Source organism: Bacillus sp. FSL H8-0534, from assembly GCF_038005885.1.
In the GTDB taxonomy this organism is placed as follows: domain Bacteria; phylum Bacillota; class Bacilli; order Bacillales; family Bacillaceae_G; genus Bacillus_A; species Bacillus_A pseudomycoides.
In genome coordinates, this window is sequence record NZ_JBBOUC010000001.1 from 576,716 (window position 1) to 634,386 (window position 57,671).

Genomic DNA, 57,671 nt, shown 5'->3' on the forward strand with positions numbered 1-57,671 from the left:
CCGGGAACAAGCATTAATGCACCTATCAAAACAGGTAATACAAAAAACATGGGATTTAGGCCTAATTTTAAATCCTTCATCACTAAGTTATACATACATATCCTCCTTTTTTGAGAAGTAAATCATGATTTCTTCGAGACTCGGCGTGGTTGCTTTAATATCGGAGGAGGGATCGAAGTCTTTGGAGTGAATCAATCCCGTAAAGCCAAATGAATTTATTTTGTAGGAAATCAAATTTTCTTTCACCTGATTTAGCTGGTTTCCGTTACCATTTAGTAGGCGATATGAGGCAATAAATTCATCTTTCTCAGAACTGTTGATAATTTGACCGTTTTCGATAAAGGTAATAAAATCCGCGCATTTCTCCAAGTCGGATGTAATATGAGTAGAGAAAATAATGCTGATCTCGCCATCTATCACGAGCTCTTGAAAAATATCCAACAGATCATCTCTTGCGGCTGGATCGAGTCCGCTTGTCGGTTCGTCTAGGATGAGAAGCTTCGCCCCATGGGATAGGGCAAGGGCCAAACTGTACTTTACCTTCATCCCCGTCGACAATTCAACGATTTTTTTGTTTTCATCCAATTTAAATCTTCGTAAATAGTTGTAATAGGTTTCATCATCCCAATTCGTGTAGAATTTCTTAATCACATTGGTCAACATCTTCATTTTGCTTCGAGTATAAAAGTCAATGCCGCTAAATGTGTATCCGATTTCCTGTTTCAATTCAACCTCGTGTTCGGCAATGTTCTTGCCTAAAATGCGTACCTCGCCGCTATCAAGATTAATCATGTTCAAGATCGATTTAATGGTGGTTGTTTTTCCTGCGCCATTGGCACCGATAAAGCCCATAATATAACCCTTTTCCAGTTGAAACGATACATCCTTTAACTCGAAATTTTGATATTTCTTATTTAAATTTCTAATGTCTAATGCCAGCATACAGAACCTCCTTATTAATTGTGTATACCGTATATGCACAATATATGCCAGAGTACTTATTAAGATAACTATCAAATTTTCCAATATGCACCCATTTTTCATGCATCACAATATAAATTGTGTTGTTTTGCTGTTTCGCATAGTTCTACATGTACAAATCGCTTATTTGCTGCAGAACCTGCACCATACGCAATATAACGTGTATCCGCAATTTGAATTGTTTCGTCCCAATCAACTGCATAATGTACAAATGCATTACGCCAAGTACAAGACTCGTATTTTTGGATATTAATAGCTGGTGCTTCAGGTGTGGCTGTGGAATGTGCCACTACTCCTTCATATGCACCGTAACGATAAGGGATTTTAGATAAACCATCAATAATTAAAAGTCTATCAGCAAATGCACCCGTAACAAACGAAAATAAAATAAGTAACGTTGCAAGAACAGAAGTACATAGTTTCATTGTTTTCTTCATTACACATCACCTTCCCCCAGGATTTTTTGTTTGATATCTGATACATCTTTTGATAGTGAACCAAAGGCTTTTGCTTGTTCTTCGATGACTTGTTGGTTTTTCTCAATGACCTTTTGATATTGTGCTGCACGCTGTTCATTCTTTTTTTGCGTAGTAAAAAGCATCCACACGAATAACGCTACAAATGCTCCTTGTTGAATCATTGAATTAAAAATTTGTTCCTCCATCGTTCTCATCTCCTTTGGAAAAATAAAAAGAGAGACACTTGTCCCTCTTTCGCAAAAATATATTTCTCTGATATCAAATTGTCCCTTTGATTATTAGGCTTAAAATCCCCATTACAACTGCACCAATAATAATTCGCAAAATCCAAGTTGTATTCATACTAATTTTCTCTAATTGCTTATTAATTGTCGCTATATCTTTTTCATTTATGGTGGTACGTGTTTCTAAATTTCGAATATCCTTCATTATCTCTGTTTGCTCTAACTTTAAGTAGTCTATTTTTCGTTCTAAATCTTCCATATTTTCACTTCTTTATTCCTAATAAATATGAAACATCTAAATATCTTATTCTAACAGTGGACAAAATGTTCTTTATCACATAAAAAAGAGCTCTTACTTATAATCAGGTCCAAAAATTTTAATACCCTCTCGTGCGAGTGCACGCATTTCTTCATCCAAACGATCCAATTCATTACGTTCTACTTCTCAATCCATTTCTGTATCGGATTTCACTTGATAGTATTCTTTACGTAGCTTAGCCATTTCCTTATCTACTTTATTGAACGCCTTCATTTCAGAAGCATTTGGCGCTTCTTCATCATTCTTTTACTATCAGCTTGAATCGCTTGTTGTTCGTCCGTGACGTTATAGTAATCTTCCGTTACTTTTCCGCCACCTTGACCATTTACAAGGAATGCTTTAAATTTAGCTGTTAAGCAACAAATTATTCTTCGGAATCCTGTTGAAAATGCAGAAATACCTAAAAAGGAAAAAAACCACCCGAATTTGGACAGAGGAAGAAGTAAAAAAATTTTCATTGCATTCTCAAGAATCACCTTATCATATTGGATTTGTTCTTACAATAACCACAGGATTTCGTTTAGGAGAGGTTCTAGGTTTACGATGGCAAGATGTTGATTTTGATAATCATACAGTAACTAGTAATCAGACATTAGGTAATGATAATAAATTGAAGTCAAGTGCTAAAACAAACTCATCAAAACGGACTATTCCTATTCCTAATGAAACAGTCGAAGAGTTAAGAAAACATAAAATCAAAATTAACAAGGATAAATTACGACTTGGTTCCGCTTATCGAGATTTAGATTTAATTAATTGCAATGATTTTGGAGAAATAGTAAAAAGGAATACATTTAGAGAAAATTTAGTTAAAGTAATCACAAGAGCTGATGTGAAAAAATTAAATTCCATGATTTAAGACATACTCACGCAACGCTATTATTAAAACAAGGGGTCAACCCTAAAATTATAAGCGAAAGATTAGGTCATACGGATATATCTATGACATTAAGAGTTTACTCTCATGTGTTATCCAACATGCAAGAAGAATCCGTTAAAACTTTCGGAAAAAATATCTTTGGATAGTCAATGTTTGCAAATACGAAAATCAAAACCCACAAACGTTGTTATAGCAACGTTTGTGGTGTTAGTCCATACAATATAAATTGAATCGTATTTTCAATTTCCACTTCATCGTCCCATTTTTCTTCAGGTAATAATAAAAATCGGGTTAAAATTAACCCCATTATAGCTGATAAAGTAAAGCGGATAACTGAAGGGATTGGCATTTCAATAATTTGTCCTTGTTCTTGAAAATGTACAATTAATTTTTCAAAGCGAGAAAAAAGTTCCTTCTCTACTAATTGTTGTATTTCATTTTTTAATTCTGGTTGAAACGGTACTTCTTGTATTAAAATTTTTAACATTGGAAAATGTTTTTTAGCAAATTCAAATCGATTTCGAATTGCTTTTCTTAAAAATTCTTCATACGTTTCATACGTATTCTCCAGTATTTCTTTTGCAAAAGCCTGTACAAAAAATGGAGCAGCAAACTTTGTTAATGTTGGCATGACAACCGCTAATAGTAAATCTTTTTTTGTTTTATAGTAGCGGAAGATTGTTCCCTCCGCTACACCAGCACGCTTTGCAATTTCACTCGTTGAAGTTGACGCATATCCTTTTTCTCCAAACATATCAACCGCTGCTTCTAATATACGCATTTGACGTTCATTACGTTTATCTGTGTCTGTAGCAGCAATTAATTCTTCCAGCCAATCTTTCTTCATTCGTAAAGCCCCTTTTTTATAAACATTATATTTTGCGATGTTTCTTCAAAGCAAATATATTCCCTACTGTAAATACTATCGCAAAAAGAAGTAACACACAAAGGTCTCCCGCAATTTCAGTAAATCCTTGATTACGAATCATCACTTGTTTCATTGCATCAGCACCATATGTTAGCGGAAATACCTTACCTAGCATTTGTAGCCACTTATTCATTGATTCCATTGGAAATAAACCTGAAAAGAAAATTTGCGGTACGATGACCAGTGGGATAAACTGAATCATTTGAAATTCGTTATTGGCGTATGCCGATAAAAAAGTACCTAGTGTTAACGCTGTTAGTGAAAGCATACATGTAATTAGTAATGTAAGCCACGGTGACCCTGCTACGTATAAATCAAGAATATAGACAGAGAAACTTACAATGATAACAGACTGTAAAAACGCAAAAATGCCAAATCCAATTATATAACCAACAACAATTTCCCAGCGGCGCACTGGAGTAGATAATAATCTTTCCAACGTCCCACTTAAACGTTCTCGTACAAAGGAAACTCCTGATAAAATAAAAACAAAGAAGAATGTAAAAAAGCCAATTAATACCGGTCCAAGTCCATCAAACATCGTGAAATCTGCGGAACCATGTAAAAAATCAATTTCTGGTTTCATACCGGGCATATCATTTTTTTCTGTGGCCTTTTGTAATGTCTGTAGCACTGCACGGTTTTTTGAAGAATCACTACCTTCTAGCAATACATTCGCTTTTCCATGTTCTAAAGTGATAATGGCATCTATTTGTTGATTTTTTAATTTAGAATACGCTTCATCTTTACTATACTCATAGATGGTAGCATCTTGTTTTTTCATTGATTCTACTATAGGTGCTGGAACATCTATTAATGCAATATGAGGAGTGTAATCCTTTTGTGTAAACACAAGCGATAATAACCAAAGGAGTAACATTGGCGCTCCAAACATCATCGCAAGTGACCGTTTATCCCGAAGAAACTGACGAATAATCCGAATAATTACACCACCGACTCTCATGATTCAACCGCTCCTTCCAATAGAAAGACATCTTCAATCCGTCCTGATGAAGTTCGATCTTTTAAATCATTTGGAGTTCCTGTTGCAATTAACTTCCCATCTCTAATTAATCCAAGACGTTCACAAAATTCAGCTTCGTCCATAATATGTGTTGTCACAATAATCGTTGTTCCTTGCCCTTTGAGCTCATAAAATTTTTCCCAAATAGATTTACGAAGAACTGGATCAATTCCAACCGTTGGCTCATCTAAAATTAAAAGCTTTGGTTTATGTAAAAGTGCCATCGCTAGAGATAACCGCTTTTTCATCCCCCCTGAAAAGTGTTGTACTTGTTTTTTAGCATGCTCTGATAATTCAACTAATGTAAAAACTTCTTCAATTCTCTCCTCCTTATGTTTACCTTTCAATCCATACATTGTTGCGATAAAATCTGCATTTTCATAAGCTGATAATTCTTCATACAGCGCATCGGCTTGTGCCATATAACCTATTTGCTTCATGCCGTTTAAGTTTGGCATTTGTACCCCTAATGCTATTACATTCCCTACTGTTGATTCACTAATGCCAGCAATCATTTTAATAAGCGTCGTTTTACCAGACCCGGATGGACCTACTAAACCAAAAATCTCTGTCTCTGCTACAGATAGTGAAATATTGTGCAGTACTTCTTTTTTTCCAAAACACTTTGATACATCTTGTAAAATGACTGAAGGTTGTTGCAATAAGATCTCCTCCTTTTCAAAATGAGTGAGTACTCACTTTTATTTTACTCTTAGATTATTATATGTCAAATTATATTTATGAGTATTATCTTTTCAATCTTTCTAACAACTAGTACATTGTCTATAGAACAATGAAACAGAGTCGACAATAGAATTCATTTCTCACTGTCGACTCTGTTTCATTTTAAATCATTATTTATAGGCTACGTTTCTAAATTTAAATACTTTCTAATTCTAGCAAGATCTAAAGAATACTCAATTACTAACTGCTGGATAGGCAAAATAACTTTTTCGGGATACAAATGTGCATATTTTAATGTTTCTGTATATTTTTCTAACCTTTTTTCTAAATACTTCACAATTTGCTCAGGATGATTCACCAATAAACATTGACTATAATAATGAATTTGTTCTTCAATTGCAGTATATTCCTCAATTTCAAATTCTTTATGCATGTGTACACTCCTTTATAATTAGTTTTTTATATGCACAAGCCATAAGCATTCTAATCTGAATGAAAACTGAGTATTTTGATTATTTACACTATAACAAAGAAAGAACGTCAAAATTTGTTAGTTTATGTAGCGTAGAACAAATTTAACAAAATTGTAATGGATACTTGTACTTTTTAGAAAACACCAATCTTTCATCATACATATTTTCTGTTACTTACATTTGTTATCTTATTTTCTATTAAAAGAGTTATAGTGAATGGACCACCGCAACGTCACTCAAAGCTAATAAAAAAAAGTCGTACAAATTAATCCAGTTGTACGACTACAATTTCTGGTCTATTAAAAATCCTTTGAGGAATGATGCTATTCCCTAACCCTCTGCTTACTATCATGGAAGTACCTTGTTCCTTATATGAACCTGCTGTGTATTTGGGTAATATGCCTTGATTAGGTGCAACTAAGCCTCCAATAAAAGGTAGTCTTACTTGTCCTCCATGTGCATGCCCTGTTAAAACTAAATCAATTTGTTGCTCAGCGTATACTTGTAAAAGTTCAGGTCTATGTGAAAGTAGCACTTTATATTCATCCTGATCTACCTCATTTTTCGCTTTAACGATTTCATTTTTCACTGTAGACATCTCTTCATTTTCATCGTTATTTTTCGCGGTAAATGCCGGATCATCTATGCCGAGAAGGCAAATTTCCTGCCCCTCTTTTTGAATACGTTCATGTTCATTTCTCAAAACTGTCACATTATATCTTTTCAACTCTTTTTCTAAACTATCATACCTCCCTGACCATAATTCATGATTTCCTGTAACAAAATAAACGGGATAGTGTTTTACAAGCTCTTTCACTACCTTTAAGCTCGCCTCTGCATCATACCTCTTACTATCAATTAGATCTCCTGTAATAACGATAATATCAGGGTTCAAGCTTTTTACTTTTTCAATTAAAACTTCTTGGTTTTCTCCAAATTTTTTACTATGTAAATCCGATAACTGTACAATTTTAAATCCCTTGAAATTAGAAGGTATCTTACTAGATGTTATTGATATTTTACTTACACTTATTAAATTATTTTGTAAGTATGAGAATGCACTGACTCCTATTGCTATTGCACTTATAATAAATAACCTTTTATATCTTTTTTTCATATCTTCTCCCTTATAAAAATTCTATTAAATATATTTTTAGCAATTCTTTTTAATCATATCATTAACATTTTATCAAACTATCTATTTCTACAAATAAATAGTATTTTATTTTTATAATGTTTTATTTTTTCTTTTAATACAGTATGTGAAATTATCTTTTTTTCGCAGTGTTCCTTGCTCCTTAACTAACATTACAGATATCAACTTCATTGTATCTATATAAGAATTTCTTTGTTTTATCTATATCAATGCAGCAAAAAAACTGCCTAAGGGGGACCTTAGGCAGTTTGATTCATTTATATTTATGCTAGTGATTTCGTTTCTCTCATTACTTTAATGAAGTATCCCCAGTTATTTATAACTGATGAAATACTAATATGTTCATCTGGCGTATGAACATTGAAAATATCTGGTCCGAATGAGATGGCATCCAATTCAGGCATTTTTTGAACAAATACACTACATTCAATACCAGCGTGCACTGCAAAGATTTCAGCATCTTTGTTATATTTTTCTTTATGCACTTTTTCAAACAAATCACGAATTGGTGAATTGGGATTGTACGGCCATTCTGGATACTCTGATTCCTTCTCAAATTGCGCCCCAACTAATTCTGCAATATACTTAATTTCATTCGTAATGTGCTGTTTTAAACTGCTTACAGAGCTTCTTACTTCATTTCTTAATTTAATTTCATTATGTAACGTTTCAATAACACCTAAGTTTGTTGAGCTTTCTACAAGTCCTTTAATATCCATGCTCATGCTTTGAATGCCATTTGGAATCAAGAATAAAGAAGAAATAAGTTGTTTCTGTGTTTCTGTTGCAAATACTTTTTCTACTTTTTCTTCTAATTTTGTAAGAGAAACATGTACATCAGGATCTACAGCACGTAGCTCGTCTTGGAAAATACGTGTCCATTCTGCTACTTTCTCTTCTACCTTTTGTACATCATTTACAGATAATAAAATTGTTGCTACGCTTTCACGCGGAATCGCATTTGTTTTTAATCCACCGTGAATTCCACTCATGTTAAATGAAATTTCATTTGATAAATCATGAAGAACGCGTCCTAAAACTTTATTGGCATTTCCTCTTTGTTTATCAATCTCCATACCAGAGTGGCCACCTTTTAAGCCTCCAACATATAAACGGTATGCTTCTAGTTCAGCAGGTACTTCTTCCCAAGCAACAGGAATCGTTTCAACTGCCTTCGCTCCACCTGCACTGCTCACTAGTAATTTATGATCTTCTTCAGAGTCGATATTAATAAATATTTTCCCATCAAAGTGCTTCGCATCAACAGCAAAAGCACCACCCATTGTTGTCTCTTCTTCTGTTGTAATCACAACCTCAAGAGCTGGATGTGGAATATCCGTTGAATCTAATAGTGCTAATGCATACGCAACCGCAATACCATTATCAGCACCTAAAGTCGTTTGATTTGCATACAGCATGTCCCCAACGATTCGTAGCTCAATCGGATCTTTTTCAAAATCATGAACAGTTGCTTGGTTCTTCTCGCAAACCATGTCCATATGGCCTTGAATAATAATTGCAGGAACATTTTCATAACCGTCAGTTGCTGTCTTTTTAATGACTACATTTAATGCTTCATCTTGTACAACATCTAAATTACGATCTTTTGCAAATTCAACTAAATAATCACTAATTTCTTTTTCATTTCCAGATCCTCTTGGAATCTTTGAAATTTCTGCAAAATGATAAAATACAGGGTGCTTTGTTAATTGTTCTAAATTAGAATACATTTTGAAGCTCCTCTCTTAAATAAAACTGATTGGATAAATCTTTGAATTTCAAATTATTCTTGTCTTTACCATTATACCATGCTTCATCATTTTACTTTTTATTAAAGGTATAGATCTATCACTTCTATTTATCAAAAACTATCCCATATCCATTTCACAGAATATCAGTATAATTTTATACTACATTTAAAAAATTAAGGAAAATGCATATGTATTTTACAGAAAACCTTCCTTGTCCTGAACACATTTTCAATTTACCCCGCATTAACGGGCAGTAAAATCCCCACCTCAAGATTCAAAGAAAAACGAGTAAGATAGGCGGAGGATCAACTGCCCGTAAAAGCCCGATTGATGCAACTAATAATCAGTGGGGATGACTATTTAAAGCTTTCAAAAGAGCAATTGCATCATACTCTCATTCAAAGTACTTTTGTCATAAGTGCTTATGATAACGATCAATTAATTGGAACCAGACGTATTATTTCAGATGGGATAATTAACGCTTATCTATGTGGATTAGTCGTTCATCCCTCCTTTCAAAATCGCGGAAATGGAAAGGAGATCGTTCAAAAATTAATTGTAGAATGCCAAAAACAGAACCTACACTTGCAATTAATTTGTACAGCTGAATACATTCTATTCTATGAAAAGCTAGATTTCGAAGAATTTGCGATAGGAATGAAGAAAAAATAAAAAAGAAAATGCACCTATGCATTTTCTTTCAAGTTTTTTCCCTGTATATATTTTGATGCATCACCATTCACGATCTTTTCTAGTCGATTAATATTTTCCGTTAATGCACCTTTCACAAGAGAGAAATCTGTATTTGAATCTTCTTTTTCTTTCTTAAAAAAAGCAAGTTTTTGCTGTTTCATTTCTTGCATTTTCTCCTCCCCCTTTTGTAAAAAAAGATACAATCTTTGTCTATCTTTATTATATATTAAATATAAAAATGGTGCACTTTTATCCTTTTCTTTTTAATTCTTCTTCTAAATTTTCTACTTGCTGCATTGTATCTCCTTTTATTAAAGAGAAATCTGTTGTATCTTCAGCTTCTTCTTTGAAAAATTCACTACCATATTCTTTTTCCACTACAATCACCTCTACGTGCTAGTGTAGGAATGATTGTCCGATTTTATTCAACTTTGTTCCATCTTCTCGAAATTTGTTCTACATTATGTATAAAGGAAAAGGACAGAATTTAGATTCTGTCCTTACTTACTAAAATAACTATGATGAATTGTTAAGTTATATACATTTTCAAAATCCCGGTCTTGAAGGTTATTCTTTTGACCATCAATAACAATACAAACATCTCTTACTATTTTGGCTGGTATGATACCAACATTTTCAACTTGCACTGCTTTCTGTTCATTTAATTGTTCTATATGTTCCACAGGAACTGTAATACTAAATTGAGAACGGATACCACGAAAATTCGTATTTAATTCACCTTCTGTCACAAATACGACAATCTTCGCCCCAATTTTTTCTGCATACGTATCAAGAAATACATTTAAACTTTGTGCATATTCTGTTTCAGTTTGCCACTCCATCGTACCAAATGCTGCTGGGTTTACATTTTGAATAATTGTTGTGTAGATCTCACCTCGTGCTTTCGAAGCAATTAATGATCGTTTAATAGATTGAACGGTCTTTCCGATATCACTAAATTTTGCACCCCATATTTCAGAAATGTTTGGAGTTAAAATAAATGCAATATCAACAAAAATCACCATTGCAACGAACATTAAAATATTTTTCCAGAGGGTTAAATCAATTCCTTTCATCATGAAATACATTGTGACTGATGTAATAAACACACCATACCATGTTTTTCGAATAAGTTGCTTTTTTTCTTCGTACAATTCTTCATTTTTCCAATAAAAGAAAATAAGAAATAAAAAGACTAATACGAGAAGAAACAAACCAACTCGAATGTTAGAGACCGTCAATCACATCACCCTCCATTCAAAAACTTCTCACGATATCATTACATGCTGATTTCCCTCTCATTATGACAAAAGACATGGACAACCTTCTAAAGTTAGCTGCATTGCATATACATGAGAAGGAAGCCACGTCTTTTATAATGAATCTACATTTTATATGTAGACAAGCATACATTTCAAATTTTCACAAATATTTTTTATCAGGATATATGTTTCGGAATCACACCTTCCGGAACTTCACCATTCATACTTAAATAGTAATGACGAATTGGGCGTAAATTTTCATCTAGTTCATATACGAGTGGTATACTCGTCGGAATATTTAATGATACAACACCATCATCCGATAGATTATCTAAATATTTTACAAGCGAACGAATTGTATTCCCGTGTGATGAGATGATTACCTTTTGACCAGATTGTAACATCGGTGCAATTTCATTATGCCAAAAGTCCAATACTCTTTGTTCTGTATCCTCTAAGCACTCAGTAAGTGGAAATTCACCTTTTTTCAACAACTTATATCTTGGATCATCAGCTTCATACCTTGGATCATCTTCAGTAAGTGCTGGCGGTCTTACATCAGTACTTCTTCTCCATATATGAACTTGCTCATCACCATATTTCTTTGCTGTCTCATCCTTATTTAATCCTTGCAATGCTCCATAATGTCTTTCATTTAACTTCCATGATTTATGTACAGGAACCCATGCAAGGTCCATTTCATGTAGAATAATCCACAACGTTCGAATTGCCCGTTTTAAAACAGATGTATACGCAACATCAAACGTATATCCATTGTTTTTTAAAATTGCACCTGCTTCTCTTGCTTCATTTAATCCATTTTTTGATAAGTCTACATCTGTCCATCCTGTAAATCTGTTTTCAAGATTCCATAAACTTTGTCCGTGACGAATGAGTACAAGCTTTATCATAATAATCCCCTTCCGGAAATGTAAATTTAAATTTTGCAATGCGTACACGTAATAAAGTATCTGGTAATGTTATTTTTTTATCCATAGTTGCCAAAATACATGGATAAAATCGGTTCTTTTTCAAACTCAAAAAACAGATGAATAATTTATTTACTCATTTTAATCAATTGGTTCTTCACGCTTAGATAACCATGCATCAAAACCTAAACGGCTATTTGCTAGTTCAGTCATAACTTGATGCCAATTCTCTTCACATGTTTCACCAAATTTTGAAAAAATACTGCTCATTTGTTCTCTTTGTACATCGCTTAGTTTTCTCTCTAGCTCTGCTCCTTCTGTCGTTAGGACAAGCTGTTTCACACGACGATCGTGTTCTGCTTCCTTGCTTTCAATAAGCCCCTTTTCAAGAAGCTGACGGAGTGGCCCGTGAAGAGCTTGTTTACTTATTTCTAACAGAGATAACAATTCATTTATACTAAGCCCAGGAAAACGAGCAATAAAAAATAAGATTCGATGATGAACTCGCTGTATACCATACTCTTTTATAATTTCATCTGGTTTTTCTGTAAATGTTTTATATGCAAAATAAAACAGTGCAAGTGCTTGATTCATTTGTTCTTCTTTATGTTGTGTCATCTACTTTCCCCCTATATGTAAATTATACCACAATTTATCTCTGAAATATTAAATCAACCCATTTGACTTAATAAGAGGGAATTTCACTTAAAATCACTAGCAGAACTTACAAAGCAAAATTCTAAATGAATAAAAAACGTATTACTCATTAGATTGAGAATACGTTTTTATTTACTAACATAGACCTAGTTTGCAGAAAAGTTTAGCTGCCAAGAAACACCATACTTATCATTAAGCCAACCGAATTTCTTGCTAAATGGATAAACTGCAAGCGGCATTAAAACTTCTCCTTCTTGCGCTAGCTTATTAAAGACTTCATCAATTTCCGCCTCTGTATCACAATTTACATACAGTGACATAGAAGGAGTAAATGTAAATTCATGCTTCACACTACTATCTATACACATGAACTTTTGCCCATTTAATGTGAATGTAGCATGCATTACAGTTCCCTCTTTACCAGGCTCATTTGCACCGTAACGAGAAATATTTATAATTTCTGATTGATCAAATAAAGAAGTATATAAAGTCATAGCCTCCTCTGCATTGCCGTCAAACATTAAAAAAGTAGTAATTTTTTGTCTTGTATTCTTCAATTAGAAACATCTCCTTTTATGTAGATACACTTGAAATCGCTAGTCCTCCAACGAACAGAACGTACATTCCTATAACTGTATTTTCCTCAAAAAATATTGGATTGTCAACTTATAATAGCCTCTAAGTTTTAAGAGAATAACAATATAAAAAGGAGTTTCAAATGAATAATACTGGTAGTAATCACAGAACAATAACATGTGTACCAAATAAATTATAAGTGTCAAACATGAATTTCATTGGAGAAATTTGATTAGAAATATATTAAAATATAGTAGTTGTTTCAATACTTCCATTGGAATAACCAAATCATATCACGCCGTTTCCCCCTCATTTCTCAATATTCCCTTCGTTACAATTGCTATTACTATCATTATGAGGCTTATAAATAATATAGGTAAGTAAACTTTTATACTAAAAATTTCAAACATAAATCCATATATGACCTGACCTATAGGTGCCATACATTGCGCTACCGCTGTAATAATTGCCATGACTTTTCCTAAGTTCTCGTTAGGTGTTTTCTTTTGTACGACTGTAATAACGAAAATGGAGATAATGGTCATTGCCATTGTAATAAGAATTGCACACAAGATAAAGAGGATAAATGACGGATAGTATCCAAATCTAAGAACAAGTGGCATAATGGAGACCGCCATCGGTACAATTAATAGAGCAATCATAAGTATCCACTGATATATTGTTTTCATTTGCATCTTTTTCGCAAAGAAACCGATGGATAAAGCCCCTAAAATTGTAGCAAAATCTATGAGTCCCATCCCGATGCCATACAACGTTTCGCTACTTCGCATCGTTACTCGTAAAATGATGGGACTACCGACAATAAAGAGTGGTGTAAGGATCAAGTTGAGCAAAGCGGCTAATATCATGGATTTCAATATATAAGGCTGTTTGACAACATAGGTAAATCCAACTTTCAGGTCTTTTGCGATTGTTGGCACAATATGCTCATCCTGTTTCCTTTTAACAAACGGAATCTTAATAAAAGTCTCTAATATTGCTGACAAGAAAAAAGTGATACCACTCAGCACGACAAGCATTTTTAACCCTACAAGGCCGTATAGCACTCCGCCCAAAACAGGTGCCGCTACACCCGACAAAGCTTGAACACCATTCACGATACCATTTGCCTGTTCTAGCTTTTTTTCCGTAACGAGCAGCGGAATACTCGCCATAACAACAGGGAAATACATTGCACTAATAATCGCTAGCAAAACCATAACAACACCGATAAGTACCACGGAAGTCTTGCCGACTGATAATAACAAAAGAAAGCAGAAAATAATAACACTACTTAATATGTCATAGATTACCATCAAATTACGCCGGTTAAATCTATCAGCGATAGCCCCGCCAAGAGGTGACAACAACAAAGGGACACTCGATATAGCATACAAAGTAGCATAAATGTCCGCACGCCCCGTTATATCCAGTACATAGAGTGATAAAGCAAAACGTAAAAGGGTGGAACCTAAGATAGATACAATTTGTCCAATCACCATGAGGTTAAAATCTTTAGGGAAAGATTTTATATTGATGGTATTTTGCATCGTATACACACCTTTCATCAAGGGTCTAGACCGACTGCCGGTCTAAAAATTTTATAAAAAAATTATTTTAGGACTGCCTCATCAAAATATCCAAAATGTAATTAAACGTTCCTTTTTTAGCTCCCAAAGTCGTTTCCATTATATTGATAAACGCCTTTGCTCTTTGCATTGCTTCATGCGGCTGCCATTGAAACAATCCTTCATCGAATATGACTTGTGCAGACGCGATCAAGAACTCCATTGTTTCCTGGGGGTAAGCCGTCTCAAAAATTTTTTCTTTGATTCCCTGTTCAATTACCTCTGTTAAAACAGGTGTTAAATGTAAAATAGCTTGCACTAAACTTTTTTGATGCATTTCTGCATTATTTGGCTGGTGAAATTGTTCAATCATTTTTTCTTTATTCCCACCTGCTTTCGGCACTTGCACCATTAAAATTTGAAACAATTTATCCAACACAGTGATATTAGGACTTGAGGCAATCTTTTTTGCGGCCACTACATCTGCATTTACAATCCGAGTAATAATAGCGTCCATTACTTCCTCTTTTGATTTGAAATAATGATAAAATGTTCCTTTCGCAATACCAATTTCTCGTAAAATATCATTTACAGTTGTTTTCATATACCCTTTAGAAACGAACAGTTTTTCTGCTGTATCCAGAATTTCATTTCTACGTTCTTCATATTCTTTTACTGTTCTCACAAAGAAACTCCTTTCATCTAGACCGACTGTCGGTCTAGTATAAATATATGCGTAGCCTGTGAAAAAGTGTCATACAAATTAAAATGAATCAAGTTGTTTTTACCACATGTTTCCTAATGATGTATACAACATCCTAATTAAATTATCCTTCTACTTTAATGAACAAAAAAGAATTCTTTACATCTATTTACCTGCTGTACATAAAAACAAAAAAAGTCGTTCCCTTCTTTAAAAGGAAACGACTTTTCACTATAAACACTTACTCTATATTATCTACCGCGTCTCTGCTGACCTTGCTTTTTGCTATTTTTCTTTTCACTTGGTTTATGAAATGATCGTTGTTTTGTATTCTTTGATCCCCCAGGGTTATCTTTTTGACCGTATTGACCTGTTTTCTTTGGTTTTTTGATTTGCTGTTTTTTCTTTTTTTCACTCGCATCATCGTTTTGTTTAACAGGTAGTTCCAACTCTTGTCTTTGCAACGTTGCGCCAATGCCTTTTTCAATCTCTTTTAAATACATTTCATCTTTCGGTGCAACGAATGTAATTGCAAGGCCTGATCCACCAGCGCGTCCAGTTCGGCCAATTCGGTGTATATAACTCTCTACATCTTCTGGAATGTCATAGTTAAATACATGTGTTACGCCTTCTACATCTAATCCACGAGCTGCTACATCTGTTGCGATTAAATATTGAATTTTCGCATCACGAAAACTCTTCATTACTCGTTCCCGTTTTCCTTGAGATAAATCACCATGAAGCTCATCGCAGTTATAGCCGTACCCTTTTAAATCATCATATAACTTACTCGCTCTACGCTTTGTACGACAAAAAATAACTGCTAAAAACGGCTGATCCCGGTCCATCACATGGCGCAGTGCATCTTGCTTTGTCCGATCTGTCGTTTCAATAATACCTTGCTTAATATTATTCACCGTTACTTCCGCACTTTGAATTTGAATCATCTCAGGTTCTTTCATATAGCGCTTCGCAAGCTTTTTAATATCTTTTGGCATCGTCGCTGAAAATAACATCGTTTGTTTACTCTCAGGTGTTTCTTCTAAAATGTCTTCTATATCATATAAAAAGCCGAAATGAAGCATTTGATCTGCTTCATCTAATACAAGCATAGAAACATTGGATAATACAATCGTTTCGCGGCGTAAATGGTCTAATAAACGTCCTGGTGTTGCCACAACAATGTGCGTATTTCCTTTTAACTTTCTCATTTGCTGCGCAACATCTTGACCACCATATATCGCAAGAACATTGATATTTTCTTGATGAACAAGCATTTTTTCAATTTCAGTTGTGATTTGTAGTGCTAATTCTCTAGTTGGTGCAACAATTAAAGCTTGTACATCACTTGACTCAGGATCAATTTTTTCTAGAATTGGTAAGACGAACGCCAATGTCTTCCCTGTTCCTGTTTTTGCTTGCCCAATTATATCTTTTCCAGCCATAACAACCGGGATTGCTTTCTCTTGAATTGGCGTTGCTTCAGCAATCCCATTTTCACGTAATGTATGATTAAATGTCTCACTAATTCCTAATTCTAAAAAGTTTTTCAAACAGATCACTTCTTTTCCTCATTTTTCACATTAAGCTCTCATTGTACCACTTGTTTCGCTAAATATGAAAAATAAGATAATTCTTATCTCCTTTTTTTATGCTCACTATGAATGATTTGGATTAGTTCTTTCTGTTTCTCTTTTGATTTTGTTAGCAATTTCATATTTGTAGGTAACAAAATCAGCCTCTTGATTTTCCGATTATTCCAAATAATCCCTGTATACCTTGTATCTTCATGTACATCTCGAAACCATTCTTGTTCACTTAGCTGCGCAATATGATATTTTAATTTCGCGTCAGTCCTCGGATAGAACAGAATAATATCGGCTATTACATCAAACAAAAGCCACATGTTTTCTCCCCCCAATATTCTTCTTTTTTACTCATATGAGTATGAACAACAAGAAAGAAATGATAAAAAGGGTTATTTTGTCGATTGTTTGTCTATCCTTTTAAAAAATCTATATTTTTAAGCGCATTTACATAATGTTAAATATACTTTTACAAAATTAATGAAAAAACGAAATAAGGAGTGATTATATGGAGAAACAGAAATTATGGAAAAAATTAAATGAAGGTGCAACGAAATTAGGAAAATCCGGTGTGTATGAGAGCATTATTTTATATTACACTTTAAAAAAGAACGGACTGCCTACTAAAGCCAAAATAATTATATTAGCTGCGCTTTCCTATTATGTATGGTCAATCGATTTCATCCCAGATTTAGCAGCTATTATTGGAATCGGCCTGTTAGATGATGTTATCGCAATTGCTTGGGCACATAGATATATCATGGTACATACAAATGCAGAAATTCGAGAAAAAGGAAAAGTAAAGATGGAATCCTTATTTGGAGCAACACATACATAATGCATCAAACAAGAAAGACGGTCTTCATAACCGTCTTTTCTGTACTATACATGTACTTGTTCTATCTGCATTTGTAAGCAATCCAACATTCTTTTCATTTCACGTTCTTTATAGTGATTTAAGCAAGCAATTTGAATCCAGTTATTTTGTTGTAAATAGTTTGATTCATAATGGATAATAAACCCTTGCAATGCTAATGAATCTCCTATTTCCTTAGAAGAAAGTTCTTTATCTAATGCAATTGTAAGAATGATAGATGAAGCATACTTTTTTTGAGATACAAGTTGTAATTCCATATTGGTAACAGCTGCTTCAATAAAGGTATACATCTTATATATTTTCTTAAATTTGTTTTCATCTTCAAGATTCTTTAATGCTTCTTGTAAGGCGCATATTAAATTCCAAGACTGAGAGTACGGTACACTTCTGTTCTCTGTGTACATTCCTATATCCATGTACACAGAGAAAGTTGCAGTCGGATTTACAGTATGATTATAAAATACAAAAGAGAGCCCAGTGTATGCTCCAATTGCTTTTCCGCTAATTCCTCTATTTCATTGTATAAAAATGGTCTCCCCATTTCTCTTTCATATGTATCAAACGATAAGTTTGCTCGAATCGCCTGCTTGATTAAACGATTTCCAAACTCACCATTTGTTAAAACGAATCCACGTCCCTTTAATAACTTTAGCTGTAAAGCGATTGAATCATTAGCAATAATCGTTCTTTCACATTCTCCATCGCAGCTTTAAATTGAATGGAACGATGCGAAATTGGATTAGAAGCAAATGCTTGCTGGACATTTTCTGCGATTTCTACGGGTCCAGGTCAAAATGTATATTCTTTCGTCACAAGACTTGTAATACTAGATTGTTCAAACATTTTTCGGGTGATATCCATCGGCTAAAATGAGCGCTAAATCATACCCATTTAGAAGCAAATAGCGATGCAAAAATCGAATCAATCCGAGTAAAGCTCTTCCGTTTCGATATTCTTGCTCCACAGCTAATAAACGAATTTCATATACACGATCACCACGTTCTGGTAACCACTCCTCTAAATGAGGTATTTAAATACGTATTTTCTTCATGGAACAAATCTATACGTTTGCGCTCTTCTGTTTGTTCATGCTGCGGAATTTCTTCTACGAATGTTTTATAATTTAGTTTATGAATACTTTCAAACTCCCATGCTTGATCAGCAATTTTATACATTAGCCCCATGTTTTAATCCCCTTTATTTTCTATGTGCGTACAAAATCAATATAATAATGCAAACACTTAATACAATCGCTACCATAGAATAAGAGTATGCAATCATACAAAGTGGTAAACAAGCGATTGTAATTAAACCAGCCTTTGTAAAACTCTTAAAAATTAAATAAAACAAAATAAATATAAGTACCAGAGTGAGCGCTATCAAATAATTGAACACAATCAGTCCGCCAATAAATGTCGAAATTCCCTTTCCGCCTTTATATTTAAAGAAAATTGGATATATATGACCTACAACAACTGCTAGTAGCGAGATTAATAGAAATATAGACTCCCCAAATAAGATTCTTGCTACATAAACAACAATTGCTCCTTTAAGGACATCTCCTAGAAATGTAGCAATAAAATATACTTTTCCGTATAAACGCCCCATATTCCTCGCACCAGGATTTCCACTACCAACATCTCGAATATCTATCCCGTATTTCCATTTTATAATCATATATGCTGTTAATATGTTCCCAACCATATAAGCACCTATTACATACAGAAACTGGTTGATATGAATCATATAATCATTCACTTTCTATTTACTATTCTCAATACACTCTTCAAGCATAAGTGGCATAGAAGTAAGCCATACAATAAAATATGAAACTTGCTACCGTTGTAATTCCTATCAAATTCCATGCAATAACACGTACGGATTTAATATATTGTAAAATATATCCTATTGACCAGGCTATAAACAAACTTACAAGTATTATAACTTGCGGTTTATGCACCGGAACCTTATCAATTCCTATAATGGCTATAATATTCATACATACGATAAGCAAGAAGATCGGAAATGAAATTCTAAATAAAAAAATCCATATTTTAATCCCAAAATCCATATAACACCTCCTTTTTAAAGAAGACTGCTATATGGAAAAACTGTATTTAAAATAAAGTAGATTTTTTTACAGCTAAAAAATAAGCTCCTTTTGCTGATGAAATTTCACTCTGAATAAAATTTATTTCATTAATATAGTTTTCGCAATACCTCTTAAATTCAGCATATATTTCTGGTACAGAGCACAAAATTCCGCCTTTTACTGCAATTGAAATTGGTACTTCAAATGACATTTTCTTATACACGTCAACTGTAATTCTGGCTAATTCTTCACTAGCTTTTGATATAATTTTGAACGCATCATCATTACCTTTCCTTGCTTCCTCTATTACAAGGGGGGTAATCGCAGCAACCTGATCTTTCTGTGAGGAATATACAAGTTGTTTTATATCAAATGGTGTATGAATAGGAACTTGCTTTTGTATTACTCTGCTAAGATTGCAAAATTGCTCACCTTTATCATACTCGATTGTCATCCTTCTTAACGCCTGCAAAGCAATCCAATACCCACTCCCTTCATCTCCTAAAATATGGCCCCATCCTCCACTATACTCATATTCTGCTCCTTTTTTCCCTAAGCAGATAGCACCTGTTCCCGCTATTGTTAAAATACCATCGTTTCCTCCTAATAAGGCCGCATGTGCAATTACTGCATCATCATAAATTTCAATATTTGTTTGATATCTCGCTATTAAACGTTCCTTTAACACATTAATATCTATACTTTTCACACCCGCCAGCCCTAAACAAATACAAACGCAGTCCTCTTTAGACAAGCTTTGTTGACAATATTCAATTGCCTCCATAATATGCGATAAAGCTTTCTCATAATCTAGTAAAACATTTCCGAAACAGCTCATACTTCTTGCTATTTCTTTACCATTTTGGTCAAATGCAATCGCTTCTGTCTTCGTCCCACCACCGTCTACACCTATCATATACTTCATCTTTCCACCCACTTTTTCTTACCTCACAATTGGAGGGAATGTTACATTACCTAAAACGACAGGATGTCTTCTGTAGCACTTGGTACATTACTTGGATTACGATGATATGTTTCATTTGCTAGCACAGCAAAAGCAATTGCTTCTTTTGCGGATGATGAATACCCAATTTCCTCTTGTATAAGTACTTTACAGGGCGCCTCCTTCAAACTCTCTTTTATCATTTCTACAAGTGTTTTATTATAACTTCCACCTCCGTCAAGAATAACTTCATCAATATGATAATAAGGAGAAATAACTTTTTGATAATGATGAACAATCGAGTTTGCTGTAAACATCGTTACAGTAGCTACAATATCTTCCTTACGGTGCTCCTTAAATCGCTTTAGCAATTCATCTGTAAACTCTTCTCCAAACTGTTCTCTTCCTGTTGACTTAGGTGGAACAGTTTTAAAAAACGAATGACTCATACAAGAATAAAGCATTTCATTTATGACACTTCCTTGTCTTGCTATCTCACCATTTTTATCAAACGAGTACTGGAATAATCGCTGACATACTTCATCTATCACCATATTTCCTGGCCCCGTATCAAAGGCAATCACTTCTTGTTTAGATACTCGGCTTGGAATTACAGTTACATTCCCTATCCCACCAATATTTTGAAGTAATCGATTTTTATTTTGGTCTCTATATAAAATAAGTTCTGAATATGGAACAAGAGGGGCTCCTTGACCACCAGCCGCCATATCCATTGTTCGAAAATTTGAAATGACTGTTGTTCCTGTTTCATAGGCTATAACTGCGGGTTCTCCGATTTGTAGTGTCGATGGAACAATCGTCTTCTCTTGAACAGGCTGATGATAAATCGTTTGACCATGCGAGTCAATTAAATCTAATTGTTCTATTGGAAAATCAGATTGTTTACAGACTTTTTTCACTGCATTCGCAAAACATAGCCCGAGCTTAAAATTCAAACTACATATAAGTTGTACGTTAGAAGCTTCTATAGATAAGGCTTGCTGAATTTCATTTGTTATTTCTTTTGAAAACGGTACTGTAATAAAGCTGATTAGTTTCACCTTTAATCATGAAAGAAGTGATAGACTAGTTGCCTATCACTCTAATACATATCTGTATGATTTCTTCATATTTCGCATCATTACACGTTCACAGAACCTCACTCGCCATCACCACTCTTTTCGACTTCAATCATATTTTTATCGTACATTTTAAAAAATGGCAGATAGATAAGGAATGAGATTGCTATATTAATGAAGACTAACACAACAGCTCTCCAATCTCCACCCGTCGCTAAATATGCACCAATTGGAGCTGGTAATGTCCATGGCGGCATAATATAAGTTGGTGTAACCAGTCCCATTGCTGTTGCAGTATAAGCAATTGTCGCTGTTACTAATGGTGTAATAATAAAAGGAATAATTAAAATCGGGTTTAACACGATTGGAAGCCCAAATATAACTGGCTCATTAATATTAAAAATACCAGGTACAATACACGTTCTTGACAGCGCTTTGGAATACTTTGATCTACCGAAGACAATCATGGCTAATACAAGCCCTAATGTAGCTCCGGAACCACCAATCCATATAAACCATTGGTATAATGGTTCTGGTGCAATAAATGGTATACTGCTTGCTCCATCTGCAACTGCAGCAGAGTTTTTACCAAGATAAACTTCCCATAAAGGACGGGCAACTGTCCCAACAACAGAAACACCATGTATGCCAAATGACCAGAAGAATGTAATTAGAAACACAGGTAGAATAACTCCAAAATAACTATCACCAGCTTTTACTAATGGTGCAGCTAGCTTATCAACTAAATGATGTAAATCAATGCTAAAAACAACAGTAATAATACTCATAATAATAATAACGAAAGCAGCAGGTATAAGTGCTTCAAAAGAACGAGATACAGACGGTGGTACTTGCTCTGGCATTTTAATCATCACATTTTTCGTCTTACAGAATCTCAAAATCTCAACCGATAAAATGGAAACAATCATTGTAACAAATAACCCATGCCCTCCAAGGTTTGTCATTGGGAGCATAAATCCTTTCTTATCAATGAGTTCAGGTGTCAATGTAAGAAGTAATGAGCAGACTGCAAGCTGCGCTCCTGATAAGGCATCTAATTTGTAACTTTTCGCTAAATTATATCCAATACCAAAGGCGATATAGAGCGACATAATAAACATCGTTAACCGATACGGTATTAAAATACTCGTTTGATGTTTGGCTGCCCATAGTGAAATAAAACTATCCTTTGGAAGAGGCGGAAACGCCACAATTAGAAAGAAACTTCCTACAATAATAAACGGTAATGCTGAAATTACACCATCACGAATTGCTTGTAAATGCCTTTGCTCAGAAAGCCTCGCCATTGGACCAGATAAGTTATTCTCAAGAAATGAGACAAACTTATTCATCAAACTTCCCTCCTAACGGATTAATTCATTCACAGCCTTTAATAGCGTCGGTCCACCAAGTGGTGTATAAGCTTGTGGCGGAATTATACCACAAGGAACAGACTGCTCATCTGCTATTTTTTTCACTGCATCAAATCTATGCCTTACTTGCGGAGCAACCATTACAACGTCCCAGCCGTTCTTAACCTCTTCTTCCACTTCACTCGTTCCAATTGCGTGTACATCCATATTAATTCCCTTCTTCTCCGCTTCTTTTTTTAAAGCGTTTACAACAATTGAACTGGACATTCCTCCAGAGCATACAAACAGAACTTTCATTTCATAATCCTCCTATATGCTTTAAGTAATTTTTATCCTTTTTCAAGGACTGTCAAACCACCAACGAAAGGAAGTTTCACGTTATTAAAAATCATATGAAGAATGTAGACAAATTAGTTCTGACGAAATGAAATTTCAGAAAAAAATTTTTTTATGTTAAATAAAAGTTTCAGCCCCTACTTTCTCAATTGTGAATCTTATATTCACGTGATATAGTAGTCTCGAAAATAGAATATGTAAGGAGGCGTACGATTATTTTCAGAAAATTATTGATGAGTTGTTGTAGCGTCATCTTGATTATTCCCTTCTTGTTCATAAGCTCTAGGTTCACACAAGCTGAAGTACCTACTACGTATCAAAAACATGAATTACGCGCCGCATGGATTGCATCTGTTCTCAACATTGATTGGCCCTCTAAGCCAGGATTACCTATCGAAAAGCTGAAACAAGAATTTATCAAACTACTAGATGATGTAAAAAATCTAGGTATGAATACAGTTGTTGTTCAAATTAAACCAACCGCAGACGCTTTTTACCCTTCCCAATATGGCCCTTGGTCCGAATATCTCACAGGCATACAAGGAAAAGACCCCGGTTATGATCCACTCGCATTTATGATTGAAGAAGCACATAAAAGAAATCTTGAATTCCACGCTTGGATTAATCCCTACAGAATAACGATGAATCATACCGATATAAACCGATTAGCAGAAAACCACCCAGCAAAGCAACATCCCGATTGGGTCATACCCTACGGCGGGAAACTATACTATAATCCTGGTATTCCAGAAGTGAAAGCTTTTATAACGGAAGGTGCATTGGAAATTGTACAAAATTATGACATTGACGCACTTCACATGGACGATTATTTTTATCCCTACAAAGTAGCGGGTGAGGAAATTCCAGATCAAAACACATATGAAACATATAATAATGGGCGATTTTCTAACATTGAAGACTGGCGTCGTGATAATGTGAACCAACTTGTAAACGGATTAAATACTGCTATTAAACAAGAAAAATCTTATGTCAAATTTGGAATTAGTCCATTTGGAGTATGGAGGAATATTGCTGATGATCCAACCGGTTCTAATACAACTGCTGGACAAAGAAATTATGATGACCTATATGCTGACACACGAGAATGGATACAAAAAGGGTATATTGACTATATTACACCACAAATCTATTGGAATATCGGTTTTGCACCTGCAGCATATGACGTTTTACTAGATTGGTGGATAAAAGAAACAGAAAACAAACAAATTCACCTATATATTGGACAAGCTGCATATAAAATTAATAATAACTCAGTCCCCGCTTGGTCAGACCCTGAAGAATATCCAAGGCAAATTGCATTAAATCATCAATATTCACAAATAAAAGGTAGCATGCACTTTAGCCTTAAAGATATAAATAACAATCCATTAGGAATAAAAGATCGACTACAAAAAGATATTTATACACATCCTGCATTAATTCCACCAATGCCTTGGCTAGATCACGATCCACCTAAGCAACCTACTTTAAAAGGTGCTATTGCAAGAAATGATGGTATTGCCTTAGGAATCATCGATGATAGAAACAATGATTCTACGTATTATGCAATCTATCGAGTAAATGAAAAGAATGACGTTGACATTCAAAAAGCTGAAAACTTACTTACTACTGTACGAAAAACAAAACCTGGGGAAATTTATGTAGATAAAACAGCTGTGTCTGGTAAGACGTATACGTATGTGGTGACTGCTTTGGATCGGTTGCATAACGAGAGTATCCCTTCTAGCAAAACTACTATACAAGCGAAGTAATCATAAAATCCCTCACTCTATATATGAGGGATTTTACCTTACGCATATTCAAAAAACAAACTACCCAGGCTTAGGAAGGGTATGCATTTACTATATTTGATCTGTTCATCCATTTTTTCATGTTATATGGTTCTAATAGGGTTAAAGGTAGTATCCGGCGATATTGCTGTCATTTACCTTTAGACGTTTTTTCATTAACATATAAGTGGCTGTACAAACAAAAGCAAAAATAAAGCAGGAGGGGCTTTGCATCTGCCCTCTGCTTCTTATCCCCGAATCTGTCCATTCCCACGAATCACATATTTCGTGGAAGTCAATGCAGGCAATCCCATCGGCCCCCGCGCGTGCAGCTTTTGCGTGCTGATGCCGATTTCGGCGCCGAAGCCAAATTCAAAGCCGTCCGTAAAGCGAGTCGAAGCATTATGGTACAGCGCCGCGGCATCGACGGAAATGAAAAATTTACTGACATTTCCTTCGTTTTCTGTAATAATCGCTTCGGAATGCTTGGAGCCATAAGCATTGATGTGGCGAATCGCTTCTTCAACCGAGGAAACGATTTTGACTGCCAGCGTAAGAGACAAAAACTCTGTTTGCCAGTCTTCTTCTGAAGCAGGGACAAGAGATGAATCAATTGTCAAAGCTTTCTTATCCCCGCGTAGCTCCACTCCTTTTTCCTTCAAGAAGGAAAACAGCTCAGTACCGTAACGCTCCACCCAATTCTCATGAAGTACAATTGTTTCAATAGCGTTGCATACGGACGGGCGCTGTGTTTTAGCGTTTACAATAATGTCGAATGCCATCTGTTTATCTGCTGTTTCATCAATGAAAATGTGACAATTTCCCGCACCTGTTTCTAATACAGGGACAGACGCTTCTCTCACTACCATATCAATCAGCTGCTTGCCGCCTCTTGGAATAAGAACATCTAAGTACTCGTTCAATGTAAACAGCTGCTTTGCGCTTTCACGTGACGTATCTTCAATGAGCTGTACGCTGTCTGGAGGCAGGCTAGTTTGTTCGAGTGCCCGGTGAATGACAGCGACAATGGCTTTGTTGGAATAAATGGCGGAAGAACTACCGCGCAGAATCACCGCGTTTCCTGTTTTCAAGCAAATCGTGGCCGCATCCACCGTCACATTTGGCCTCGCCTCGTAAATCATCCCCACAACGCCGAGTGGCACGCGCACCTCCTGAATGGACAATCCGTTCGGCCGTTCCCATGCCGCCACGCACCCTCCGACAGGGTCACGCAAATCAATCAGCTGCCGGATGCCCTCTGCCATGTCAATGATGCGCTGTTCGTTCAACAGGAGGCGGTCAAGGAGTGATGCAGACATTCCTTTCGCTTTTCCTTGTTCGATATCCCGTTTGTTTTCCGTCAAAATGTAGGATGTCTCCGCCATCAATTTCTCAGCGATAGCCGCCAGCGCCTTATTTTTTTGATCCGTCGATTTGGCCACAAGCTCTCTCATAACCGCTTTCGCTTTTTGTCCCTTTGCTAATACTTCGTTCATTTTCACTTCCCCCTTTTAAAGATAAAATTTGAGACGTGTCTAACTCCGCCAGCTAGGCACTGCAACCCAAAACTCTCCTACACAGATATTAGTTGAATCGACCGGGCTCTTAACGTTCTGTTGCTCATCCTGTCTAAACATTCAAGTTACTGACGCTTTGAGCAGAGAAAAGGCAAAAAACGCCAGTTAAGACGAAAAGCCTTGGTTTTTGCACCTAAACAAGCCGGCTTCTGTTTTTCTTAAGATGAAACCCAATTATCCCTATGAATGACCTCGTAGCTATGCCTTTCTTCTCGCGCTTGAATGTCACGGCTCCGCATGCCTTTCAGCGCCCGCAATTCCTCTGCGCTATATCTGCACTGCCCTTTGCCGATTACGCGTCCTTTTTGCGTGATGACCTCCACCACTTCGCCGGCCTGAAAGATCCCGAACACGCCGGTAACACCAGCGGGCAGAAGACTTTTTCCATGATGGACGATAGCAGCGGCTGCGCCAGCATCCACCTCGATTTGTCCTCTCACGAGCGAATGCAATGCAATCCATTGCTTGTTCATCTTGATCACTTTTTGCGGCGTATTACCGATGTACGTTCCGTCACCTTTGCCTTTCAAAACATCTAAAAACTTCTCCTGTCCGCTTCCTGTTCCGATGAATACGCTCACACCGAGAGACAGCGCCGTCTTCGCCGCATCGATTTTCGATCTCATGCCGCCGGTACCGAGCTTTGAGCCAGCATCTCCGGCAAGAGCGTCAATTTCTTCCGTAACGTCAGGAAGAAAGTAATACTTTTTCGCGTCCGGATTTTTCTGAGGATTCCGGTCGTACAAACCGTTCACATCCGTAAAAATCATGAGCATATCTGCCGACACGAGCCCGCTTACTAAAGCCGACAGCATGTCATTATCTCCGAACGTTAGCTCCTCTACAGAAATAGAATCGTTTTCATTGATAATAGGCAAGGCAGAGCGGTCCAGCAGCTCTGATAAAGTTGCATAGGCATTGCTGTATTGTTCTTTTCTAGAAAAATCGCTTCTTGTTAGTAGAAGCTGCGCGGTAACAATCCCATATTTGAGGAATTCCTCTGTATACGCCTGCATTAAGAGACTTTGCCCGACAGCGGCGGCAGCCTGTTTTCCTTTGATTGTCACAGGCCGTCCGGGATACCCAAGAGCAGAGAAGCCTGCGGCAACGGCCCCGGATGTAATCAGCAAAATTTCATGTCCTTCCTGTTTCAGCCGTGCCAAGGCGGCAACGTGATCTGAAAGCTGTTCGCTAGAGATGCCGCCTTGATTCGCTGCCAAAGAACTGCTTCCAATTTTTATGACAATTCGTTGTTTTTTCACTTTTGTACCTCCTCGTCTAAAATGAAAATTTTTTTATAAGGTGTGCCGCTTCTTTTTTCGAATGGAAACAAAATACTCTTCTACCGCGTGCAATTTGCAGGGAAAAATCCCCTGCAAATGATGCCCATTTCGCAACAAAAATTCAAATAAAAAGACCGCTCCGCCCTTAAAAAGGACGAAACGGTCATCGTTCCGCGGTACCACCTTCATTGATATGATCCATATCCGCTTGTCGCCTGTAACGCAGGCATACGCTTAAACTTTCGTTTAAAACTCGGGGATAGGTTCGATAGTTTCTTTGCGAGGAATCTTTCAGCCTGCGGATTCCACTCTCTTGCGCAAGAAAACATATGTACTAGTTCCCTTCAACGATTTTAATTTTAATTTTAATTTTAATTTTAATTTTTTATATTATGCAATACAGTGGATTTTTATGTCAAGAGATGTTTTAAAAAACAAAGAAGGCTGCATATTTAATTTTTATTGATAAATGGAAATTATCGGGGTTTATAAAAATACAACACCATTCTTGGAAAATTGCACGCTAAGGACTAGAAAAATTTACTATGACAACGTTCTTAAAGGATAACCACATGTTCAGAAAGAAAACGCCAAAAATTAATTGATCACTGAATCTTGTACGCACTTTATTAACTTGATTATATCTAGAAAACGTTGATATAGTTTTCTGAACAAATATCTCTTAACGTACAACAAAAGAGGTATTTTGTATTAACACGTATAATTTTCCCGAAAGAATATAGTGCTTCATAAGTACTCTGTATATCAAATTGTTTTTTTTCAAATATTTTACGTAGCAATCCTTTCAATTTCCCCTTTTCATTATACTACTGATAATGATATGTTATATTCTCCAAAAGTATTTAAGATGTTATAGAGTGAAATATAATAAAAATTTCAAACTATAGAAAATATGCTTGTTTAGTACACAATAAAAGTGATTTCTATGCATATTTGGTATTGCAAAAAACAATGTACTCTCTTAAAATATTTTTTTATAGTAATCTCGATATTATTTATAATGCCTATTTCTCTTTTACAGGATATCACAAAGTTTTTTAGAATAATAAATTTCAATCTAATGAAATTTATACTAAAAGGAGCGAGAGCGAATTATTATGAACAAACAAATAGGATTCATAGGATGCGGAAATATGGGTATCGCTATGATAGGTGGAATGATTAACAAAAATATAGTTTCCTCAGATAAAATAATTTGTTCAGATTTAAATGTCATTAATTTAAAAAATGCTAGTGAAAAATACGATATAATCACAACTACTGACAACAATAAAGTAGCTAACAATGCTGATATTTTAATTTTATCAATCAAACCAGACCTATACTCATCAGTAATTAACCAAATAAAAGAGCAGATAAAAAGCGATGTAGTAGTAGTAACTATTGCTGCAGGGAAAAACATTAAGAGTACTGAGGACGCCTTTGGCAGAAAGTTAAAAGTTGTTAGAGTAATGCCTAATACACCTGCTCTTGTTGGAGAAGGAATGTCTGCATTATGTGCTAATAAAATGGTTACGGAAAAAGACCTAGAAGATATACTAACTATATTTAATAGTTTTGGCCAAACAGAGATAGTACATGAAAGATTAATGGACGTTGTAACATCTGTAAGTGGTTCTTCTCCAGCATATGTATATATGTTTATAGAAGCTATGGCAGATGCTGCTGTACTAGATGGTATGCCAAGAACTCAAGCATATAAATTCGCAGCCCAAGCTGTATTAGGTTCTGCAAAAATGGTACTTGAAACAGGAATACACCCAGGTGCACTTAAAGACATGGTTTGTTCTCCAGGTGGACGACAATAGAAGCTGTAGCAACGTTAGAAGAGAAAGGATTAAGAACAGCTATTATTTCGGCTATGAAGCATTGCACTCAAAAATCTATTGAAATATCCAAGTTAACTAATAAATAAGAAATAACTTATAGAATGTACCATAGCAACAAAAAATTCTATACTAAGAAAACAATTATTTATTTCCTCCTATATTTACAGATAATAAGGAGCAACTTCTAGGAATACTGTTCAGTTAATACCATTAATTAATAAAAATCCTGATTACAAATATAATTTTTCTTTTTCTCTTCTTCAAACACTCTCTAAAACATTAACACCTCTTGAAGTGCTTGAAATTGAAAGCCTATATAAAGAAAAATTAGGCACGCGTAAGTTTGGATACAATTCAAACTTAATAGTTAAACTACAAAAACCTCTTGAGTACGTGACTCAAGAGGCTTTCTTTTACTTATTCTTAAATTTTTCCTTCGCCGCTCTCATTTTCACATTCAAATCATGATTAATGGAGTCACGAATATCACGCTCTACTGCTTCCATTTCTTTTTGGAAGTTTTGTAAGTAAACCTGCAATTCTTCTTCTTTTTCAGGACGCTGTGATGGCGGTAGCTGAGCCACTAGTGACAGCATATCCGTTAAATCTTTCATTAAGAAAGTTTCAAGTTTGTGTTGTTGTTCAAACATGCGATGTTCTTGGTAATACGGAAGTGCGTTTAATACGGCAATTGTAATTTCATCGACTGTTCTTTGTAGTGACGGATTGATTGCGCGTTTATACGCTTGAATTGTATTTAATGCATCTGGATAACGGTCATAAAAATACAATTTATAAAACGATAAATCTGTTGGCTTAGATGATTGTTGTGATTCTTGTCGTAAAAAATCTTTTACTTTCATCGCTGCTACATCGATATCTTCATTCGTCACTTTTTTCGTTGTTTTTGCCATAGCGTGTACCTTTTTCTGTTTATCTTTCGGTAACATAGAGAAAACTTGTTCTCTTGTACGTTGATCCGCCGCACAGAAAAGAGTATTCAATGTTTGTTTTTCTTTTTTCCCCTCTGTACGAATCCAGCGATAAAAAAGCGGATTCTGCGTAAATTCTTGTAAGAACGGTGTTGATTTATTTGATAATTTTTCAATTGATTCATTCGCTCGTTTATACGGTTTCGCCCATGATAAATAAAATTTCCGGCCGAAATACACAAGCAAGACAACAATTGTAAATCCTACTAAAAGCAATACTCCAATTAGTATTAAAACTAATTTAAAGAAGCCCATTTTTTCACCTCCTCTAACGATTCTTTATTTCTTTGGACGCTGAATGAGCTTCTGCTTCATTTCATCATTAAATGTGTCGAGTTCAATAACAAACTTTTTACTAGATTCAATAATACGCTCTGATGATTTCTCAGATGCTTCAATAGCTGCAAACACATTTTGGAATGATTCGCGTAGCTTATCCATGCTGATTGCTGGGTTTTCAAGTAACTGTGTTGTTTCTTCTGTATTCTGTTTTAATGCTTGTGAGTTACTTAACACCATTGATTCAATTGCTTCGTTTGTCGCATTCACTGCATCAATCGTCTTACGTTGATTTGTTAATGCCAGCTGAATCGCTGCTGAAACAGTAACTACGTTTTGCGTCATTGTAATCGCATTACGAATTGCTTCTGTCAACTTTTCATTATTCTTCTTAATAATGTCTACAGATGCAATAGACTGCAGTAATACACTTTTCGCTTGCTGCATGTTACGCGTACGTACAAGAATTTTTTCTAACGCATCATTGATTAATGGAATATCCTTTTGACGATCTGGATTTTGCTTTTCTACTTCAAGCATGCCAGCGAGCTTTCGTCCTAAATATACTTGTTTATCAAGCGCATGAATTTTATCATGTGATTGCTCTTTTAACATTTCTAAACCAACTGTATCCTCTTGTAAGTTGTCACGCCCAATAAGCAACGCTCGTATGATTTCTTCAATTTGTTTATCTATAGATTGATATTTATGCACATACGTTTCAAGTGGGTTTTTCTTGAAAACCTTAAACATAAACTTCTTCATTCCCGATGCTTTCATTGAATTGGGATCGAGTTCTGATACCACTTTACGTAATTCTAATAACGTATTTGGAATTTCTTCATTCTTTCCATTCATCATTGCAGTAACAGGACGTTTTAGTGCTGATAATGTTTGCCCTGCTGCTTGCTGCTCTTTATCTCCTAAATCTCCCAGCTGGGATAATACTTTTGAAAGGTCAGTATTTTGTTCACTATTTAACTTTTGTACATATAAATCAGCTTCTTTATTCAGTTCAACAAGCTCTTCATCTTTAATAACTGTATCAACAACTACTTGCATATTATCTTTCACTACTGATACATGTTCTTTTTTCTCTAATTCAGTCACAAAATCGCTCCTTTATTTATATGTGCGAATTTATTTGCACTATATTTCATCTAATATATCGTATTCAACATGTATGATACTTGTTTAAAATCGATTTTTAATAAACTCCTGCTTATGCAGTCATTCCCTGTTTCTTATCCTAAGTATACCTGTTTCGTACATTATTTTCCTCAGACTTAAGACCTAGAAGGCTACGTGCGGAAGACGGATTCTTCACATGTTATACAGTTTATTACTTAGCAATTCGGCCCTCAATTTCATTTTGTCTACCTTTCCGTTCGGCTTCTTCGGTAAACGTGATAGTACAGTCCAATTTCTTGGCTGCTTATATGCTATTAGTTTTTGACGGCACTCTTTCTGAATATCTACTAATTCTCGAGAAACTTCCTTAACGATAACAGCCCGTATAATTTCCCCGCGATTCTCATCTTTTTCCGAAAACACTACTGCTTCTATAACCCCGGTGATTCCAAGTAATACATCCTCTATTTCACCAGCATACACAAAACTCCCAGCAGCTTTTATAACATCTCGGTCTCTACCTACTAAAACAATTTTTCCATCTTCTCTTTGGAAACCAATATCATGTGATGTTACCCAATCTTCTATGAAAGTTGCTTTTGTTTGCTTTTCATTTTCAATATATCCTTCAAAAGCCTGACCAGATCGAACAAATAATTTCCCAAAGTTTTCTTTATTAGTTACTATTCGTTCTTTTTTCTCATTAAAAAAGGCAATCTCTACATCTGGGAATGGTATCCCGACTGTTTCAGGTGCAGTTCTTGCATCTTCCGGTGTTAACAGTGAGGCATAGCCCATTTCTGATGATCCGTAATATTCATACAAAAATGATTTAGGAAAACATTCTTCAAATTTTTGTCTTTGTATAGGCGATAATTTTGTCCCAACTGAAATCATACACCTCGGAATCATTTCCTGCACACTTCGTTTTTGCTTTGCATGGCGAATTAAAGGTTCAATTAAAGCTGGTGTGATAGAAGCACACGATCCTTTCGCTTTTAAAAAGGCTTCTGGTGTGAACTTAGATAATAAAACAATCTCAGATCCTATAGCTAATGCCTGAAGTGCCGGATATAGCTGGGCTGAATAAGATAAATGTAGCGGAACTACTACACGATCGCTTTCAATTAGTGAAAATGCCTTACTCCACCCTTCAAAACTACTAGTCCATGATTGATGACTTTTAACAAACCCTTTCGGTGTACCCGTTGAACCTGAAGTATAACCAAAGAAGTATAACTCATCCTTACTACTCACATGTCTAAGAGGAAATGGGATGGTATTAGGCTCCATTGTTTGACATAAAGTCTCTTTGGATGTGATAATCCAATTAGGCTCCGTACTACTTATAATTGTTTGCCATTCAATTTCGGTAACGTCTGGATGAACCGGCATTATAATTCCACCAATTTTTGAAACCGCAAGTGCATCTTGAATCCATTCCATACAATTTTCTAACTTGATAATAAAAATATGCCCTGGTATCGCTCCGTCTTGCATAAGAGCTGATGCGCGATTTGAAACACATTGCGCCAACTCTTTATAAGTCCAACTATTATGTTGTTCCGAAAGCACAACGCGATCAGGATATTTTTGTGCCTGCTCATAGAAATAAGAATGTATTCGCATTTTTTATTAAATCTCCTTGTTTGTTATGGCTATATTTTTTATTTTTTTCGTGCTACAAACGCTCCTTTTTGAAAGGCTAGTAATACAGTTTCAAACGTATCGTCTTCTTCAATCATCTGAATAAATTCTGCTAACTCTTCTGCATGCGAAGTCGCATTGTCAATGACAAGAAATCCTTGTGGTTCTAATATGCGTTTTATATTTTCCCACCACCACATATATTGCGTACGCTCTGAATCTAGAAAAATAAAATCAAATGAACGATTTACTTGTACATCTAGAAACGCTCCTGCTTCTTGATTATGAATATCAATCCGATATCTAAGATTTGCCTTTTCAAAATTCATAAGTGCCTCTGCAACCCTTTCTGAAGAAAGCTCAACAGTTGTAACATTTCCTTTTGTTTCTTCAGCCGCATTTGCCAGCCATAATGTTGAATATCCATTTGAAGTACCAATTTCTAAAATTTTTTGTGCACTACACCCTTTTATTAAAATAGATAAAAATTGTCCCATCTCACGAGAAACATTTCTTAACTTTTCTTCTCGCTTTTCTTTTTTGCTATCATGCTCTTCCCCGTACTTTTCAAGTTCTAACAACAATAATTCTAATGAATTCATACTATTCATCGCCTTTCTAACAAATTTAATGATTAAAAATTGATGAGAAAGTTGATTATGTTTGTCTACTTTTCATTATATGCGAAACGAAAATCTTTTTCCTGTTATAAAACAAAGAATTGAAATTTTTTGTAGCATATTGTTTCATTTTTTGGTAAAGTTAATTTCTACGTGTAATTATTCCATTCACATTATTTTACAATCAAAATGCAATCATAAAATCATTTTTAATCGGTATTTCACATTAAAGAAGCGCCCTTTTCGGACGCATTTTCTTTTGTTTATAACTGTATGTAAGAAAGGATGCTTTGAACATGAACGTGATTAATTTAGAAGCTGCTAGAAAACGTAAGCAGTACAAAAAGCAAATGATAACTATACCGATTATTAAACGTATTTACGAAGAGGACGGAGAAATTAAGTGCGAGGTATTAGGCGAAAAGGATGTTCCTCTTGAAATGTTAGAGAAGTAAATTACATGATCTTAAATCGAAGACGCATCTCTCTTGAGATGCGTCTTTTTCATTCTATACATTCTGATTTAAATGAATAAGCTTTTCTGGATTCATCATCATATAAATAGATGCGATTTTCTCTTCTTGAAACTCAAACGAAAGCACATACGTAGCGCGATTATTTATATTTACAATAATACCTGGTGTACCATTTACCATTCTAAATGCAATGGAATGTCCTTCTGGTAACTTTTTGGTAATCCCTAAAAATAAGCGAACAATCCTTTCAGGTGTGTAAACTGGTTTAAGAGCCGTTGTAACCTTTCCACCACCATCGGATTTAAATATTGCATCTGTTTTTAAGATGCCTAACATTTCCTGTACGTCTCCTCGCTGCAAAGATGCAACGAATTGTTCTACATATGCAGCCATTTGCTTTGTACTTAATTTTGAGGCTTTCGGTTTATCTCTTATACTTTTTCTGGCCCGATGAAAGATTTGTCGACAATTCACACTACTCTTTTCGACAATTGATGCGATTTCATCATAATCGTATCCAAAAACTTCTCGTAATATAAACACCGCCCGTTCAACTTCAGATAACTGTTGTAAAAGCAAAAGATACGCTGTAGAAATAGACTCCTTCATTATATATGTCATTGAGGGATCATCATTTTCTTCAACAAGTGGTTCAGGCAACCACATGCCAACATAAACATTTCGTTTATGAGCTGTTGAACGTAATTTATCGATTGCACGATTCATAACCATCTTACACAAATACGCTTTTACATTATCAACAGACTCTAGCTCTTCTATTTGACTTAATGCAAGAAATGTATCATGAACAATATCTTCAGCATCCATAACACTCCCGAGCATACGATAGGCTAAAGAAAACAATAAAGGTTTATATGCTTGATACAATTGTTCCATTTCCACACTAACATGACCCTCTTTCAATTTGTGACTTTACTTTGTTCTAAAATTTGTAGTGCTGCTCGTTTACCGCTAGCAACCGCAGCGTCAGCTAATAATTCATCATGCCCAGCCCAATCTCCTGCAACATATATCCCTGGCATTTCAGGAACCCTAGGCCCTGGATTTTCAGTACGGCCAATATGAGGAAAATCATAGACAACTGTTATTTTAGGTAAATATTGCTTTTCAACTAACTCCTGTTGCCATTTCGGATGTAATAAATCCATTGTATGTTCTAACAAAAATTTATCATCATTAAAATTACTAGTCTGTACTGCATGATTATGATATTTTATCAATCCCACTACTACCGTTCCATCGTCACTCAGCTTAGCGGCTCTCGATTGATTCGTAAAAAACAAAGGTTGATCTAATCCTAAGGCAAATTGATATGATGGATTGGGTAATTTTCTTAGGCCAAGATCTAAGGAAGCTACTGTAACTGGCACTGATTGTTCTCCCCATATACGCAGCATAGTGTCTCTTGCACCTTTTACAATTTTACAAGCCTCTTTTGGTGGTATAGTAATAACAACCGTAGGGACTTCAAAGAATTCGTTACCAGAACAACGAATTCTTTGAATATGACCACAGTGCTCAATTTCAACTACATTTTTGCTCGCTATAAAATGAACTCCAGCATTTGTAGCATCTTCTCTTAACTTTGTTATGATTGTCTCCCATCCGCCATCTACATAAAAGACTCCTTCTTTCATTGATCGTTGTATTTGTTTTAGTACAGAAGATGCTAACTGTATTGTCGGAGCATATGTGTAAGTTGATGTTCGGCATAATGCATAAAACATATTTCTTACCATGGGATCTTTAATTTCTTTTTCTGTCCATACACTCAGACTCATTTTAGGAATTGTATTTAAATCTAATTTCCCTAGCTTTAACATCAGATGAGAAAATTGTATTTTAGCCGCCCATGAAAGTAATGGTGTAGATAAGATTGATCGAAAATCTGTCGGTATTGTATACACATCATTTTTCCATATACCATGCGCGCTAGTTGAAGGTATGTCTCCTGGAATGTTAATTCCAAGTTCCTCAAAAGTTGATAGTGCTTCTCCCCCGTGATATAAAGCGTGCGCCCCAAGATTCATAAGGACTCCGTTTTTATTCGTTGTTATTGCTCTTCCACCAAAGCGACTTGATTTCTCTAATACAACAACTTTTTCACCTTCCCTAGCTAAATAAATCGAAGCTGTTAATCCAGCAAGTCCCCCGCCTATAATTGCCACATTAAAGTTCTCCATATATATTCCCTCCTTATTGTTCTACACACAAGACGGATGAAGAAAGAGGAATGTGACATCTTTTAAGATTTATTTTTCCTTCAAAAACAAAAAGATCCTTTATCACATACTAAAGGATCTTTTTGTTTACATAATATAATTACCAACTACTTGTATGAGAGGTAGTCTTTAGTGGCACTGGATTCCAACTTTGTTGTATTGTTTGCCATGATTTAACCGTTCCATCTTTACTTTTAATAAATGCTTTAAATTCTATATTTCTTTCAGCTGGCAACACAACATTTCCTCTCCAATCATTACTATGAGAATCATAATATAATTGAATTGGATACTGTTTTGTGTCCCAACTTCCTAATTCCGCACGATTCCCAGTAATATAAACAGTATCTCCTATTGTTGTAGGAACATTTTTTACTACAATCGTTTGCATAACAGGGGTTACACCTAATAAATCTTTAAATTTCCCCATTAATGAATTGTTATACATTACATCTTGATAACGAAGTAACGTAAATCCAGCAAAATTATAATTGAAAGCCATTTCTGCAACTCTTTTATACTCTTCTTCATTTCCGATACTTAAAGCATTTTCACCGTTTAATACAATTCCCTTTTCATTGGCTAATGTTGCAATATTTTGTACCAATGTTTTTGGCATTGAATATTCCGGATAACTACCTTTATCTGTCATTTCTAAACAAGTAAATGTTACATCTAGCTTTGCACTTTTGAAAGCATCAAGTAAATGGCTATAATCATTATACCCTGCAGGCTTTTCAGCTCCATGAGGTATTGTTGGGTTATTATATTGCCAATGTACGCCTGCAATTTTTGCACCAATTGGTACTTGGAAAGTTGTGTCAAATGCATTATGTGCTAATTCACCAATTAATTTTGTATGATTTTCCAAGATGCCCTGATACCATTCTAAATAGTCTTTTCCATACATAGAAAGATATCCATTCATTAAGAATTGTTCCCCATCGCTTGGTGGTAAAATGGCTAACTCTGAAATCAGTTTCGTGCCCCATGCTTTATTCACTTCATTTAGAGAACCATATTTATTTAATACCCATAAACGAAATTTAGATTTTGCAAACTCTGTATACGCTTGAAACTTTCCACGTGAGGGATATCCTGTCCCATCGGAAGTTGTATATGAAGGATATCTTAGTTCACCAGCTGGTCCTCCAGATAAATATATTTTTGCGATTACATCTTTATATGGTTTCATAGCTGCTGCGAATGCTGTATATAGTTCACCATATTCCTTTCGAATTACATCTGAAGCAAGTGGATTTAATGTTTCTTTATTGACAGTTCCTGTTTCAGACTTAAAATAAAGGCTATCATCGGATTTTTGATTCCAAACCCATGAAGGAATTGGTACATTGCAATCATCCCCAACATTTCCACCGCACTGATGTGTGGAAATAATAGGAATCATTTTCATACCTGCATTTTTTACCGATTGAGCAAAGCGCTGTGCGTATGAAAAATCAAATTGCTGATCTCCGTTCTTTTCCATATCCCCCCACCAAAAATCAACTGTAATAGCATAAAAACCATTTTGTTTTGCCCATCGTAAATCATTTTCAAATGTCTCCCAATTTGTTACTTCCGGTATCTTTTTTAATGGCGCCATTAAATATGCTTTGTAATCTGGATTCATTCCTTTTCCATTTACAGCTGCCGAACTCGCTTGCGGAATTAATAATGATACAAATAACATCACTACAGACAAAATGACAATACAACAATATTGAAACTGATTTTTCATTGCTTCTCTCCTCTTTAATTTACAGATTTCATGTATTCGCTTTCATTATAAACGAAAAGACGCAATCGTTTGCATGTAATAATGCATAATATTAAAATAAACAAGCTAGATTAATTAGCTTGTTTATTTTAAACTCCAATTTCATACTATCTACTTTCACATACAAATATCATTTCTTATTTTACTAAACTTGTTATACTACTTTTATGATATTTTATTAAAATATCATAAAACCCTTTTACCAAGAATGATTAAATCCCTTTCAACCCCATCTAATTCTGCAACGTTAGGCAGATGCGCCCATTTTTCAAAATCAAAACAAGAAAATAATTGCAGACTAGCTTTATTATGAGCAAATATAAACGCTAGTAATGTTTTAATCTTGAGCTTCGGACAAGTATCTAACACTCTATGTAGTATATGTTTACCTATCTCCCTACCTCTATACATTTGATGAATGTATATACTTATTTCAGCTGTTCCATTATAAGCAGGTCGACCGTAAAAGGATTGGAAACTAACCCATCCGCATATCTCTCCTTGAGATTCTATTATCCATAAAGGTCTAAAAGAAGGTGAATGTTCATTAAACCATTGTTCTCTACTCTTAACAGTAACAGGTTCTGTATCAGCGGTTACCATTCTACTTGAAATAGTTGAATTGTATATATCCACTATACTAGATAAATCACTAATTTCGGCATCTCTAATCTTAATATCTTCTTTCATAAACAACTCACACTCCTCAGTTAATATTCTATTTTTTCATATATTAACTGAATTCATACATATAATTCAAACATGAATTGTATAAATCTAATATTTTTATCCTTTTATAACTTTTAAAAACATTATTAATTTACTACCTTATTTTATATTAATAATATTTTATCCAGAATATTAGGTATGTACGGGTCATATTTATTTTCCAAAGAATTAATCAAAATTCCTCTGTAATTTACAAAATAACTAGGTATAAATACCTAGTTATTTTGTGTTTAAATGAAATACCAACTTCATCTTTTCTCTAATTTTTTTGTAAATCTATCATATTGCATCCGAAAAAGTTCAATGACAACCGGAAGATCCTCTTCGCTTTTTATATGATAACTAATCCATCCTGATTCAGGTAATACATGATGGGGCTGCGCTAACCCTTGGTTAACCAATTCATCCCGTTTTAATTTTGGAAATGGAAGATCAGCTAATGTATCTCCATGAAGATGACCTAACTCTTTCTTTTTATAATTTAATTCAATACCACCAAATCGATGTGGTTTTTCAGAAACCCCTTCCCAGCTCAGCACTTCTTTTCTAATCATTTCACTATATGACATGGCCATTCACTCCTTTATCATTCTGAATGTAAGAATACGATACCTTTTTTCTTTAAACGTTACATCACTCAAAGGTATCAATGTATTTACGAAAATAGTTTGATATTTGCAAGGTAAATGAAACTCATGCTTTTTCAAAAAAACCATCATTTATTCGCTCTAATTCTATTTTATATTTGATTCAAACATACATTCATTGTATACGAATAGGTACAATCAATACTGCACACTAAAATAACTAGACTCATATCCTAATTCGTATACTTAATCCTATTTCAAAACAGAAAGGCAGGAAGAATAAATGACTTCTTATATAGATTACACCTCTCCCTCTGTCCGTTTCACTCATGATCTAAGTACGAGTAATTTTTTTAAAAAAGATGAGCAAAATTATATAAATGTACTGGGAATTAAACAATTAAATACATTAGACAATACATCGTTATTAGATATTTTTTTAAGCACTGGTAACGTCGTTGAACCTCATGTACATCAAAATGCAGCTGAACTTGTTTACTGTATTTCTGGAGCAGCTATTGTTTCATTACTTAACCCGTTTACGAATCAAATTCTTAATCTCCCTATTAAACCAGGGCAAGTTGCCAACGTACCCCAAGGTTGGTGGCATTATGAAATTGCCTCTGTAGACAATACACATTTATTAGCAATTTTTAACGCTCCTACACCAGAAGTTATATTTGGTTCAGATATTTTAAGGCTGACACCCTCAAATGTAATGGCTCATACCTATTGTCTTGATGAACAAGAGTGGAAGAAAGCAATATCTCCTATTCAATCAACTACTGTAATTGGACCTCCGGCAAACTGCACTCAAAATCGAAATACTATGTACAATACACTACCTCAAAACCCAACCTATCCCGAGCAGCCACCTTCATACTACCAACAACAGTTTCCATTTCATGCATATTGGGGGTATTAATAGAAGGAGTTATCATTAAATTTTATAAATATATGAAAATTCCAAAGCTATTCTTTATCCAGTAAATTAGAGTTTAAGTATCTTTCACTTAAGACCCTATAGAAATTACATTGAATTTTACTTGAGTTAATAAGCTGAAAAATGAGTTCTAAAAAGATGTTTACTTACTCTGTAAACATCTTTTTAGAACTGTAAAAATCTTGTATGTACGAATCATATTTTCATCTTGTTTCATTACCTTAAACTACCGTAACGATTACTAGAGTTTTCACATATACTATTTATATATCAAACTGGAGGTGATGGTATCATGAATAAAGAGTACGATTCTAACAAAGATTCTTCTAACAATAAAGATATCCGCACTTCATCTTCACAATCTTCCAATTACCAATCATCACAAAACCTATATCGCCAAGGATATGTAAAGAAAAAAGGATGTAATTGCGGTAAAAACAAATAGAATTTTTCACTTTATTCAGAATTATATTTACTGTGTAATATATACACATCAAAAAAGAGCATCTATAACAGATGCTCTTTCTCTTATAAAATAAGTAAATGATTATTCATTTTGAAAGAACATTTATATAGAAAACTCTTGTTCAAAACAAGGTGACTCTATTAAATGATATTATTATTTGATTATCCAGATTATTTCACACGGATTACAACAAGCATTCACCATTGGTATAGTTAGTATCGGGATATAGAGATGTTGTTTGAAGCATCTTTACTTTCACCATTCATTTGCATAGTAAACGTAATATTAGAGTTCATGATTTCCCCCCCTCTACCTTGGTTCGTTGAGTTCGTTTGTTTTGTTAGCACTTAAATTGAATTGCAACTACATTCCTTTTATTTAATAACTATTATCAGTAAAGAGTTCAGAAAATCCATAGACAATTACCAACACTTACTCTGCCATTTTTTCACTTTCCCACTGTAAGAGTAGATATGTCCGCTATTGTTTAAATAAACTTCTATATCCTCAGCAAACATCTTTTACATCCTCTTCTTCAATAACTCCCTTTTTATTTTCAGCCAATTTCTTCAAGTAATCAACGAATTTATTAATTATTTCCACTGCCATCATCCTTTCAATTCAAATGTCCATTTTGTTCAATAAAATAGAGTACCCGCCATTAGGTACTCTTTTGCGAAAGGAGTATGGAGCTCCAAGTATCATCTCAATTATGATAACTCGTCCCACACTTCATAATATGCTTGTCTCATTAAGTTGTTTACTAGTCCATTGTGTAATTTCTATATAACAAAGAAAATAAGGTATAATCATTTTCTATCTCCAGCATAGCTTCATACATTGGTTTATCATATCCAACGCCTTTTGCATAAACTAAAGATTTAATAAATGCCTTAATGACCCTCTTACTCTCAGGAGATAACTTACTATTGCTTATAAATTCAACTTGTGATCTAACTATCTTTCAATTCTTTATCCAAAAAAGCAATACACGCCTTTTCAACAGATGAATAAAAACCAACTGGCTTGAATCCGTATTTTGGTTCTTCGCCTTCTTTTGTTTTTTTGTACTTCTGATGTTTGCAATCACAAAAAAATGCGGTTTCTCAAATACAAGAAACCGCATTACATCAACATTTAAATTTAAATTTAAATTTTAAACTGACTCGTATACAGTCCATAATAGAACCCTTGACTTTCAATTAAAGATTCATGATTGCCCCTCTCAATAATTTCTCCATCTTGAATAACCAAAATTTGATCCGCTTTTTCAATTGTTTTTAATCGATGGGCAATTACAAAGCTTGTGCGTCCCTTCATCAAATTGTTTAATCCAGATTGAATTTGGAGTTCTGTTCTTGTATCAATGTTTGATGTTGCTTCATCAAGAATTAAAATATCTGCATCTGCTAAAATTGCTCTCGCAATTGCAAGCAGTTGCTTTTGCCCCTGACTTAAATTCGATCCTTCTGAAGCAATCTCTGTTTCATATTGATTTGGTAAATGTTTAATAAAGAAATGTGCAGAGGCTGCTTTTGCTGCAGCAATAACTTCTTCATTACTTGCATCTAGCCGTCCATAACGGATATTATCCATAATTGTACCAGCAAAAAGATATGTATCTTGCAAGACGACTCCTATTTTACTTCGTAAGGAGCTAATATCGTAATCTTTTATATCTTTTCCATCAATCTTAATTTGGCCCTTATGAATATCATAAAAGCGTGTTAATAAATTAATGACTGTTGTTTTTCCTGATCCAGTGGGGCCAACAAGTGCAATCGTTTCTCCTGGATGCGCATGTAAGTTTACATCTTTTAAAATTTCTTTTTCTTTCGTATATCCAAATGATACATGTTCGAAAGAAACATTTCCTTTTAGATTCTGAACAACAATTGCATCTTTTTTGTTTTGAATTTCTGGAACTTCATCCATAATTTCAAAAACTCGCTCTCCCCCAGCAACTGCAGCTTGAATTGTATTCATAAGCATTGCAAACTGACTAAGTGGTCTTGAGAATTGACGAGAATAGTTAATAAAAGCTGCGATGACACCAACTGTTGTCATACCATTTAAAACCATAATAGCACCTGCTAAGATAACAAGTCCCATCCCTAAGTTGTTAATAAAGTTCATACTTGGGAAGATAAACGCTGAAAATGTATCAGCTTTTGTAGCAGAAATTCTAAGTTGTTCATTAATCGCATGAAATTTATTTACTGTTTCTTTTTCTTTTCCGTACAACGTAATAACATCTGCACCTGTAATCGCTTCTTCAATAAAACCGTTCAATTCTCCTAAATCTTTTTGGCGCTTCGCAAAGTTTTTACCACTATATGCAACCAATTTTTTTGTTACAAAAAACATGATGGGTACTGTAATGAGTGTCACAATTGCTAAAATCCAATCTAGTGAAAACATTGCAATCGTCACACCAACAAATGTTAAAGCAGACGAAATGATTTGCACGACACTTTGTGTTAACGCTTGGTTTAAACTATCGATATCATTTGTAACGCGACTCATTAAATCTCCTTGTGAACGAACATCAAAGAAACGAAGAGAAAGCGTTTGGATTTTTTCAAAAATATCTTGCCTTATTTTTTGTATCGTTTTTAATGCAACATTAACCATTAAGTATGTTTGCAGCCACGTTAATAATACCGTAACGCCATAAATCCCAATGAGCAGCATACACATTCTTGCTGTCCCATTTAAATCTCTTGGTATGATATATTCATCAATAATAACTCCCATATAATATGGACCTAGTAAACCAAGTAATGTTGTGACAAATACAAGAACAGTAACGAACATAAGAGCTGCTTTTTGATAACCCATATAGTTCCAAATCCTCATTACAGTTCCTTTTGTATCTTTTGGTTTTCCTGATTTGGAATTGCTACGTCCACCTTTATTTCCGAACTGTCCTTGAAAATTACGCATGCTCTTTCCCCCTTTCTTGATGCAAACTACCACCTTGGGAAAGATATATATCTTGATACACTTCACATGTTTCTATTAAATATTCGTGCGTCCCACTTCCAACTAACTCACCATGATCTAAAACTAGAATTTGATCAGCATCTATAACAGATGATATTTTTGAGGCAATTAAAAATGTTGTCGTTTCTGTGTGTTCTTCTTTCAATGCTGTTTGTATAATTCCTTCTGCTTTTGCATCAACTGCAGATGTAGAATCATCTAACACAAGGATAGATGGCTTTCGAACAAGTGCCCTTGCGATAGAAAGACGCTGTTTTTGACCACCAGAAAGGTTCGTTGCGCCTTGCGTTAAGTTATACTGATATGTATTTTCAAGCTTATTAATAAACTCCGTCGCACAAGCTGCCCCTGATGCAGATTCTATTTCACCTTGCGTTGCTTCTTCTTTACCATATCGCATATTTTCTTCAATACTCCCTGAAAACAGCAATGCCTTTTGTGGAACAAATCCGATTGAAGAGCGAAGCACCTGTAAATCGTACTCTTTGACATTGACACCATCAACAAAAATCGCACCTTGATCAACATCATATAAACGTGGAAGTAATTTAACTAAAGTAGATTTCCCACTTCCTGTAGGACCAATAATCCCTATTTTTTCACCTTTTCTTGCGGTAAATGAAATATCTTTTAAAACATATTCATTATTTTTACTGTAACTGTAACTTACATGCTTAAATTCAACATTTCCCTTTACTTCCTCCGGCTGATACACATTTTTTTCATTTTCAATATCAACATTAGTTTCTAGTACTTGTTGCACACGATCAGCGGATGGGAAAGCACGCGCAATTTGAATAAATACCATACTGATGGACATAAGTGACATTAATATCATATTCAAATAGTTAATAAATGCCAAAATCGCTCCAACTTGTAGTGTACCATTAAAAATTTTTACGCCACCTATCCATAAGGTAGCTACAATACCACCATTTACAACGAGCATGATGATCGGCATCATTAATGAAATGATTTGTACTGCACGAATATTAATGCCCGTTAAGTTTTTATTTACTTTTTCAAACTGAGAAATTTCATGATTCTGTCTTACATAAGCCTTTACAACGCGAACACCAGATAGATTTTCTTGTAGTTTTGTATTCACTTTATCTAGCGCTTCTTGTACCCTTCTAAAGGATCCACTTGCATTCCCAGCGATAAAGACAATTGCAACTAAAAGAATAGGGACAACAACAAGTAGAATAGAAAATAGATCTTTTGCTGTAACAAAAACAATAATGATACTGCCTATAAATAATAATGGGCCACGAACAAGAACGCGTAATGTCATCGTCATGGCTGCTTGAATGGATGTAATATCATTTGTAACAATCGTTAGTAATTTTCCAGTCCCAAATGATTCTCGATTTTCACTAGAAAACGTCTCGATTTTTGTAAAAACATCTTTTCTTATATCCGTTGCGAAGTTAACAGCCGCTTTCGTAGAATACATCATACATCCAAGCCCACCAATTAATCCAAGTGCTGCTGCTCCTATCATAAAAATTCCCATTTTAATTACATAATGAAAATCTTGATTAGCAATTCCAACATCAATAATATGTTGCATAATTGTCGGTTGAATTAAATCCATCGCAACCTCAAGTACCATAAACAGTGGTCCAATAACGGCGAAGAACATGTATGGTTTTAAATACTGTAACAATTTGCGAAATGATTTCATACATTGTCTCCTTTTCTTATGAAATTATCATTTTATAACTCAAATCCCCCTCCATTCTATTCATCTGGGCATTTTCATCACTACTACAATTATGTTCCACAGATTAATATTTAACATTATTAAATGATAAGTATTAATTATACATTCGTCAATCAAAGTGCCTTAATTTGATGGAAAATAAGACTTTTATCACAAAACTTTATGGACGCTTATTTAACTCTATTTCAAGACAATAACAAAAAGCCGCATTCTTTCATAATAGAATGCGGCTAATTTTAATTATGTATGCTCAATTGTAAAATCCAAAAATTCTGTTTCAAATCCATTATCTTTTGATGGACTACAAGTATAATTTCTTAAACATTCCATAATTCACTTATCTATCATTTCCTGTAATCCAATCAAAAAGTATCTGTTAATAGTTACTTCTAGATTAAGATTCTATTTAAAATTCAGTCAAAACTGGAAATTTATATCCTTTAAAATCGATCTTTTCACCACCGCGAACCATCAAATGTTTTTTAGATTGAAACTCTTTGTGCGCTACCTCTTCAAGCCCTAACTCATCAGGGTAAAAGTAAAATTCAATCTCTGTAAATGGCTCAGATATTTCAGCACATATATCATCTAAAATCGGAAAGATTTGTGCGAAAATACCAAATAGTTTCAGCACTTGATTTTTTACTTCAAATACAATAAGCGCGTCGAGTTTCTTTGAATAATATAGTTTTTCATTCCATTTCGCATCGTACATATTAAAATAAAAAGAAGACTGATAGTTTAATGTTGAAAATTCCATTGAAAGCTGTTGAGCGTTTTCTATTATTCCCTTTATAAGTTCCATATCTTTTTCATCATAAAAGTTTAATTTTCGAAGTGAAGACGAGCGAGGTAGAGTATTATCATATGATAATGTCATCAGATATTCTTGTACGACTCGAAAACCAAATGGTTCGTATAATTCCGGTTTCTCTGTAAATAATATTGCACATTCATACTTTGTATCTATTTCTTGTAATACTTTACAAAACAGCTGCTTCATCAAGCCTTTTCTCCGATATTCTGGATGTGTCATGACAGATTGAATACCAGCTGCATAAATCCGTTCTCCATTTACAAACATTGGTAGCGAAAACATAGACACATTTGCTATTACTTGACCTTCTTGTAAATATGAAAAAGGTTTGTATGTAGTGTCCCAAAATCCATTGGCCTCAAAATTTTGTAACGTTTGAACAGGAATACGAAACACTTCTTCAAATAATTGAAATAACGGTTCCTTTTTCGATTCCTCCACAAAAAAGTTTTCAGAAAGAATAAGATTCCCCATATTGTTCCTCCATAAGTTCATTCTTATCAATGTAATTGTTTTCTATTGTGTTTAAATCAAGTAAGTCTTCTTACAACTCAACGCATCATCACAAAATATACCAAAATAAGTTAAGATTTTCAAGATAACTCCGAATACTAATCCACCTGTTTTTTCCCTTTATGATTCAGACAAGTTCTTTTCAGTAAAACTCTAAGGAATTATTTTTTTAGTATTACAGCACTTTTATAATTTTTATATTTAACAGCTAACCGATATATGTCAGATAAAGTGAAACTTTAATCAGTGCGGGTTTTCTTCATCCCCCACTGATTATTAGCCCTCACCAATCGGGCTTTTACGGGCAGTTTATCTCCGACTCAATTCCTGTACTTTCGCTGAATTGTGAGGTGGGAGGTCTTACTGCCCGCGAATAGCGGGATAAAAATTATTTTATCTTACTCTTACATGTATTGTTCAATAATCACCATACTAAGTGGGAACTAATTTCATTTAAAGTGAGGGCTATTTAACCATGAAAAATTATACTACTCCTAAATGTATTATCGTTATTTTTGGTGCGACAGGTGATTTAGCAAAGCGCAAATTATTCCCGTCTCTTTTCAGGCTCTTTCGACAAAGGAAAATCTCTGAAAACTTTGCCGTTGTTGGTGTGGCAAGAAGACCATTATCTACTGAAGAATTTCGTGAAAATGTTAAACAATCTATTCACAATTTACAAGAAGAAAACATGACTCATGATACATTCGCTTCCCATTTTTATTATCATCCTTTTGATGTAACGAATTTATCTTCTTATCAGGAGCTAAAAAGTTTATTAATCACTCTAGATGGAAGGTATTTTACCGAAGGGAATCGTATGTTTTATTTAGCAATGGCCCCTGATTTTTTCGGCACAATTGCCACGAATTTAAAATCAGAAGGATTAACTTCAACAGAAGGTTGGATTCGTTTAGTGATTGAAAAGCCATTTGGACATGATTATGAATCAGCACAAGCATTAAATGATCAAATTCGCCATGCCTTCACAGAAGATGAAATTTATCGTATTGACCACTATTTAGGTAAAGAAATGGTTCAAAACATTAAAGTCATTCGATTTGCGAATGCAATTTTTGAACCCCTTTGGAATAATCAATATATAGCTAACATCCAAATTACTTCAAGTGAAACTTTAGGAGTAGAAGAGCGAGGCCGCTATTACGAAGATTCAGGTGCACTACGTGATATGGTCCAAAATCATATGTTACAAATGGTGGCACTCCTTGCAATGGAACCACCAATAAAGCTAACCGCAAATGAAATCCGAAGTGAAAAAGTCAAAGTACTACGTGCTTTACAGCCACTTTCAGAAGAAACAGTAGAACATAATTTTGTACGAGGACAGTATGGACCAGGTATGATAGACGAGGAAAAAGTAATTAGCTACCGTGAAGAGAACGCAGTAGATTCAGATTCGAACACAGAAACATTCGTTTCTGGTAAATTAATGATTGAAGATTTCAGGTGGTCAGGAGTTCCTTTCTATATTCGAACTGGGAAACGTATGCAAGAAAAATCAACTGAAATTGTCATACAATTTAAAGACTTACCAATGAATCTATATTTTAATAAGGAAAAAAAAGTTCATCCTAATTTATTGGTCATTCATATTCAACCGGAAGAAGGAATTACCCTCCATTTAAATGCGCAAAAAACCGATAGCGGTACTACTTCGACACCCATCCAATTAAGTTATTGTAATAACTGTATGGACAAAATGAATACACCTGAAGCATATCAGGTTCTTCTATACGATTGTATGCGTGGTGATTCAACTAACTTTACACATTGGGACGAAGTATGTCTTTCTTGGAAATTCGTTGATACAATCTCGAGTGTTTGGCGTAATAAACCGGCGAAACATTTTCCTAACTATGAGTCTGGGTCAATGGGCCCTAAAGAATCTGATGCTTTATTAGAAAGAGATCGCTTCCATTGGTGGCCAACGATAACCTCTCATTTGAAAGGAGAAAGTTACAATGAAAATATATGATATTACAGCACCTATATTTGAAGGGATGACTGTTTACAAAAATAAGCCTGAAAAACAACCACAATTTTCAAGAACAACAAATGCGCATGTCACGGAGTCACGTATTACATTAGACGTCCATACAGGTACACATATTGATGCACCATTACATATGATTAACGAAGGAGCAACCTTTGAAAGTATTCCATTAGAAAAATTAGTGGGACCTGTTAAAGTTTTTGATTTAACAACTGTTGAAGATGGAATTACAATAACTGATTTACAACACCTCGATATTCAAGAGAATGACTTTATCTTATTTAAAACTCGTAATTCTTTTGAAGACGAGTTTAATTATGAATTTATTTTTTTAAAAGAAGACGGTGCCCATTATCTAGCGGAGCGAAACATTAGAGGAGTTGGTATTGATGCTCTCGGGGTGGAACGTAGCCAACCAGGACACCCAACTCATAAGGCATTATTCGATGCAAATATTATCCTCATTGAAGGATTACGTTTAAAAAACGTGCCGGCAGATCCGTATTTTATGGTAGCTGCACCATTAAAACTAGTTGGAACTGATGCCTCTCCAGCACGTGTTCTTCTTTTTAAAGATATATAAATAATAAACAACCCCGTTCTTTTAAGAACGAGGTTGTTTTTATGTAGAAAACGTTTTTCAATTACATTAAGATAATGACTCATTTTTTGTCACTTTTTTCTACCGCATGTCCGCCAAATTCGTTACGGAGTGCTGCAACAACTTTACCTGTAAATGTATCATTTTCTAATGAACGATACCTCATTAATAAGGACAGGGCAATAACAGGTGTCGCTGTTTGTAAATCAAGAGCCGTTTCAACTGTCCATTTTCCTTCTCCTGAAGAATGCATGATTCCTCTAATGTCATCTAACTTTGCATCCTTTGAAAATGCGCGTTCCGTTAAATCCATGAGCCATGAACGAATAACTGAACCATTATTCCATACTCTTGCTACTTTTTCATAGTCATAATCAAACTCGCTTTTCTCTAACACTTCAAATCCCTCACCAATAGCAGCCATCATACCATATTCAATCCCATTATGAACCATCTTTAAAAAATGACCACTTCCTGCTTTTCCTGCATATAAATATCCATTTTCTACAGCTGTATCTCGAAATACAGTCTCAACAGTTTCCCACGCTTCCGGATCTCCTCCAATCATATAACAAGCACCATTACGAGCACCTTCTGTTCCACCAGACGTTCCTGCATCCATAAAATGCACACCAGCTTTTTTAAACTCATCATAACGACGAATGGATTCCTTATAATAGGAATTACCCGCTTCAATCACAATATCTCCTTGACTTAAAAGCGGTGTAATTTCATTAATAACAGTATCAACAACAGCATGTGGCACCATAATCCATAGAATTCTTGGTTTTTCGAGAGATTGAATAAGTTCAGATAGACTAGATGTACCTATAGCTCCATATTCTTTTATTTCTTTTATAGCATCTGTATTTACATCATACGCCACTACTTCATGATTCTTATCAATTAAATTTTGACCTAAATTTAATCCCATTTTCCCTAGACCGATTAACCCTATTTTCATTTTTAACTCCTCCTAAAAATACCTAAGTGAGATTCGCTAATCCTTTGTTTATCTTTCTTCATTTGAACAATCAATATTTATCCAAATTTTTTCACTACGGATATATTTTGCACGAATCAGCTCTGGTAGATGCATAGGAGTCACTTAATATTTATACTTTAACATTACAGTTCCTACCCCGTTATTCACTAATCCCTTCTAATCTCTCCTTCGTACTTCCTTCTTCTCCTTTCAAACGTTTTTCAAATGTTTTTCTCCAACTTGCTGAAAGGGCCTCTACTCCTAAAATCCTTCGTACTCCCTCAAAGTTACGTTTTTCTTTATGCATTATATGGTTTGCAAAAGCGATTGAAATCCCTTTACGATCAGACTCAAGTTGCGTAAGAGAATCTGTTGGTGATACCCACCCCTCTTTTAGAACACGAAAATAAAATCCCGTATACCCTGTGTTTTGGAAGTAGAGTGGTAATTGCGGTATATCATACTTTTTTGCTAATTTAAAACAAGGTTGCCTTGGTTGACTTACTTGTACCACCGCTTCGCCAATTTGAAATATATCACCTATACAAACATCTTCCTCAAGCATGTCTTGTACTGTCATATTCTCTCCAAAAGCACCGTATACAAGCTTTCGATTCAATTCCTTTTCCCAATACGGATAATGGTTATAGGAATAAACACAAACTGCTTTATCTATTCCTCCATGATGGACTAAATCAGCTTGCCCATCTCCGTTAAATTTTAGTGATGATAAAAAAACAGGCTCACTTACCCGTGATTTATTAATACCCGTTTGAATTAATTTCCCACCATATGACACTTCTTTGGGCATACCTACATTAAGAGACCTCAAGTCATACGACCTTGGCATCATTCCCCACTCCTTTTACTATTTTGACAAAGCGCTTCAAAAGCTTGATTTATTATCTCAAACCCCTTATCAATTTCTTCATTCGAAATTACAAGTGGTGGTAAAAATCGAAGAACATTATCATGTATACCCGCCCCAATGCTTATAAGCCCATTTTTCCAAAACTCCTTAATTAACTGCGCTGTTAATTCTTTTGCGGGTTCTTTCGTTACATGATCGGTCACTAGCTCCATTGCACCAATTCCACCCACAAAATCAATAAAGTTATTTCCATCTACATCTGTTATCATTGCTTCTTTTGCCGATTGTACGTACAAAGGTATTAAATTATATACCCCCCTATTGGTACAGCTTGTTGATATCTCTTATGAAGTTCTTGAGAATAATTACCTGGTAATGTATTAGATTTTAATGCTTGTATCATGTCATCACCTCATCTATTTTTTACAATGATTACTTTGCTGTTCTACTAATGTGAGTATAATTTCAAGATGATCATTGTTCAATTCAATTATTTATATGATAATGATAGGTAAAACCTATCATTAGAGGTGATTCCCATCGAGTTAAGACAATTAGAATACTTTGTAGCTGTTTCAAACGAATTACATTTTACAAAAGCAGCTGAAAAATTAAACATTTCACAACCTTCACTGAGTCAACAGATTCGTGCACTTGAACATGAAATTGGTATGCCTCTTTTTGATCGAATTGGCAAAAAAATCTCTTTAACAGAAGCGGGAAGAATTTTGCTTTCACATAGTAAAAAAATCTTTCACGAAGTAGAACAAGCGCATGCTGCAATTCAAGATTTAAACGGGCTTCAGCAAGGAAAGTTAACCATTGGTGCTCTATTGACGACCGTAAACTACTTATTACCACCAGCCATTTTGAATTTTAATGAGTTATATCCCAATATTGAACTTTCCGTATTAGGTCTTCGTACTGGGGAAATTCGTGAAAAATTGTTACAAAACGAATTAGATATTGGCATTACATTTCTTCCTGTTCAAGACAAAGAAATCATATCTATTCCGCTTTATCAAAATGAACTTACTTTAGTAGTGCCAACTAATCACGAATTAACACAACACACTACTGTAACGATGGGAGTGTTACAGAAATATCCTATTATCCTTCTTCCCAAAAATTTCTTTTTAACACAGCTTATTCGTTCGCATTGTCAAAACTTTAACTTTACACCAAAACCAATTTTAGAAATAAGTACAATGGAATCATTAATTCACATGGTGTCAAAAGGAATGGGAATTACAGTGTTGCCTAAACCATATATAGACTTTCTACAGAGTAACTCTATTCAAGCTATTAAAATCAAAAATCCTACTGCAACAATAGAAATTGGAATTATTTATAGAAAGGATAAATATATGTGTGCCGCTACACGAATGTTTATTGAGCAGTTACAAAAGATTGTAGCTTCTTTTCAAAAAATAGAAATTTAAATATAAACTAGGTGAAACAACAAAGGTAAAGTAAACAAAGAAAAAGAGTTGATTGTCTCTGCTGAAGGATACCAACTCTTTTTGGAGTTTCATTCATTTCTCACCTATAACGTATACCTTCTTTTTCCTTCCCATTTTATATGCCAATTTGATTTTTCGTAGTTGTAGCCTTCTCTTGAACAAGAAAATATATGCTCGGAAGGATGAGTAAACTAGCAATTGCACAAATTATTCCTAAGACAAAGAACGGTAAACCTTTACTCAAAGCAAACGATGCAACACTTGAAGCAATCGTCATTCCGATATACATTGCAGAACTATTTAATGCCATAACTGTCCCTCGTATAGCTGGATTTAATTCTGAAATCAAGGCAGTGAGTGAAGCCTGACCAAACCCAATACATATACTCCAGATCATATGTGCGGTAATCGCATATTTTACATTTCCAATATATACAGAAAATAAAATCACACTTATAGAAGCAAATATACTTGCGATTGAAACCACAACTTTCTTACCTATTTTATCCGCCAATTTCCCACCAGCTATATTACCAATTACACTTCCTAAACCAGCAAAGAAAATAACAATTCCAATCTGTCCAATTGTAAACCCAAAATTTATTCCATAATACACACCTATGTATGAGAACATACCATGTAGTCCTACAGTCCATAAAAACGTTGCTAATAACGCAAAGAAAACAGAGAAATTTGTAAATACGATTTTACAAGATCCAATCATTGCTTTGGGTGCAGAAATTGATAACTGGTTTTTCGAAATCTCTTTTTGTAACAATCGACTTGTAATTAACGTAACAAGCAAAGCCAGTAATCCAATAATATAAAATGTCCATTGCCAGTTTCCTACCTCAGATAAAAACGCACCGATAGGGACACCTAATACCGTCGATCCAACCATTGCTCCCATAATCATCCCCATCGCTTTTCCTCGTGACTGGTACGGTACTTTATCTCCTACTAATGCAAATACACTTGGCATGATCATAGCTCCGGATAAACCAGTCAGTCCACGAAACAATAAGAGTATTTCAAAATGATTCGTAAGCCCGGTACAAAATGTAGCGGCTGAAAAAATGATAAGACCTGTGACAATCATTTGCTTTCTCCCCACCTTATCAGACAATGGTCCAAAAAATGGAGCTGTTATCCCATAGCATAGTGCGTATGCTGTAATTAAAAGCCCTCCCTTTTCAGCAGGCATTCCTATTGTCTGTGAAATCGCAGGCAATAATGGTGAAACAATTAAAGAATCTAAACCGATAAAAAACGCGATAACTGCTAAAATACGTAACATTGATTTTACTTGCAACTTGTATTCCCCTCTTTTTACTTCATATATGAAATAATTATTTAAATTCCTCCTCACACCTCCGATTTTATATACGTTATTTTATTTCATATATGTATTATTTATATAAAGAAAAATGTAACAGAATGTTACACTTTTCTTATATATCACAATTAAACTATACAATGCTTCCATTTTAATAATAATTCTTGTAGCTTCTGTTCTTCTTCATCAGTAAAACAGCCACAATTTTCTTCTAAAAAACCTGCATATTTTACATCGACTTTTTCCCTAGCTATTTCTCCCTTTTCAGTTAAATACACAAGTGTTTCACGTTGATCATTTGGATTTTTCTCTGTCGCAACGTAACCATCTCGTTTCATCCTTTGGATCATCGTTGTCATATTACTTGGAACACACCCCATATTTTCAATTAGCTTAGACATAGAAACCTTTCCAGACTTCGTAAGTACTTGTATCACACCAAATTGAACATAACTTATATCGTGCTCTTCTATCGCTTTATCCAAATTTCTTTGCAGTTGATGATAGACATCTCGAATATTTCCATATAATTCTCTTTTTTTCATATCCATTCGAAAAAGCCTTCCTTTTTTATTTCATATATGAATCTTATTCCCATTTATTTCATATGTCAAATAAAGCGAATATGCAGCGGAACTTTTATATTTCGCTACGTATTTATCCTTATCTATCAAATTTTCAAAACTATTTTTTAACTTGTTCACCACCTGCTATTAACATGCTTCCTGAGAATGTCTCCTTTTGCATGAAGACTTTATTAATCAACTCTTTCTGCTCATTTTGTGACATTACACCCTTACCTTCGCCAAGATTACCGCTTTGTAATTTCCAAATCGTATTATGATCCGCATCAACTTTCTCGTATTTCCCTTGTTTCCATCTTTCTAAAATATCTATATATGTATTTTTATGATTCATATCACTACTCTTAACAATCCCCAATAAACTTTCAATTCGTTCTTGCGTTATAAAAATATAACCCCACTTTTGATCCGCTTTTACTTTTTGATGTGCCATTTCATGTAATGCGATTTGTAATTTTTCATCAGTCCACTTAAAGCCTTTATTAAAGTCACTATTTGGCAACGAATAATTACCATTATCTAGCGGTTTTGCATTCTCTGCTTTTACTTTACTATCAGCTAACACTTCCACTGCCGGAGCCGCAGTTGGTGTTTTTTTAGCGGTTGGTTTACTATGATTGAGATAATATAAAATTCCGTAAGTAAGTGCCACACCGATTACTACCATTCCAGCAATTATCCCTAGTATTTTTAATAGTGTTTTCATTGTACATATTTCCTCCCCCCAACATTCTATCACTCATTTTTTCCTACCTATTGCGTTTTTCAAAAATAACTTGTTATAAATTATTCTTTAAAAATGCTTTTTCTTAAAAATTCTCCATCCATTCTCTCCCCAAAAATAACATTTGATCAAAATCTTTCATAGGTTTCCTTTTATTGTATTTCTATTCAGTTTCATATTGCAAGATTATTCTGTAAAAGGATTATGATTTTCTAAAATTCATATAAGAATTTTTCCACACTCCATCTCTGCTCGGCAAAATACGGTTAGCTTTATCCAGACTATACCCTTTGAAATCAGTTGAATTAAGAAAGCATTTTATTTTAAGTCATTTAAATTTGTGCTAGATTAGTACGTAAAGAAGATGACTGAAATGAGTTTATTACATAAAGGTATAACATTCCTTCATTTTGACGGAAACGTATGAATTACAAAATAAACTTCATTCTTATCCACATGAAGATATTGATTTTAGGCATCTAGAACACTCAAATTTATATTGTAAAAAATATCCTGTATCATATCAAAGAACAGTTGCATAATAAAAAAATCAAATATACTAATCTTAGGAACCTTCTATCAAACATTTAAACGTTATAGTCATACTCATTACTTTTCACATTATGCACGATGTTGTTCTAATCACAATATAACTATCCCCCATAAATTACCCAATATTATGTTGTTTCAATTTTCTTCCCCACAATTGTCTCCATAATACAATGCAGGCAACAGCAAGCATAATTGTTGTGATTACACTTCCTTCAATCCCAAAAGTTCCTCCATGTAACGATTTCGGACCGCTTGTTGTTGATTTAAACAGAGGTGTAGAGTATATTGTTGTACCACTTACCGCAAAACCATATATATTATATTGAGCCCAGTTCCATATAGAATGCCAAGCACATATACCCCAAAGACTATTTTCCTTTAATACATAAAACGCTGCGAATACACCAACTAATATGATATTTGATATAGAAAGAACTGTAATGCCTGGATTCAGTAGATGGAGAAATCCAAATAGTAATGAGGTAACAGCAACTCCAATCCATACCCGACTTC

The 57,671-nt window shown here is 34.6% G+C and carries 55 protein-coding genes, 8 pseudogenes and 1 other annotated feature (2 of these 64 running past the window's edge); of the genes and pseudogenes, 12 read left to right on the top strand and 51 right to left on the bottom strand.

The window, feature by feature from the left end:
• The 6 genes and pseudogenes from MHH71_RS03205 to MHH71_RS03230 form a co-directional block, all read right to left on the bottom strand.
• Positions 1–95, bottom strand: the 5' portion of a protein-coding gene (locus MHH71_RS03205) for an ABC-2 transporter permease (protein WP_033798868.1). It extends 562 nt beyond the left edge of the window; only the first 95 of its 657 coding nucleotides appear in the window; its start codon is at positions 93–95; its stop codon lies off the left edge, out of view.
• Positions 88–942, bottom strand: a complete 855-nt coding sequence (locus MHH71_RS03210; protein ID WP_018780480.1) for an ABC transporter ATP-binding protein — start codon at positions 940–942, stop codon at positions 88–90. Before MHH71_RS03210 ends, MHH71_RS03205 begins: the two co-directional genes overlap by 8 nt.
• Positions 943–1,070: 128 nt before the next feature.
• Positions 1,071–1,418 (bottom strand): annotated as a pseudogene (locus MHH71_RS03215) (N-acetylmuramoyl-L-alanine amidase); the annotation flags it as partial.
• Positions 1,418–1,645: a BhlA/UviB family holin-like peptide gene (locus MHH71_RS03220; RefSeq protein WP_033798869.1), complete on the bottom strand. Its 228-nt coding sequence runs from the start codon at positions 1,643–1,645 to the stop codon at positions 1,418–1,420. The pseudogene MHH71_RS03215 and the gene MHH71_RS03220, both read right to left, overlap by 1 nt.
• 73 nt (positions 1,646–1,718) lie before the next feature.
• Positions 1,719–1,943, bottom strand: a complete 225-nt coding sequence (locus MHH71_RS03225; RefSeq protein WP_006094839.1) for a hemolysin XhlA family protein — start codon at positions 1,941–1,943, stop codon at positions 1,719–1,721.
• Between the two features lie 93 nt (positions 1,944–2,036).
• Positions 2,037–2,344 (bottom strand): annotated as a pseudogene (locus tag MHH71_RS03230) (hypothetical protein); the annotation flags it as partial.
• Between MHH71_RS03230 and MHH71_RS30510 the strand changes: the two are divergent.
• Positions 2,334–3,029, top strand: a pseudogene (locus tag MHH71_RS30510) (site-specific integrase); the annotation flags it as partial. The pseudogenes MHH71_RS03230 and MHH71_RS30510 overlap by 11 nt on opposite strands.
• Before the next feature lie 41 nt (positions 3,030–3,070).
• Here MHH71_RS30510 and MHH71_RS03245 read toward each other — a convergent pair.
• The 6 genes from MHH71_RS03245 to MHH71_RS03270 all read right to left on the bottom strand — a co-directional run bounded on the left by MHH71_RS03245 (position 3,071) and on the right by MHH71_RS03270 (position 8,878).
• Entirely contained in the window at positions 3,071–3,730 is a 660-nt protein-coding gene (locus MHH71_RS03245; protein WP_006094842.1) for a TetR/AcrR family transcriptional regulator, read from the bottom strand.
• A 25-nt stretch (positions 3,731–3,755) separates the two neighbouring features.
• The gene (locus MHH71_RS03250) at positions 3,756–4,775 is read right to left on the bottom strand and encodes an ABC transporter permease (protein ID WP_018780475.1); all 1,020 of its coding nucleotides are present in this window, start codon (positions 4,773–4,775) and stop codon (positions 3,756–3,758) included.
• Complete coding sequence (locus tag MHH71_RS03255) at positions 4,772–5,497, bottom strand: ABC transporter ATP-binding protein (RefSeq protein ID WP_006094844.1); 726 nt, start codon at positions 5,495–5,497, stop codon at positions 4,772–4,774. The genes MHH71_RS03250 and MHH71_RS03255 overlap by 4 nt, the downstream gene beginning before the upstream one ends.
• Before the next feature lie 203 nt (positions 5,498–5,700).
• A complete protein-coding gene (locus MHH71_RS03260) occupies positions 5,701–5,952 on the bottom strand; it encodes a hypothetical protein (protein ID WP_003197750.1) in 252 nt (83 codons plus the stop codon).
• Positions 5,953–6,257: 305 nt separating this feature from the next.
• Positions 6,258–7,109 (bottom strand): metallophosphoesterase, encoded by an 852-nt coding sequence (locus tag MHH71_RS03265; RefSeq protein ID WP_006094845.1) that lies wholly within the window; start codon positions 7,107–7,109, stop codon positions 6,258–6,260.
• 302 nt (positions 7,110–7,411) lie between these two features.
• On the bottom strand, positions 7,412–8,878 hold the full coding sequence (locus MHH71_RS03270; protein WP_006094846.1) for an aminoacyl-histidine dipeptidase: 1,467 nt from the start codon (positions 8,876–8,878) through the stop codon (positions 7,412–7,414).
• A gap of 351 nt (positions 8,879–9,229) precedes the next feature.
• On the opposite strand from MHH71_RS03270, the gene MHH71_RS03275 reads away from it, so the two are divergent.
• Positions 9,230–9,571, top strand: coding sequence for a GNAT family N-acetyltransferase (locus MHH71_RS03275; RefSeq protein WP_006094847.1), 342 nt, complete (start codon positions 9,230–9,232; stop codon positions 9,569–9,571).
• A 14-nt stretch (positions 9,572–9,585) separates the two neighbouring features.
• Here the strand turns inward: MHH71_RS03275 and spoIISB are convergent, their stop codons facing one another.
• From spoIISB to MHH71_RS03325, 10 genes are all read right to left on the bottom strand, one after another.
• Positions 9,586–9,762: a stage II sporulation protein SB gene (spoIISB, locus tag MHH71_RS03280; protein WP_003197743.1), complete on the bottom strand. Its 177-nt coding sequence runs from the start codon at positions 9,760–9,762 to the stop codon at positions 9,586–9,588.
• Between the two features lie 79 nt (positions 9,763–9,841).
• Positions 9,842–9,979: a hypothetical protein gene (locus MHH71_RS03285; protein ID WP_003197740.1), complete on the bottom strand. Its 138-nt coding sequence runs from the start codon at positions 9,977–9,979 to the stop codon at positions 9,842–9,844.
• A 113-nt stretch (positions 9,980–10,092) separates the two neighbouring features.
• Positions 10,093–10,833 carry a type II toxin-antitoxin system SpoIISA family toxin gene (locus MHH71_RS03290; RefSeq protein ID WP_006094848.1) on the bottom strand — a complete coding sequence of 247 codons (741 nt, stop codon included), beginning with the start codon at positions 10,831–10,833 and terminating at the stop codon, positions 10,093–10,095.
• A 197-nt stretch (positions 10,834–11,030) separates the two neighbouring features.
• Positions 11,031–11,765 carry a 2,3-diphosphoglycerate-dependent phosphoglycerate mutase gene (gene gpmA / locus MHH71_RS03295; RefSeq protein WP_018780468.1) on the bottom strand — a complete coding sequence of 245 codons (735 nt, stop codon included), beginning with the start codon at positions 11,763–11,765 and terminating at the stop codon, positions 11,031–11,033.
• A gap of 159 nt (positions 11,766–11,924) precedes the next feature.
• A complete protein-coding gene (locus MHH71_RS03300) occupies positions 11,925–12,401 on the bottom strand; it encodes a MarR family winged helix-turn-helix transcriptional regulator (protein ID WP_006094850.1) in 477 nt (158 codons plus the stop codon).
• 185 nt (positions 12,402–12,586) lie between these two features.
• Entirely contained in the window at positions 12,587–12,997 is a 411-nt protein-coding gene (locus MHH71_RS03305) for a VOC family protein (RefSeq protein ID WP_018780467.1), read from the bottom strand.
• A gap of 312 nt (positions 12,998–13,309) precedes the next feature.
• Complete coding sequence (locus tag MHH71_RS03310) at positions 13,310–14,584, bottom strand: MFS transporter (protein ID WP_006094852.1); 1,275 nt, start codon at positions 14,582–14,584, stop codon at positions 13,310–13,312.
• A 49-nt stretch (positions 14,585–14,633) separates the two neighbouring features.
• Entirely contained in the window at positions 14,634–15,269 is a 636-nt protein-coding gene (locus tag MHH71_RS03315; protein WP_006094853.1) for a TetR/AcrR family transcriptional regulator, read from the bottom strand.
• Positions 15,270–15,538: 269 nt separating this feature from the next.
• Positions 15,539–16,849 carry a DEAD/DEAH box helicase gene (locus MHH71_RS03320; RefSeq protein WP_029426828.1) on the bottom strand — a complete coding sequence of 437 codons (1,311 nt, stop codon included), beginning with the start codon at positions 16,847–16,849 and terminating at the stop codon, positions 15,539–15,541.
• Between the two features lie 74 nt (positions 16,850–16,923).
• Positions 16,924–17,193, bottom strand: a complete 270-nt coding sequence (locus MHH71_RS03325; RefSeq protein WP_033798871.1) for a hypothetical protein — start codon at positions 17,191–17,193, stop codon at positions 16,924–16,926.
• Positions 17,194–17,381: 188 nt separating this feature from the next.
• Here MHH71_RS03325 and MHH71_RS03330 point away from each other — a divergent pair, with 188 nt between their 5' ends.
• The gene (locus tag MHH71_RS03330) at positions 17,382–17,711 is read left to right on the top strand and encodes a YkvA family protein (protein WP_003197720.1); all 330 of its coding nucleotides are present in this window, start codon (positions 17,382–17,384) and stop codon (positions 17,709–17,711) included.
• A 44-nt stretch (positions 17,712–17,755) separates the two neighbouring features.
• Here MHH71_RS03330 and MHH71_RS03335 read toward each other — a convergent pair.
• The 8 genes and pseudogenes from MHH71_RS03335 to MHH71_RS03365 form a co-directional block, all read right to left on the bottom strand.
• Positions 17,756–18,759: pseudogene (locus tag MHH71_RS03335) on the bottom strand (aminotransferase class V-fold PLP-dependent enzyme); the annotation flags it as partial.
• Positions 18,743–18,934, bottom strand: coding sequence for a hypothetical protein (locus tag MHH71_RS30515; protein WP_018780463.1), 192 nt, complete (start codon positions 18,932–18,934; stop codon positions 18,743–18,745). The pseudogene MHH71_RS03335 and the gene MHH71_RS30515, both read right to left, overlap by 17 nt.
• A gap of 13 nt (positions 18,935–18,947) precedes the next feature.
• Positions 18,948–19,496, bottom strand: a complete 549-nt coding sequence (plsY, locus tag MHH71_RS03340) for a glycerol-3-phosphate 1-O-acyltransferase PlsY (RefSeq protein ID WP_018780462.1) — start codon at positions 19,494–19,496, stop codon at positions 18,948–18,950.
• 40 nt (positions 19,497–19,536) lie between these two features.
• The gene (locus MHH71_RS03345) at positions 19,537–19,821 is read right to left on the bottom strand and encodes a hypothetical protein (RefSeq protein ID WP_018767041.1); all 285 of its coding nucleotides are present in this window, start codon (positions 19,819–19,821) and stop codon (positions 19,537–19,539) included.
• 46 nt (positions 19,822–19,867) lie between these two features.
• Positions 19,868–20,767, bottom strand: a complete 900-nt coding sequence (locus MHH71_RS03350; protein WP_018780461.1) for a BadF/BadG/BcrA/BcrD ATPase family protein — start codon at positions 20,765–20,767, stop codon at positions 19,868–19,870.
• Between the two features lie 18 nt (positions 20,768–20,785).
• Positions 20,786–21,849, bottom strand: a pseudogene (gene anmK / locus MHH71_RS03355) (anhydro-N-acetylmuramic acid kinase AnmK); the annotation flags it as partial.
• 95 nt (positions 21,850–21,944) lie between these two features.
• Positions 21,945–23,216 (bottom strand): PTS sugar transporter subunit IIC, encoded by a 1,272-nt coding sequence (locus MHH71_RS03360; protein WP_018767039.1) that lies wholly within the window; start codon positions 23,214–23,216, stop codon positions 21,945–21,947.
• 12 nt (positions 23,217–23,228) lie between these two features.
• On the bottom strand, positions 23,229–23,534 hold the full coding sequence (locus MHH71_RS03365; protein ID WP_003197701.1) for a PTS sugar transporter subunit IIB: 306 nt from the start codon (positions 23,532–23,534) through the stop codon (positions 23,229–23,231).
• Positions 23,535–23,785: 251 nt separating this feature from the next.
• On the opposite strand from MHH71_RS03365, the gene MHH71_RS03370 reads away from it, so the two are divergent.
• Positions 23,786–25,345: a glycoside hydrolase family 10 protein gene (locus MHH71_RS03370; RefSeq protein ID WP_026008672.1), complete on the top strand. Its 1,560-nt coding sequence runs from the start codon at positions 23,786–23,788 to the stop codon at positions 25,343–25,345.
• Between the two features lie 266 nt (positions 25,346–25,611).
• On the opposite strand, the gene MHH71_RS03375 is transcribed toward MHH71_RS03370, so the two are convergent.
• Complete coding sequence (locus MHH71_RS03375; protein ID WP_018767037.1) at positions 25,612–26,859, bottom strand: glutamate-5-semialdehyde dehydrogenase; 1,248 nt, start codon at positions 26,857–26,859, stop codon at positions 25,612–25,614.
• A 239-nt stretch (positions 26,860–27,098) separates the two neighbouring features.
• On the bottom strand, positions 27,099–28,202 hold the full coding sequence (gene proB, locus MHH71_RS03380; RefSeq protein WP_006094865.1) for a glutamate 5-kinase: 1,104 nt from the start codon (positions 28,200–28,202) through the stop codon (positions 27,099–27,101).
• Positions 28,203–28,370: 168 nt separating this feature from the next.
• Positions 28,371–28,580, bottom strand: a binding site (T-box leader).
• Positions 28,581–29,341: 761 nt separating this feature from the next.
• On the opposite strand from proB, the pseudogene proC reads away from it, so the two are divergent.
• Positions 29,342–30,159, top strand: a pseudogene (proC, locus tag MHH71_RS03385) (pyrroline-5-carboxylate reductase).
• Between the two features lie 327 nt (positions 30,160–30,486).
• On the opposite strand, the gene MHH71_RS03390 reads toward proC, so the two are convergent.
• The 4 genes from MHH71_RS03390 to MHH71_RS03405 form a co-directional block, all read right to left on the bottom strand.
• On the bottom strand, positions 30,487–31,320 hold the full coding sequence (locus tag MHH71_RS03390) for a DUF3974 domain-containing protein (RefSeq protein WP_006094868.1): 834 nt from the start codon (positions 31,318–31,320) through the stop codon (positions 30,487–30,489).
• Between the two features lie 24 nt (positions 31,321–31,344).
• Positions 31,345–32,454, bottom strand: coding sequence for a toxic anion resistance protein (locus tag MHH71_RS03395; protein ID WP_006094869.1), 1,110 nt, complete (start codon positions 32,452–32,454; stop codon positions 31,345–31,347).
• 213 nt (positions 32,455–32,667) lie between these two features.
• Positions 32,668–34,104, bottom strand: a complete 1,437-nt coding sequence (locus MHH71_RS03400) for a class I adenylate-forming enzyme family protein (RefSeq protein WP_006094870.1) — start codon at positions 34,102–34,104, stop codon at positions 32,668–32,670.
• 38 nt (positions 34,105–34,142) lie between these two features.
• Entirely contained in the window at positions 34,143–34,733 is a 591-nt protein-coding gene (locus tag MHH71_RS03405; protein ID WP_029426826.1) for an O-methyltransferase, read from the bottom strand.
• Between the two features lie 305 nt (positions 34,734–35,038).
• Here MHH71_RS03405 and MHH71_RS03410 point away from each other — a divergent pair, with 305 nt between their 5' ends.
• Positions 35,039–35,197, top strand: a complete 159-nt coding sequence (locus MHH71_RS03410; RefSeq protein WP_018767033.1) for a hypothetical protein — start codon at positions 35,039–35,041, stop codon at positions 35,195–35,197.
• Positions 35,198–35,251: 54 nt separating this feature from the next.
• Here MHH71_RS03410 and MHH71_RS03415 read toward each other — a convergent pair whose 3' ends face one another.
• The 5 genes from MHH71_RS03415 to MHH71_RS03435 all read right to left on the bottom strand — a co-directional run bounded on the left by MHH71_RS03415 (position 35,252) and on the right by MHH71_RS03435 (position 40,539).
• Positions 35,252–36,121, bottom strand: a complete 870-nt coding sequence (locus MHH71_RS03415) for a sigma-70 family RNA polymerase sigma factor (protein ID WP_006094872.1) — start codon at positions 36,119–36,121, stop codon at positions 35,252–35,254.
• 17 nt (positions 36,122–36,138) lie between these two features.
• Positions 36,139–37,422 carry a protoporphyrinogen/coproporphyrinogen oxidase gene (locus tag MHH71_RS03420; RefSeq protein ID WP_033798873.1) on the bottom strand — a complete coding sequence of 428 codons (1,284 nt, stop codon included), beginning with the start codon at positions 37,420–37,422 and terminating at the stop codon, positions 36,139–36,141.
• 139 nt (positions 37,423–37,561) lie between these two features.
• On the bottom strand, positions 37,562–39,202 hold the full coding sequence (spoII, locus tag MHH71_RS03425; protein ID WP_018780455.1) for a beta-amylase: 1,641 nt from the start codon (positions 39,200–39,202) through the stop codon (positions 37,562–37,564).
• Between the two features lie 225 nt (positions 39,203–39,427).
• On the bottom strand, positions 39,428–39,931 hold the full coding sequence (locus tag MHH71_RS03430; protein WP_006094874.1) for a GNAT family N-acetyltransferase: 504 nt from the start codon (positions 39,929–39,931) through the stop codon (positions 39,428–39,430).
• 287 nt (positions 39,932–40,218) lie between these two features.
• Positions 40,219–40,539 (bottom strand): luciferase domain-containing protein, encoded by a 321-nt coding sequence (locus MHH71_RS03435; RefSeq protein WP_018767029.1) that lies wholly within the window; start codon positions 40,537–40,539, stop codon positions 40,219–40,221.
• 301 nt (positions 40,540–40,840) lie between these two features.
• On the opposite strand from MHH71_RS03435, the gene MHH71_RS03440 reads away from it, so the two are divergent.
• Both MHH71_RS03440 and MHH71_RS03445 read left to right on the top strand, forming a co-directional pair.
• Positions 40,841–41,482, top strand: a complete 642-nt coding sequence (locus tag MHH71_RS03440; RefSeq protein ID WP_006094875.1) for a cupin domain-containing protein — start codon at positions 40,841–40,843, stop codon at positions 41,480–41,482.
• A gap of 310 nt (positions 41,483–41,792) precedes the next feature.
• The gene (locus MHH71_RS03445; protein ID WP_016114857.1) at positions 41,793–41,945 is read left to right on the top strand and encodes a hypothetical protein; all 153 of its coding nucleotides are present in this window, start codon (positions 41,793–41,795) and stop codon (positions 41,943–41,945) included.
• A 1,170-nt stretch (positions 41,946–43,115) separates the two neighbouring features.
• On the opposite strand, the gene MHH71_RS03450 is transcribed toward MHH71_RS03445, so the two are convergent.
• From MHH71_RS03450 to MHH71_RS03460, 3 genes are all read right to left on the bottom strand, one after another.
• The gene (locus MHH71_RS03450; protein ID WP_033798874.1) at positions 43,116–44,912 is read right to left on the bottom strand and encodes an ABC transporter ATP-binding protein; all 1,797 of its coding nucleotides are present in this window, start codon (positions 44,910–44,912) and stop codon (positions 43,116–43,118) included.
• Complete coding sequence (locus MHH71_RS03455) at positions 44,905–46,659, bottom strand: ABC transporter ATP-binding protein (RefSeq protein ID WP_006094877.1); 1,755 nt, start codon at positions 46,657–46,659, stop codon at positions 44,905–44,907. The genes MHH71_RS03450 and MHH71_RS03455 overlap by 8 nt, the downstream gene beginning before the upstream one ends.
• A gap of 445 nt (positions 46,660–47,104) precedes the next feature.
• Entirely contained in the window at positions 47,105–47,989 is an 885-nt protein-coding gene (locus MHH71_RS03460; protein WP_003203986.1) for a GNAT family N-acetyltransferase, read from the bottom strand.
• Positions 47,990–48,503: 514 nt separating this feature from the next.
• Between MHH71_RS03460 and zwf the strand changes: the two genes are divergently transcribed.
• Together zwf and MHH71_RS03470 are read left to right on the top strand one after the other, a co-directional pair.
• A complete protein-coding gene (zwf, locus tag MHH71_RS03465) occupies positions 48,504–50,024 on the top strand; it encodes a glucose-6-phosphate dehydrogenase (protein ID WP_006094878.1) in 1,521 nt (506 codons plus the stop codon).
• Positions 50,011–50,625, top strand: coding sequence for a cyclase family protein (locus tag MHH71_RS03470; RefSeq protein ID WP_033798875.1), 615 nt, complete (start codon positions 50,011–50,013; stop codon positions 50,623–50,625). The genes zwf and MHH71_RS03470 overlap by 14 nt, the downstream gene beginning before the upstream one ends.
• A 79-nt stretch (positions 50,626–50,704) precedes the next feature.
• Here the strand turns inward: MHH71_RS03470 and gnd are convergent, their stop codons facing one another.
• The 3 genes and pseudogenes from gnd to MHH71_RS03485 form a co-directional block, all read right to left on the bottom strand.
• The gene (gene gnd, locus MHH71_RS03475) at positions 50,705–51,607 is read right to left on the bottom strand and encodes a phosphogluconate dehydrogenase (NAD(+)-dependent, decarboxylating) (RefSeq protein WP_006094880.1); all 903 of its coding nucleotides are present in this window, start codon (positions 51,605–51,607) and stop codon (positions 50,705–50,707) included.
• Between the two features lie 181 nt (positions 51,608–51,788).
• Positions 51,789–52,478, bottom strand: coding sequence for an MOSC domain-containing protein (locus tag MHH71_RS03480; RefSeq protein ID WP_018767020.1), 690 nt, complete (start codon positions 52,476–52,478; stop codon positions 51,789–51,791).
• Positions 52,478–52,768, bottom strand: a pseudogene (locus MHH71_RS03485) (aminotransferase class III-fold pyridoxal phosphate-dependent enzyme); the annotation flags it as partial. The pseudogene MHH71_RS03485 and the gene MHH71_RS03480, both read right to left, overlap by 1 nt.
• Positions 52,769–53,029: 261 nt before the next feature.
• On the opposite strand from MHH71_RS03485, the gene MHH71_RS03490 reads away from it, so the two are divergent.
• The gene (locus tag MHH71_RS03490) at positions 53,030–53,941 is read left to right on the top strand and encodes a LysR family transcriptional regulator (protein ID WP_006094882.1); all 912 of its coding nucleotides are present in this window, start codon (positions 53,030–53,032) and stop codon (positions 53,939–53,941) included.
• A 136-nt stretch (positions 53,942–54,077) separates the two neighbouring features.
• Here the strand turns inward: MHH71_RS03490 and MHH71_RS03495 are convergent, their stop codons facing one another.
• The 3 genes from MHH71_RS03495 to MHH71_RS03505 all read right to left on the bottom strand — a co-directional run bounded on the left by MHH71_RS03495 (position 54,078) and on the right by MHH71_RS03505 (position 56,588).
• A complete protein-coding gene (locus MHH71_RS03495; protein ID WP_033798876.1) occupies positions 54,078–55,274 on the bottom strand; it encodes an MFS transporter in 1,197 nt (398 codons plus the stop codon).
• 152 nt (positions 55,275–55,426) lie between these two features.
• Complete coding sequence (locus MHH71_RS03500) at positions 55,427–55,849, bottom strand: MarR family winged helix-turn-helix transcriptional regulator (RefSeq protein WP_006094884.1); 423 nt, start codon at positions 55,847–55,849, stop codon at positions 55,427–55,429.
• A gap of 133 nt (positions 55,850–55,982) precedes the next feature.
• Positions 55,983–56,588: a PRK06770 family protein gene (locus MHH71_RS03505; protein ID WP_006094885.1), complete on the bottom strand. Its 606-nt coding sequence runs from the start codon at positions 56,586–56,588 to the stop codon at positions 55,983–55,985.
• 391 nt (positions 56,589–56,979) lie between these two features.
• Here MHH71_RS03505 and MHH71_RS30520 point away from each other — a divergent pair.
• Positions 56,980–57,161: pseudogene (locus MHH71_RS30520) on the top strand (arginase family protein); the annotation flags it as partial.
• Positions 57,162–57,273: 112 nt separating this feature from the next.
• Here MHH71_RS30520 and MHH71_RS03510 read toward each other — a convergent pair.
• On the bottom strand, positions 57,274–57,671 hold the 3' portion of the coding sequence (locus tag MHH71_RS03510; protein ID WP_006094887.1) for a CPBP family intramembrane glutamic endopeptidase. 499 nt of this gene lie beyond the right edge of the window; the window shows 398 of its 897 coding nt (coding positions 500–897); the start codon falls outside the window, past its right edge; its stop codon occupies positions 57,274–57,276.

Bases quoted from the DNA above. Each gene is read 5' to 3' on its own strand.
- MHH71_RS03360 (WP_018767039.1), bottom strand. From the start codon at position 23,216: ATGAATAAGTTTGTCTCATTTCTTGAGAATAACTTATCTGGTCCAATG.
- MHH71_RS03325 (WP_033798871.1), bottom strand. From the start codon at position 17,193: ATGTGGCTTTTGTTTGATGTAATAGCCGATATTATTCTGTTCTATCCG.
- MHH71_RS03420 (WP_033798873.1), bottom strand. From the start codon at position 37,422: ATGGAGAACTTTAATGTGGCAATTATAGGCGGGGGACTTGCTGGATTA.
- MHH71_RS03460 (WP_003203986.1), bottom strand. From the start codon at position 47,989: ATGGGGAATCTTATTCTTTCTGAAAACTTTTTTGTGGAGGAATCGAAA.
- MHH71_RS03225 (WP_006094839.1), bottom strand. From the start codon at position 1,943: ATGGAAGATTTAGAACGAAAAATAGACTACTTAAAGTTAGAGCAAACA.
- MHH71_RS03275 (WP_006094847.1), top strand. From the start codon at position 9,230: ATGCAACTAATAATCAGTGGGGATGACTATTTAAAGCTTTCAAAAGAG.
- MHH71_RS03450 (WP_033798874.1), bottom strand. From the start codon at position 44,912: ATGCGTAATTTTCAAGGACAGTTCGGAAATAAAGGTGGACGTAGCAAT.
- MHH71_RS03375 (WP_018767037.1), bottom strand. From the start codon at position 26,859: ATGAACGAAGTATTAGCAAAGGGACAAAAAGCGAAAGCGGTTATGAGA.
- MHH71_RS03345 (WP_018767041.1), bottom strand. From the start codon at position 19,821: ATGGATTTTGGGATTAAAATATGGATTTTTTTATTTAGAATTTCATTT.
- MHH71_RS03270 (WP_006094846.1), bottom strand. From the start codon at position 8,878: ATGTATTCTAATTTAGAACAATTAACAAAGCACCCTGTATTTTATCAT.
- MHH71_RS03410 (WP_018767033.1), top strand. From the start codon at position 35,039: ATGAACGTGATTAATTTAGAAGCTGCTAGAAAACGTAAGCAGTACAAA.
- MHH71_RS03400 (WP_006094870.1), bottom strand. From the start codon at position 34,104: ATGCGAATACATTCTTATTTCTATGAGCAGGCACAAAAATATCCTGAT.
- MHH71_RS03445 (WP_016114857.1), top strand. From the start codon at position 41,793: ATGAATAAAGAGTACGATTCTAACAAAGATTCTTCTAACAATAAAGAT.
- MHH71_RS03500 (WP_006094884.1), bottom strand. From the start codon at position 55,849: ATGGATATGAAAAAAAGAGAATTATATGGAAATATTCGAGATGTCTAT.
- MHH71_RS03390 (WP_006094868.1), bottom strand. From the start codon at position 31,320: ATGGGCTTCTTTAAATTAGTTTTAATACTAATTGGAGTATTGCTTTTA.
- MHH71_RS03405 (WP_029426826.1), bottom strand. From the start codon at position 34,733: ATGAATAGTATGAATTCATTAGAATTATTGTTGTTAGAACTTGAAAAG.
- MHH71_RS03210 (WP_018780480.1), bottom strand. From the start codon at position 942: ATGCTGGCATTAGACATTAGAAATTTAAATAAGAAATATCAAAATTTC.
- MHH71_RS03440 (WP_006094875.1), top strand. From the start codon at position 40,841: ATGACTTCTTATATAGATTACACCTCTCCCTCTGTCCGTTTCACTCAT.
- gpmA (WP_018780468.1), bottom strand. From the start codon at position 11,765: ATGATAAAGCTTGTACTCATTCGTCACGGACAAAGTTTATGGAATCTT.
- MHH71_RS03260 (WP_003197750.1), bottom strand. From the start codon at position 5,952: ATGCATAAAGAATTTGAAATTGAGGAATATACTGCAATTGAAGAACAA.
- MHH71_RS03250 (WP_018780475.1), bottom strand. From the start codon at position 4,775: ATGAGAGTCGGTGGTGTAATTATTCGGATTATTCGTCAGTTTCTTCGG.
- spoIISB (WP_003197743.1), bottom strand. From the start codon at position 9,762: ATGCAAGAAATGAAACAGCAAAAACTTGCTTTTTTTAAGAAAGAAAAA.
- MHH71_RS03505 (WP_006094885.1), bottom strand. From the start codon at position 56,588: ATGAAAACACTATTAAAAATACTAGGGATAATTGCTGGAATGGTAGTA.
- MHH71_RS30515 (WP_018780463.1), bottom strand. From the start codon at position 18,934: ATGGGGCTAATGTATAAAATTGCTGATCAAGCATGGGAGTTTGAAAGT.
- MHH71_RS03455 (WP_006094877.1), bottom strand. From the start codon at position 46,659: ATGAAATCATTTCGCAAATTGTTACAGTATTTAAAACCATACATGTTC.
- zwf (WP_006094878.1), top strand. From the start codon at position 48,504: ATGAAAAATTATACTACTCCTAAATGTATTATCGTTATTTTTGGTGCG.
- MHH71_RS03350 (WP_018780461.1), bottom strand. From the start codon at position 20,767: ATGAAGTATATGATAGGTGTAGACGGTGGTGGGACGAAGACAGAAGCG.
- MHH71_RS03365 (WP_003197701.1), bottom strand. From the start codon at position 23,534: ATGAAAGTTCTGTTTGTATGCTCTGGAGGAATGTCCAGTTCAATTGTT.
- MHH71_RS03430 (WP_006094874.1), bottom strand. From the start codon at position 39,931: ATGAAAGAAGATATTAAGATTAGAGATGCCGAAATTAGTGATTTATCT.
- MHH71_RS03330 (WP_003197720.1), top strand. From the start codon at position 17,382: ATGGAGAAACAGAAATTATGGAAAAAATTAAATGAAGGTGCAACGAAA.
- MHH71_RS03265 (WP_006094845.1), bottom strand. From the start codon at position 7,109: ATGAAAAAAAGATATAAAAGGTTATTTATTATAAGTGCAATAGCAATA.
- MHH71_RS03220 (WP_033798869.1), bottom strand. From the start codon at position 1,645: ATGGAGGAACAAATTTTTAATTCAATGATTCAACAAGGAGCATTTGTA.
- spoII (WP_018780455.1), bottom strand. From the start codon at position 39,202: ATGAAAAATCAGTTTCAATATTGTTGTATTGTCATTTTGTCTGTAGTG.
- MHH71_RS03245 (WP_006094842.1), bottom strand. From the start codon at position 3,730: ATGAAGAAAGATTGGCTGGAAGAATTAATTGCTGCTACAGACACAGAT.
- MHH71_RS03310 (WP_006094852.1), bottom strand. From the start codon at position 14,584: ATGAAAGGTGTGTATACGATGCAAAATACCATCAATATAAAATCTTTC.
- MHH71_RS03435 (WP_018767029.1), bottom strand. From the start codon at position 40,539: ATGTCATATAGTGAAATGATTAGAAAAGAAGTGCTGAGCTGGGAAGGG.
- MHH71_RS03300 (WP_006094850.1), bottom strand. From the start codon at position 12,401: ATGACACAACATAAAGAAGAACAAATGAATCAAGCACTTGCACTGTTT.
- MHH71_RS03470 (WP_033798875.1), top strand. From the start codon at position 50,011: ATGAAAATATATGATATTACAGCACCTATATTTGAAGGGATGACTGTT.
- plsY (WP_018780462.1), bottom strand. From the start codon at position 19,496: ATGATTCATATCAACCAGTTTCTGTATGTAATAGGTGCTTATATGGTT.
- gnd (WP_006094880.1), bottom strand. From the start codon at position 51,607: ATGAAAATAGGGTTAATCGGTCTAGGGAAAATGGGATTAAATTTAGGT.
- MHH71_RS03480 (WP_018767020.1), bottom strand. From the start codon at position 52,478: ATGCCAAGGTCGTATGACTTGAGGTCTCTTAATGTAGGTATGCCCAAA.